This window comes from Kitasatospora sp. NPDC101108, from assembly GCF_055584725.1.
The window spans coordinates 284,257-340,431 of the sequence record NZ_JBVJLM010000003.1; the positions used below are offsets into that span (position 1 = coordinate 284,257).

Consider the following 56,175-nt stretch of genomic DNA (forward strand, 5'->3'; position numbering starts at 1 on the left):
CCGTTCTCGTCCGTCCTCCCGACCGGATCGGGCGAGTTGTAGCAGTCCCCGGCCTTCAGCGCGGACCAGCGGACGGATCCGGCCGGCTTCTGGGCGTACCCGCCGCGCCCGTCCCGCGCGGGGCCGAAGTTCCCGGCGCCGAGCGCGAGCGACAGCAGCAGCGTGCCCGCCACACCCAGCACCAGACCGGTCACCGCCATGCCGCGGCCGCGCTGCCCACGGCGGTTGATCTGGACCAGCGCGACGATCCCGAACACCAGGGCCACCGGTGAGAGCAGGCTCAGGCCGGTCGCCAGGGAGCCGACGGCGAAGCCGTTGGTGCGCGGCTCCGGCTGCGGGTGGTACGGGGGGAGGTACTGGGCGTGCTGGGCGTGCTGGGCGTACGGCGGGGGCTGGTTCGGGTCCGGGGACGGGTGGCCGGGCCGGAGTCCGGACTCGCCGGAGGGCGCCACCGAGGCCCAGCCGCCGGCGGGCAGCGGCGGGGGCGGCGGCTGGGGCGGGGCCTGCACGGAGGCCGGGGCCACCTGCGCGGGCCCGTCGGCCGGCGGGGCCCAGGGGTCGGCGGGCTCCTGCGGCTCCTCCGGCTCCGGGTCCTCGGCCTTCAGGCCGTCGGCCTGCGGCGTCTCGGGCCGGAAGTCCCCGGCCGTCGCGGCCGCGGCGTCCGGCTCCTTGCGGAAGTCCACCCGCGGGTCCGGCCCCGGAGCGGCGAGCAGCTCGGACTCAGGCTTGGACACGTGGACTCCCCCGGCCCGCCGGGGCGGGCCTCGACTCGGTGTTTCGGCTTCGACACCGCCGCCGGGCCGGACGGGCCCGATGCGAACGGTCGCGCGACTTTACCCGATCTTTCCGAACGCCCGCCCCGGCGTGAGCGCCCGCGCCCGCCCCGGGGTGAGCGCCCCCACCGCCCGCTCAGACCTGGGCCAGGATCTCGCCGTGGATCATGGAGAACCACCCGTCCTCGGCGGCGCTCCACTCCCGCCAGCCGTCCGCGATCCGCTCCAGCTCGGCCCGGTCCGCGAAGCCCCGTTCCACCGCCGTCCGGCCGAAGGCCGTACCGGTCACCCGGTCCGCCCACATCCCGCCCCACCAGGCGCGCCGCTCGGGCGTCGCGAAGGTCCAGGTGCCCGCGCCGACGGTGACGTCGGTGAGGCCGGCCGCGCGGGCCCAGGACAGCAGCCGGCGCCCGGCGTCCGGCTCGCCGCCGTTGGCGCGGGCGGTCCGCCGGTACAGCTCCAGCCAGCGGTCCAGCGCGGGCGCCTCCGGGTACCAGGTCATCGAGGCGTAGTCGACGTCCCGGGCCGCGACCACCCCGCCGGGCGCCGTCACCCGTCGCATCTCGCGCAGCGCGGCCACCGGGTCGGCCAGGTGCTGCAGCACCTGGTGGGCGTGCACCACGTCGAACTCACCGTCCCGGTGCGGCAGCCGGTGCACGTCCGCGAGCTCGAACACCACGTTGGACAGGCCGCGCCCGGCGACGTACCCGGCGGCCTGCTCCAGCACCTCCGCGGAGGTGTCCACGGCCACCACCCGGCCGCCGGGGCCGACCAGCTCGGCCAGGTCCGCGGTGATCGTGCCGGGGCCGCAGCCGACGTCCAGCAACGCCTGCCCGGGCCGCAGCCGGCCCAGCAGGTAGGCGGCCGAGTCGGCCGCGGTGCGGGAGCGGTGCGAGCGCAGCACGGCCTCCTGGTGGCCGTGGGTGTAGGCGGCGGCGGGCTGTGATCCGGACATGGGTCCCCCTCGGGCGTGGTCGGTCTTCCGTTTCCGCGGTGCCCCCGACGCTACGCCTCGTCCCGTATGTCGAGAAGAACCGTCTCACCTGTCGACCGATGGTCGGTCCGGCCGCACCCCGCCGCCGTACCGTGGAGGCGCCCCGACCGAACCGCCCCGACCGAATCGCCCCGTCCCACCGAACTGCCCCACCGAACCGCCCCGACAGAACGGCCCCGCCCATGCCCGGCTCCGGCCAGCGCCCCTTCGTCCTGCTGAGCGCCGCCGTGTCGCTCGACGGCCACCTCGACGACGCCTCCCCCGACCGCCTGCTGCTCTCCAACGCCGCCGACTTCGACCGGGTCGACGAGGAGCGGGCGGCGGCCGACGCGGTCCTGGTCGGCGGCAACACCCTGCGCGCCGACAACCCGCGGCTGCTGGTCAACGACCCCGCGCGGCGGGCCGCCCGGCTGGCGGCCGGCCGGTCCGAGTACCCGCTGAAGGTGACGCTCAGCGCGAGCGGCGCGCTCGACGCCGGGCTGCGGTTCTGGCACACCGGCGGCGCGAAGCTCGCCTACACCACCGAGGAGGGGGCGACCGTGCTGCGGCCCCGGCTCGACGGACTGGCCGAGGTGGTCGCCCTCGGCGGCTCGGTGGACCTCGGCGCGGTGCTGGACGACCTGGGTGCCCGCGGGGTGCGCCGCCTGATGGTCGAGGGCGGCGGCGGGGTGCACACCCAGTTCCTCGCGCAGGGGCTGGCGGACGAGCTCCAGCTGGCCGTCGCCCCGCTGCTGGTCGGCCAGGCCGAGGCGCCGAGGTTCGTCCGCCCGGCCGGGTTCCCGGGCGGCCCGGGCCGTCGGATGCGGCTGCTGGAGGCACGTACGGTGGGCGATGTCGTCCTGCTCAGGTACGCCCCGAAGGAGCCCGCGCCGTGAACCGCCCCGCGACGAACCACCCCGCGACCGCCGACCTCGACCACCTGCGCCGGGCCGTCGAACTGTCCCGCCGCTGCCCGCCCTCCGGAACGGCCTTCTCGGTCGGGGCGGTGGTCGTCGGCGCCGACGGCGAGGTGCTGGCCGAGGGCTTCAGCCGGGAGACGGACGCGCACGACCACGCCGAGGAGGCGGCCCTGGCCAAGCTCCCGGCGGGCGACCCCCGACTGCGCGGGGCGACCGTCTACAGCAGCCTGGAGCCCTGCGGTCAGCGCGCCTCGCGGCCGGTGCCCTGCGCCCGGCTGCTCATCGCGGCGGGTGTGCCGCGGGTGGTGGTGGCCTGGCGCGAGCCGGACCTGTTCGTCACGGACTGCCAGGGCACGGCGCTGCTGGAGGCGGCCGGGGTCGAGGTGGTGGAGCTGGCGGAGCTGGCGGAGGAGGCCCGGGCGGTCAACGCCCACCTGCTCGGATGATCTTTTGTATCATTTAGAAACAAAGGGCTCGTCTTCGTCGACGCCGCCGCCATTCTCCCTCCCAGGAGCCGCCCCGTGCCCGCCACCCCCGTCCGGTTCACCGCCCGCGCCCTCCTCCTCGACATGGACGGCACCCTGGTCAACTCCGACGCCGTGGTCGAGCGCTGCTGGAGCCGCTGGGCCGAGCGGCACGGCCTCGACCCGGTCGCGGCACTCTCCGTCGTCCACGGCCGCCAGGGCCACGCCACCATGGCCGTACTGCTCCCGGACCGCCCGGTCGAGGTCAACCTCGCGGAGAACGAGCAGATGCTCGCGGAGGAGCGCGCCAACGTCGAGGGCGTCGTCCAGGTCCCCGGCGCCGACGCCTTCCTCGCCTCGCTGGCCGGCCTGCCGCACGCCCTGGTCACCTCCGCCGACCTGCCGCTCGCCCGGATCCGGATGGACGCCGCCGGTCTCGCGATGCCGCCCGTCCTGGTCACCGCCGAGTCCGTCGGCGCCAGCAAGCCCGACCCCGAGGGCTTCCTGAAGGGTGCCGCCGCCCTCGGCTTCGCCCCCGCGGACTGCCTCGCCTTCGAGGACTCCGGCGCCGGCATCGCCGCCGCCCGCGCGGCCGGCATGCGCGTCATCGGCATCGGCCCCCGCGCCGCCGCCCACCACCCCGACGCCCTCGCCCCCACCCTCGAAGCCGTCACCGTCACCACCGCCCCGGACGGCACCCTCACCCTCACCGTCCGCGCCTGACCGGAAACGCCGCAGGGGCCGGACTCCGCGAGGAAGTCCGGCCCCTGGCACGGGAGTTGGGCGGTCCGGTCAGACGTTGAAGCGGAACTCCACGACGTCGCCGTCCTGCATGACGTACTCCTTGCCCTCGATGCGGGCCTTGCCCTTGGCGCGGGCCTCGGCGGTGGAGCCGGCCTCGACCAGGTCGGCGAAGGCGATCACCTCGGCCTTGATGAAGCCCTTCTGGAAGTCGGTGTGGATGACTCCGGCGGCCTCGGGAGCGGTGGCGCCCTTCTTGATGGTCCAGGCGCGGGTTTCCTTGGGGCCGGCCGTGAGGTAGGTCTGCAGGCCCAGGGTGTCGAAGCCGACGCGGGCGAGGGTGGCGAGGCCGGGCTCCTCCTGGCCCATGGACTGGAGGAGTTCGAGGGCCTCGGCGTCGTCGAGCTCGATCAGCTCGGACTCGATCTTGGCGTTGAGGAAGATCGCCTCGGCCGGGGCGACCAGCTCGCGCTGGGCGTTCTTGAACTCCTCGTCGGCCAGCTCGTCCTCGTCCACGTTGAAGACGTAGAGGAAGGGCTTGGCCGTCAGCAGGTGCAGCTCGCGGATCGGGGTGGTGTCGAAGCCCGCCTCGAAGAGGGTCTTGCCGGTCTCCAGGATCGCCTGCGCGGCCTCGGCTGCCGCCAGCACGGGGGCGGTCTCCTTCTTCAGGCGCGCCTCCTTCTGGAGCCGCGGCAGGACCTTCTCGATGGTCTGGAGGTCGGCCAGGATCAGCTCGGTGTGGATGGTCTCGATGTCGTCCTTGGGCGACACCTTGCCGTCCACGTGCACCACGTCCGGGTCGGTGAAGGCGCGCACGACCTGGCAGATCGCGTCCGACTCGCGGATGTTGGCGAGGAACTTGTTGCCCAGGCCCTCGCCCTCGCTGGCGCCGCGCACGATGCCGGCGATGTCGACGAAGTCGACCGTGGCCGGGAGGATGCGCTGCGAGCCGAAGATCTCGGCGAGCTTGGCCAGCCGCTCGTCCGGGACGCCGACGACGCCGACGTTCGGCTCGATGGTGGCGAACGGGTAGTTGGCCGCCAGCACGTCGTTCTTGGTCAGGGCGTTGAACAGGGTCGACTTGCCGACGTTCGGCAGGCCGACGATTCCGATCGTGAGCGACATGAAGCGCAGTCCCGTGGGCTTGGAGGAGTTGGGTCGGCACCGTACGGGCCGACCCCCAAGTCTACGGGCAGCTCCTCCGCTCCCTCACGCCTCGGTCGGGGCCGGCAGCGGCTCCAGGAACTCCAGCCGGTTGCCCAGCTTGTCGGCGGAGTAGAAGCGGCGGTGGCCGGGGTGGTTGTCGTCCCAGATCACCTCGTGGCCGTGCGCGGTGAGCCGCTCGGCCAGGGCGTCCAGCGAGCGCACCAGGATGCCGGGGTGCCCCTTGCGGGCCGGCCGGAAGTCCGGGGTGACACCGAGGTGCACCTCGACGCCCCCGCCGCGGAACCAGCAGCCGCCGCGCGCCGCCAGCACCGGCGGCTTCCGGAGTTCGGTCATGCCGAGCACGCCGGACCAGAAGGCCCGGCACTCGTCCTCGGCGCCGGCCGGGATGTCGAGCTGGAAGTGGTCGAGGCGTTCGAAGGTGAAGTCGGCGGTCATGCCAGTCCCCCTGCGGTCATCGGATGATCATCGCGTCGACTCGGTCGCGCAGGTCAGCGCCCCGAGCGGCGATCACAGGAGTACGCCATCCGGTGACACGGGACAAGCCCTGAACGGTCCATTACACAGTGTGGCGATGATCGGACCGTACGTTGGGCGGGTGGAGCAGAGCATCCGTACCCAGCCGCCAGGGCCCAGACGCCGTCCGCCGAACCGCGCGGCCCCGGCCGCCGTCCCCGGTCCCGGCCGGGCTCCCGAGACCGGCCGGAGCCCCGGCACGCCCCCCACCCGGCTGCGCCCGGTGGCCGACCGGCCCGCGGCGGCGCGCCCGTCCGACCGGCACCGGCTGCGGGTGTACGGGCGGCGGCGGAGCGGCCGGCCGACCCGGCTGACCGCGATCGGCGCCGGCGTGGCCGCGGTGCTGGCCACGCTGGCGGTGGCGGGCCTGGACCGGCTGCTCTTCGGCGACCTCGGCTGGCTGTTCGGCCTCGGCTACCTGGTGGTCTGTTTCCAGCTGGCCGTCCGGGTCCGCTACGCCGACCTGCTGGCCGCCCCGATCAGCGGGCCGATCGCCTTCGCGCTGGCCCTGCTGGTGCTCGCGCCGGTCGGTTCCTCGGGCATCACCGCCGAGCTGGTGGGGCTGGCGACCGGGCTGGCGATGCGGGCCGGCTGGCTGTTCTCCGGCACCGGGCTGGCGGCGCTGATCGTGCTCGCCCGCTTCGTCGCCCAGCGCCGGATCCACCGCTCCCGCTGACCCCCCGGGCCTCCCGGGCCTCCCGGACGGCCGCCGGTGCGGGGCCGTCAGCGCGCCGCCCGGGCCGCCGCCATGGCGGCCCCGACGATCCCCGCGTCGTTGCGCAGCTCCGCCGGCACCACCCTCGCCTCGCGGGCCTTCAGCAGCGGCAGGAACTTGTCGTGCTTGCGGCTCACCCCGCCGCCGATCACGACCAGCTGCGGCGAGAACAGCATCTCCACCAGGTCCAGGTACTCGTCGACCCGCTGGGCCCACTGCTCCCAGCTCAGGTCGTGCCGCTCCTTGGCGGCCGAGGAGGCCCGGCGCTCGGCGTCCTTGCCGCGCAGCTCCAGGTGGCCCAGCTCGGTGTTGGGCACCAGGGTGCCGTCCACGAACAGCGCGCTGCCGATGCCGGTGCCGAAGGTGAGCACCAGGACCACGCCCGGCTCGCCCCGGCCGGCGCCGTGCACGGTCTCGGCCAGGCCGGCCGCGTCGGCGTCGTTGAGGACAGTCGCGGGCAGGCCCAGCGCGTCGCGGAAGAGACCCACGGCGTCCAGGCCGATCCAGCCCTTGTCCACGTTGGCCGCCGTCCTGGTGTGCCCGCCGACCACCACTCCGGGGAAGGTCAGCCCGACCGGGCCCTGGTGGTCGAAGTGCCGGACCACCTCGCGGACGGCGGCGACCACGGCCTCGGGCTCGGACGGCTGCGGGGTGAGCACCTTGTACCGCTCCTGGGCGAGCACGCCCCGGGCGAGGTCCACCGGGGCGCCCTTGATGCCCGAACCGCCGATGTCCACGCCGAATACCGCCGTCATCGCTCCACCCTCCGCCGTCCGGCCGCGGACCGGATCGTCCACAGCCTGTGCATGAAAGCAGCCTGGGCACCAAACTACGAGAGCCCGGGCGGGCACGCACAGCAGAGGACCCGGCGCCCGCACCGGGCGCCGGGTCCTCCGGGGAACGGCCTACAGCTTGCCGGCGGCCTCGGCGCGCAGGTCGCGGCGCAGCTCCTTGGGCAGCGAGAAGGTCAGGTGCTCCTCGGCGGTCTTGACCGTCTCGACCGTGTCGTAGCCGCGGGCGGCCAGGAACTCCAGCACGCCGTCGACCAGGATCTCCGGCACCGAGGCCCCGCTGGTCAGGCCGACCGTGGTGACGCCCTCCAGCCAGGACTCCTGGATCTCCTCGGCGAAGTCGACCAGGTGGGCCGCCTTGGCGCCGTACTCCAGGCCGACCTCGACCAGGCGGACCGAGTTGGAGGAGTTCTTGGAGCCGACCACGATCAGCAGGTCGGTCTCCGGGGCCAGCTGCTTGACCGCGACCTGGCGGTTCTGGGTGGCGTAGCAGATGTCGTCGCTGGGCGGGCTGACCAGCGCCGGGAAGCGCTTCTTCAGCTCGCCGACGGTGGCCATGGTCTCGTCCACCGACAGCGTGGTCTGGGACAGCCAGACGATCTTGGACTCGTCCCGCACCTGCACGTTGGCGACGTCCTCGGCGCCGTCCACCAGGTGGATCCGGTCCGGGGCCTCGCCCATGGTGCCGATGACCTCCTCGTGGCCCTCGTGGCCCACCAGCAGGATGTCGTAGCCCTCGTCGGCGAAGCGCACGGCCTCCTTGTGCACCTTGGTGACCAGGGGGCAGGTGGCGTCGACGGTGGCGAGCTTGCCGGCCCGGGCCTCGTCGTGGACGGCCGGGGCGACACCGTGCGCGGAGAACACGACGATCGAGCCCTCCGGCACCTCCTCCGTCTCGTCGACGAAGATCGCGCCCTTCTTCTCCAGGGTCTGGACCACGTACTTGTTGTGGACGATCTGCTTGCGGACGTAGATGGGCGCCCCGTACTGCTCCAGGGCCTTCTCCACGGCGATCACGGCGCGGTCGACACCCGCGCAGTAGCCCCGGGGGGCGGCGAGCAGGACACGGCGCTGCGCGGTGTTGGACATGGCTCCATCGTACGGGCGACCGGGAGGCCCGCCTCCCCGGGCGGGGAGCCGCGCCGACGGCGGGCACTTTCCGGTCGCCATGGAGCGCCGGTGCTCACATGGGGTGGCTATGAGCGCTGTGATCGATCAGCCGCCCCCGAGCGGTCTGCGCCGCACGCTGGGTGTCCGCGATCTGATGGTCTACGGGCTGCTGTTCATCGCCCCGATGGCCCCGGTCGGCGTGTTCGGCGTGCTGGACGCCAAGGGGCGGCCGTCGCCGAGCCCGTACGGCGAAGGTGTCGGCGGGCGCCGCTAGCCTCGTACGCATGGCCAACACCAGCTCCCCCGAAGCCCCGCTCCCGGTCGGCAAGGTCTCCGCGCTGATCGGCGGCTGGATCGACCGGCTCGGCGCGGTGTGGGTCGAGGGGCAGATCACCCAGCTCAGCCGCCGCCCCGGGGCGGGCGTGGTGTTCCTGACCCTGCGCGACCCGCAGGCCGACGTGTCGCTCACGGTGACCTGCTTCCGCTCGGTGTTCGACCAGGTCGCGGACGTGGTGCAGGAGGGCGCGCGGGTCGTCGTGCACGCCAAGCCCGAGTGGTACGCGGCCCGCGGGCAGCTGTCGATGCGGGCCTCGGAGATCCGGCCGGTGGGCCTGGGCGAGCTGCTGGCCCGGCTGGAGCAGCTGAAGCGGCGCCTCGCCGGGGAGGGCCTGTTCGCGGCCGAGCGCAAGCGGCGGCTGCCGTTCCTGCCGCAGTGCGTCGGACTGGTCACCGGGCGCGGCTCGGCGGCCGAGCGGGACGTGCTGGAGAACGCCCGGCGGCGCTGGCCGGCCGTGCGCTTCGAGGTGCGCAACGTGCCGGTGCAGGGGCTCAGCGCGGTGGAGCGGGTGAGCGCGGCCGTCCGGGAGCTGGACGAGCACCCCGAGGTGGACGTGATCATCGTGGCCCGGGGCGGCGGCAGCGTGGAGGACCTGCTGCCGTTCTCTGACGAGGGCCTGGTGCGGCTGGTCGCGGCCGCCCGTACGCCGGTGGTCAGCGCGATCGGGCACGAACCGGACCAGCCGCTGCTGGACTTCGTCGCCGACCTGCGCGCCTCCACCCCGACCGATGCCGCCAAACGGGTGGTTCCGGACGTCGGCGAGGAGCTCGCCAAGGTCCGCCAGTTGCGCGACCGCGCGCGCCGGCACGTGCAGTCCCGGGTCGAGCGCGAGCAGCACGGGCTGGACGGGCTGCGCAGCCGTCCGGCGCTGGCCGCCCCGCACCGGATGCTGGACGGGCGCGGCCAGGAGGTCGAGGGCCTGCTGGAGCGGGCCCGGCGCACCCTGCGGCACCGGCTGGACCACGCCCAGAGCGACCTCGGGCACACCCTGGCCCGGGTGGTCGCGCTCTCCCCGGCGGCCACCCTGGAGCGCGGCTACGCGGTGCTGCAGCGGGCCGACGGCACGGTGGTGACGGACCCGGCGCAGGTCACGGCCGGGGAGGGGCTGCACGCCCGGGTGGCGGGCGGCGGCTTCGACGTGGCCGTCGCGGGCGACTGACACCGGACCGGGACGACCGGCGGCCTCAGTACGAGCGCTGCCGGGAGAGCGCGATCGAGTGCTCGCCGAAGCCGAGGCTGCGGTAGAGCGCCTCACCCCCGACAGTGGCGTGCAGGTCGATCCGGCCCGCCCGGCGGCCGTCGAACCACTCCATCAGCGCCTCGGTGCAGGCCCGGGCGTAGCCGCGCAGCCGGTGGTCGGGGTCGGTGCAGATGTTGAAGACGAAGCCGAACAGCCCGTCCGGGTTGCCCGGGGAGGGCAGCCGCTCCTCCAGGGTGCCGACGGCGCAGGCGGCGAGCCGGCCGGGCCGCCGCGGGTCGTCCACCACGAAGGAGGGCATGGTCAGCTCCTCGGGCGGGACGGCCAGCCGCTCGCGCAGGATCCGCTCGGCGTTGGCCTGCCAGGGCCCGGGGCCGGCCAGGGCGGCCGTGCTGGGCATCGCCTCGAACATCAGGTTGCGCAGCCGGACGAGTTCGGGCGCGTCGGCGGGCACGGCGGGTCGGACCTCGGTCATGCGGCGGAGGCTAGCGCCGCCCACCGGCCGGGTGCACCCGGATTTCCGGACCGTGCGGGGCCTTCCCTGTCGGCGCCAGCCCCTACGCTGGCTCGCATGGCAGAGCAGCAGGAGCAGCAGGACGCGACGGCGCCGACCCCGGACGACGCGCTGGGCTACGAGCACGCCCGGGACGCGCTGCTGGACGTGGTCCGGCAGTTGGAGAACGGTGGCATCTCCCTTGAGGAGTCGCTGGCGCTGTGGGAGCGTGGCGAGCAGCTGGCGAAGGTCTGCCAGCGGTGGCTGGACGGCGCCAGGGCCCGGCTGGACGCCGCGCTGGCCGCCGAGGAGGACGCGGGCCCGGCCGGGGAGTGAGGCAGGTCACATTCCCTTGGGGAATCGTTGAATCTTCACCTATGTTGGAGGGACTGATCGGCCACGCCGGTCACACCGACGAACCCCTCCTCCCGCATGAGGTGCAGAAGCATGACCACCGACGCCCTGGTACTCGACGCCGCCGCTCAGGACCTGCTGTTCCGCGAGGCCCGCACCGCGAACACCTTCACCGACGAGCCGGTCACCGAGGAGCAGGTCCAGGCCATCTACGACCTGGTCAAGTACGGCCCGACCGCCTTCAACCAGCAGCCGCTGCGCGTCGTCCTGGTCCGCTCCGCCGAGGGCCGCGAGCGCCTCGTCCAGCACATGGCGGACGGCAACAAGCCGAAGACCTCCACCGCGCCGCTGGTCGCCATCCTGGCCGCGGACAACGAGTTCCACGAGGAGCTGCCGACCCAGTTCCCGCACTTCCCGCAGGCCAAGGACGTGTTCTTCTCGGAGCGCGCCGTCCGTGAGCAGTCCGCCGCCCTGAACGGCGCCCTGCAGGCCGCCTACTTCATCATCGGCGTGCGCGCCGCCGGCCTGGCCGCCGGCCCGATGACCGGCTTCGACGCCGCGGGCATCAACAAGGAGTTCTTCGGCGACGGCGACCACTCGGTGCTGGCCGTGGTCAACATCGGCAAGCCGGGCGATGACGCCTGGTTCCCGCGCTCCCCGCGCCTGGAGTACGACCAGGTCGTCACCACGGTCTGATCGCACCCCGCGACGGCGAAGGGCCCGCACCGGTTCGTCCGGTGCGGGCCCTTTCGCGTGCCCGAGGGGAGGCCCCGCCGCTACTTGAGCGCCTGGGCCAGCTCGGCCAGCTCCTCGTACGAGGCGGTGCCGGTGACCAGGGTGGTCGCCGAGCCGTTCTGGGCGGTCAGCGCACGGGCCTTGTCGCCCTGCACCCGCTCCCAGGTGCGCCCGGCGGCGTCCGAGCTGCCGTCCGACCGGGCGCCCGCAACCTTGTCGGCGAGCAGCTTGTCGCGCGGGACGTCGGCCTGCTCGACCGCCGCGTACTGGCCGGAGGGCGTCACGAAGCCCAGGTGCCAGGCGTTGCCCTTGCCGCCGCTGAGGTCGGCCGGCGTGTAGCCGACCGAGGTCGCCCGCCACTTGTCGGACAGCCCGTCCGGGGACAGCAGCGGGTACGGCGCGGCGCGCTTCGCGGAGGCCGCCGCCACCTTGTACTCGACGACGTGCACCGGGTCGCTGTTCGCGTCGTGCGGGAGGAACAGGTACCCGACCCAGACGACGAAACCGACCGCCAGCATCGACAGGACCATGTCCCGTACGGTCTGCCGACCCCTCATGCCCTTGCTCTCTGCAGCCACCCCCTCATGGTGACTCATCCCCATCCCGGCCCGGCCACCCGGGGTGTGCACGTACGGGTGAAGCCGGGCGAATCGGCGCCTTCCGGCACAGGGTGGCGACCCGCGCCACAGACAGTCATCTCGTGGGCAGATACGATCGCATCACCCTCACCACGGCGTTCGACCAGGCAGTAGTCGGGCGCTCACTGGCCGTCGCGTACAGAGAGGTAACGACGATGACCACGCAGTACCCGCACCACCTTCCCAGTGCCCTGGAGGTCGCGCCGGAGGCTCCGGACCGGAACCTCGCGCTCGAACTCGTCCGGGTCACCGAAGCGGCCGCGATGGCAGCCGGCCGGTGGGTCGGCCGGGGCGACAAGAACGGCGCGGACGGTGCCGCCGTCAAGGCGATGCGCACCCTCGTCTCGACCGTCTCGATGAACGGCGTGGTCGTCATCGGCGAGGGCGAGAAGGACGAAGCCCCGATGCTCTACAACGGCGAGCGGGTCGGCGACGGCACCGGCGCCGAGTGCGACGTCGCGGTCGACCCGGTGGACGGCACCACGCTGACCGCCAAGGGCATGAACAACGCGGTGGCCGTGCTGGCCGTGGCCGACCGCGGCACCATGTTCGACCCCAGCGCCGTGTTCTACATGGACAAGCTGGTGGCCGGCCCGGAGGCCGCCGAGTTCGTCGACATCACCGCCCCGGCGGCCGTCAACATCCGCCGGGTCGCCAAGGCCAAGGGCAGCGCCGTCGAGGACGTCACCGTGGTCGTGCTCGACCGGCCCCGGCACGACGGCCTGGTCCGGGAGATCCGCGAGGCGGGCGCCCGGATCAAGTTCATCTCCGACGGAGACGTGGCCGGCGCCATCATGGCCGCCCGCGAGGGCACCGGCGTCGACCTGCTGATGGGCATCGGCGGCACCCCCGAGGGCATCATCGCGGCCTGCGCGATGAAGTGCATGGGCGGCGTGATCCAGGGCCGGCTGTGGCCCAAGGACGACGCCGAGCGGCAGAAGGCCCTCGACGCCGGGCACGACCTGGACCGGGTGCTCACCACCAACGACCTGGTCAGCGGCGAGAACGTGTTCTTCGTCGCCACCGGCATCACGGACGGCGAGCTGCTGCGCGGCGTGCACTACCGCTCGGAGACCGCCACCACCAGCTCGCTGGTGATGCGCTCCAAGAGCGGCACGATCCGCGAGATCAACTCCGTCCACAAGCTGGCGAAGCTGCGGGCCTACAGCGCGATCGACTTCGACCGCGCCAACTGACCCGGACGCATCCGGCTCGACCTCGCGGCCCCGGCGGAATCCCCCTCCGCCGGGGCCGCGAGGCCTTTGCGGCCGGTTCCTCCGGCCCGGCTCCTTCCGGCCCGGCCCCGACCCGCCGTCAACCGGCTATCCGGCGCCCCGCCGTGGCCACCCGGGCCGCCTCGCGCAGCTCCGCGTCCCGGCGGCGCCGCCGGGCCAGCACCACCCGCCGCTCGGCGGCCGTCAGCCCGCCCCAGACCCCGTACGGCTCCGGCTGGGCCAACGCGTGCTCGCGGCACTCCAGCAGCACCGGGCAGCGGGCGCACACCCGCTTGGCCTGCTCCTCGCGCGACAGCCGGGCCGCCGTCGGCTCCTTCGAGGGCGCGAAGAACAGCCCCGCCTCGTCCCGCCGACAGGCCGCACCGGTGTGCCACGGATTGTCCTCACCCGCGGGCGCGCCCGCCGTGCCGCCCGGGGGCTGCGGCTGGGGGGAGACGGCCGGACGACGCTCCAGCAACTGGGCGGCGGCGACTGGCGAGGTGGTGCGGGACTCGATCGGATGCAGCACGGCCGTACTCCTGACGAGGCTCTCGGACACGGGGAACCCCGCTCCCCCGCCCGGCTGCGAGCCCCCGCTGTCCAACGCCCGGGGCGGCCACTGGGCCACCACCGGTGCACAGCCGTACGAGAAGCGATGTGCGGAAGGAACTACCCCCTCCGGCGCGATTCATGCACACTGCACGCAATCGACTACGGAGTGCACCGGAAACAACGCCGAGCGCCCGACCGGGAGTTGGCTCCCGACCGGGCACTCGACAGGTCAATTCGGGCTATTCCGTACCGAGTTGCTTGCGCACCCACTCCCGGAGCTTCTTGCCCCTGCGCGGCTTGGCGTTGCAACCACCGAACAGGGCAACGCCCTTGACCCTCACGACCGGAGCGTACGGGTCCGCCACGGTCTGCTCGCGGACGTCGAAGCCGCCGAAGATGCCGACCCCCGAGCCGAGCAGGCTCACGTTCTCCGGCACCCGGATCTCCACCCCGCCGAAGATCGCGGTCACCGTGATCTCCACCTCGGGGGACTCGAACACGGCGTCCGTGAGGTCGATGTCCACCCCGCCGAACGCCGTGAAGGCCGTCAGGTGCGAGCCGACCCGCCAGCGGCCCTTGCGGGCCGCGCCGCCGAAGATCGCCACCACGGACGGGGCCTCGTGCCGGGCGGGCGGCAGCGGCCTGGCCGGCGCGGGGGCGGGCTCCCGGGCGCCCAGCGGCGGCTTGTCGAAGGACACCGAGCGGTGCGCGGGCAGGTCCCTGGTCAGCGGGACCAGGTCGCCGAAGGTCTTGGCGGCGTACGCGGCCTCGATCCGCTCCGCGTGCTCCTCCGCGTCCAGGCGACCCTCGGCGTAGGCGTCCCGCAGCAGTTCCGCGATCCGCTCGCGATCGGCGTCCGAGGCCCGCATCTCGGCGTCCGCCACCGGGGCGGCCGACGGCCGCGGCTCGGCCACCGGCTCGGCCTGGGGCCTGAGTTCGGGCTTGAGTTCGGGCTTGCTCAGGGGCACGGGCGCCGGCACCGGCGGCTGCCCCGGGTCGTCGTGCGACGGCGAGTTGTCCACGGCCCAAGCCTAGTGGCTCGCACTCCTGCCCGAGTGAGCCCGGTCACGCAAGGCTGACCTGTCCGCGTGCCCGCCCCGGCCGGGTCCTACCCTGGATGGTGCTTCGCCGACGCAGCCGGAACACTGGACACCTAAGGACCGCCCCGATGGCTCCCACGCCAGACTTCGAGTACAGCGACCTGCTCCCCCTGGGCGCTGACCCGACCCCGTACCGCAAGCTCACCTCCGAGGGTGTCTCCACCTTCGAGGCCGGCGGCCGCACCTTCCTCCAGGTCGAGCCCGAGGCGCTGCGCCTGCTCACGGCCGAGGCGATGCACGACATCTCGCACTACCTGCGCCCCGCCCACCTCGCCCAGCTGCGCCGCATCCTGGACGACCCGGAGGCCAGCCCGAACGACCGCTTCGTCGCGCTCGACCTGCTGAAGAACGTCAACATCTCGGCCGGCGGCATCCTCCCGATGTGCCAGGACACCGGCACCGCGATCGTCATGGGCAAGCGCGGCCAGAACGTGCTGACCTCCGGCGCGGACGAGTCCGCCATCGCGCGCGGCGTGTACGACGCGTACACCAAGCTCAACCTGCGGTACTCCCAGATGGCCCCGGTCACCATGTGGGACGAGAAGAACACCGGCAACAACCTGCCGGCCCAGATCGAGCTGTACGCCACCGACGGCGACGCGTACAAGTTCCTGTTCATGGCCAAGGGCGGCGGCTCCGCCAACAAGTCGTACCTGTACCAGGAGACCAAGGCCATCCTGAACGAGGCGAGCATGCTCTCGTTCCTGGAGCAGAAGATCCGCTCGCTCGGCACCGCCGCCTGCCCGCCGTACCACCTGGCCATCGTGATCGGCGGCACCAGCGCCGAGTTCGCGCTCAAGACCGCCAAGTACGCCTCGGCGCACTACCTGGACAACCTGCCGACCTCCGGCAACGCCAGGACCGGCCACGGCTTCCGGGACCTGGAGCTGGAGGCCAAGGTCACCGAGCTGACCCAGAAGATCGGCATCGGCGCCCAGTTCGGCGGCAAGTACTTCTGCCACGACGTGCGCGTGGTCCGGCTGCCCCGCCACGGCGCCTCCCTGCCCGTCGCGATGGCCGTGTCCTGCTCCGCCGACCGCCAGGCGCTCGGCAAGATCACCGCCGAGGGCGTCTTCCTGGAGCAGCTGGAGACCGACCCGGCGAAGTACCTGCCGGACACCACCGACGAGCACCTCGACGACGACGTGGTGCGCGTCGACCTCAACCAGCCGATGTCCGCGATCCGCGCCGAGCTGTCCAAGTACCCGGTGAAGACCCGGCTCTCGCTCACCGGCACCCTCGTCGTCGCCCGCGACATCGCCCACGCCAAGATCAAGGAGCGCCTGGACGCCGGCGAGGGCATGCCCAAGTACCTCCAGGACCACCCGGTCTACTACGCCGGCCCGGCCAAGACCCCCGAGGGCTACGCCTCCGGCTCCTTCGGCCCCACCACGGCCGGCCGGATGGACTCCTACGTCGACCAGTTCCAGGCCGCCGGCGGCTCCATGGTCATGCTCGCCAAGGGCAACCGCAGCAAGCAGGTCACCGACGCCTGCGCGGCGCACGGCGGCTTCTACCTCGGCTCCATCGGCGGCCCCGCCGCGCGCCTCGCCCAGGACTGCATCAAGAAGGTCGAGGTGCTGGAGTACGCCGAGCTCGGCATGGAGGCCGTCTGGCGCATCGAGGTCGAGGACTTCCCGGCCTTCATCGTCGTCGACGACAAGGGCAACGACTTCTTCCGCGAGACCACCGAGGGCCCGCTGATCACCAACCTGCGGATCCGCTCCAAGGAGTAGCCCGCAGGAGTGCCCCCACGCGCTCCCGCACGCCTCTGAACCGCCCCGGCCGCCCCTGCGGCCGGGGCGGTTCTCTCGTGGCAGGCGGTACGGAAACGCACCGGATCGATGACGTGCACCGGTTGGTGGACCGGGCGGACGAGACGGAAGTGAAGATCCTCAGGGCGCGCTACCACGACCAGTGGCGCCGGTCGGCCGCCTCCGTCCGGTTCACGCGTCGAAGTCGTACTCCAGGACGTAGGAGGCGGCGTCGAGGATCATCTCGTTGAGTTCGACGACCTGGCCCTCGTCGGCGAAGGCGGTGCGGCAGATCAGGATGACCGGGGTGCCGGCGGAGAGTTCGAGGCGGGCGGCCTCCTCGGCGGCGGGCATCCGGGAGCGGACCTCCTCGCGGAAGTGCACGGGCTTGGCGCCGATCTCGGCCAGGCGCGCGTAGGTGCCGCCGGGGCCGGTGTCCTCGCGGGTGATCGCGGTGCCGGCGACCAGGACGGCCGGCAGGTAGGAGGTGGACAGCAGCACCGGCTTGCCGTCCAGGACGAAGCGGCGGTGCCGCACGCACATCGGGGCACCCGGCTCCACCCCGAGCACCCCGGCCACGTGTTCGGGGGCGCCCCGCTCGGTGACGGACACCTGGTCGACCACCAGGCTGCGGCTGTCGATGTCCGCCGACCATATCGACCGGCCGGAGCCCCACTGCCCCTGCGCCAGCCGCTGGATGCCGCGCCGGCGCAGCGGCCGGAAGTCCCGGACGAACACCCCGGCGCCCCTGCGGGCCTCCGCGATGCCCTCGCTCTGCAGCACGCCCAGCGCCTGGCGGGCCGTCATCCTGGCCACGCCGTACTCGTCCATGAGGTCGTTCTCGCCGGGCAGTCGGTCGCCCGCGCGGTAGCGGCCGGTGTCGATGGCCGCCTTCAGGGAGTCGGCGATCCGCTGGTACTTGGGCTGCTTGTCGCCACTGCTGCCGGTCATCGCCGCTCCCTCTCCCTCGGACAATCGTAGGCGCGCCCTCGGTCGCCGGTAAGGAGATACGACCGTTGACATCTCTAGAGATATTAGCTTCTCTAGAGATGTCTGCCAGTCGCTGACGGAGCGAAGGAGCAGTGCGGTGACCATCCGACAGCGCAACGCCCCGGCCTACCGGCCACAAGCGGGTGAACTCGTCCTCGACCGCAGGACCGGACGCACCGGCATCTACATGGACACCATCGGCGGCGAGCACTACCTGCGCCCCGAGCACGGCGGCCGCGAATGGACCGCCGAACCCCACCACGTCTCGCCGGCCCCCGGGCCCCGCGATTCGGCTGAATACGATCAGCCCCGGTAATTGCGGCGAAACCCACGCAAACCATGGCGTTCGGGCGCCCGTAATCCCCCCGGTGAATCCGGAATTCCGGAACGCTTCGGGGGCTCCGCGGGGCACGTTACGGACGGCCCCGGCCACCACGGGCGCATCGAGGACGGGAATCGGCCACCGGTGGACCCGCACACGAATTGGCGCGCACATCACGAGAGTGCCCCCGCGCCCGGACGGGGGCGCGGGGGCACTGGGCCGAAACGGCTTACGGGTGGCCGCCGATGACGCTCTCCGGCTTGAGCGGGCCACCCGGCGCGCCGGTGGGCTCCTCTATGTACTCACCCTCGTCACCGAACGGTCCGTTCTCGAACGCGGTCTTGTCGGCATCGGTCGGCGCGGTGTATCCGGCCGGGTTCGAGGACGCGGCAACCGCGCCCTCGACAGCCTTGCCCGCCTCCACAGCGGCTGCCGGGGTGCCGGTCTGCGCCGCGTTCTCGGGCGTCGACGCCACCGGGGTGTCGCTCTGGTCGTTGGCCATTGGGCGGCCGCCTTTCGGTCATCAAATGTGTTCAGCCCGACCTCCGTGGCGCGGGCGCGCGGACAGTATCGTAGGGTTGATTAAATGTCCGATAAACATCGTGCGGCTTGCGGGGCCGTCCGGCAGAGTCGGGCGTCCGCCTAAGCTGAAGCACCGCGGCGGACCGCCGAGCGCCCTTTCACGGAATCGACACCACAGGCCATCGGGGGACTTCATGGAGTTTCGGGAGACGCCGCAGGCCCCTGCGCTGCGCTTCCAAGTCCTCGGTCCGGTCCAGGCCTGGCTCGACGACAAGCCCCTCTCCCTCGGTTCCCCCCAGCAACAGGCCGTTCTGACCACCCTCCTGCTGCATTCCGGTCGCCCGGTCACCACGCAGGACCTGGTCGACGCGCTGTGGGGCGAGCGACCTCCGACCCAGGCCGTGGCGGCCCTGCGCACGTACGTCTCCCGCCTGCGCTCGGTCATCGAGCCTCAGCGGGAGGTCCGACGCCGGGCGGAGCTGTTGGTCTCGGTCGCCGACGGCTACGCCCTCCGCATTCCGGGCGAGGCCCTGGACCTCTCCGTCTTCGAACGGCTCTCCGCCGAGGCGGCCACGGCCCGCGCCTCGGGCGACAAAAACGAGGCGCACCGGCTGCTGGCGCAGGCGCTGGACCTGTTCAGGGGCCGTCCGCTCACCGGCGTCCCCGGCCCCTACGCCGAGGCCCAGCGGCTGCGGCTGGCCGAGCGCCAGGTCGCCGCATCGGAGGAGCTGTGCGCGGCCGCCCTCGACGTCGGGCTGCACGCCGAGATCGTCGGCGAACTCAACACCCTGACCGCCGAGCACCCGCTGCGCGAACGCCTGCGTGAACTGCTGATGCTGGCGCTGTACCGCTGCGGACGTCAGGCCGAAGCGCTGGGCGTCTACACCGACACCCGCAAGCTACTCATCGAGGAACTCGGGGTCGAACCGGGTGTCGGCCTTTCCTCGATGCACAACCGAATCCTGGCGGCCGATCCGACGCTCGCCGTTCCGGCCGTTCCCGCTCCTGTCCCCGTCGCTCGCGAGGACGGCCCGACCACTCCCCCGGCACCCGCCCAACTACCGGCTGACGTCTCAGACTTCAGTGGACGCTCCGAGCTGGTGGGTGAGCTCTCGACAGTCCTGATGAACGCCACCGGCCAGGCTGTGGTGGTGACCTCGCTGGCCGGTATCGGCGGAGTGGGAAAGACCACCCTCGCGGTGCACGTGGCCCACCGCGTCCGCGCCGACTTCCCGGACGGGCAGCTGTACGTCGACCTGCGCGGAGCCGGCGCCTCGCCAGCCGATCCGGTGGTCGTCCTGGGCGACTTCCTCCACGCGCTCGGCGTCGCCGAGAGTCCCGACTCCTTGGAACAGCGCGCCGCGCTCTACCGTTCGCTGCTCGCCAGTCGGCGGATGCTCATCCTGCTCGACAACGCGCGCGACGCCGAGCAGATCCGCCCGCTGATCCCCGGGGTCTCCGGGTGCGCCGTCCTCGCCACCAGCCGTTCCCGGCTCGCCGGCATCCCGGGCGCTCAGCTCTTCGATGTCGAGGAGCTGACCCCGGCCGAGGCACTGGCTCTGTTCTCGGCCATCGTCGGTGAACACCGGGTCGCTGCCGAACCCGACGCCGCGATGAAGGTCATCACCGCTTGCGGCTTCCTGCCACTGGCCGTTCGCATCGCTGCCGCTCGCCTCGCCAGCCGTCCACGCTGGAGCGTCTCCGACCTGGCCAGTCGGTTAGCCGACCAGCGCCGGCGCCTGGACGAACTCCAGCTCGGCAACCTCGCCGTGGAGACCACCATCGGGCTCGGCTACGGCCAGCTGTCCGTGGACGAGGCCCGCGCCTTTCGGCTGCTCGCCCTGATCGATTCCCCCGACATTCCGCTGGCGGCCGCTGCGGCGCTGCTCGGCGTGGACGAGTACACCGCCGAGGACCTCACCGAGGCGCTCGTCGAGGCGAACATGCTGGAGTGCTTCACTCCCGGCCGCTACCGCTACCACGACCTGCTCCGTCTCTACGCCCAGCGTCAGAACGAGCGGATCGGGGACACCGGGGAACAGGAACGAGCGGTGCTGCGACTGCTCCACCTACTGATCCCGACCGTCCGCAACGCGGCCCAGGTCATCGAACCGGACGATCCGCTGCCCGAGTTGCTGACCACCTTCACGTCAGGCGGGCTCCACCTGCCGACCAACCAGGCCGCCCAGGACTGGCTCCGGACCGAGGGAGCCTTGCTACTCAGTGCCGTTGAGGCCGCCGCGAGCGGCCCCAGCACCCTGCAGCGCGCGGCCGTCGACCTGCTCAACTACCTGTTCAGCATCGATCCGGACCCGACTCGCGGACCGCGGGCGCTCCCGGTGCTCGCGGCCATAGGCGAGGATGCCCAGCTCCGGGGTGACTCCCCCGGCATCGCGCGGGTGCATTTCGCCCTCGGCACGCTGCAGTCCGCCACCAGCGACTTCCAGGGGGCCGAGCAGTCCTTCCGCCGGAGCCTGGATCACCAGACCCCGGACGAGCCGACCGTCCTGTTCCTGGCCACGGCCAACATGCTGGGTGTGATCCTGAACATGAACAACCGCCCGGCCGAGGCACTGCCGTTCCTGGAACAGGCGCACGCCAGCAACCGGGCGGTGGGCACGTCGATCGGCGAGGCGCGGATCGTCAGCAACATGGCCCGGGTACAGCACCGCCTCGGCATGACCGAGACGGCGATCCGGTCCGCCGGAGAGGGTGTCGCCGCCGCTCGGGCGTCCAACAACGGCCCGCTGCTCGCCCAGACCCTCTACCAGCTCGGCGTGGTGCTCTCCACCGCCGAGGCCGTCCCGCACCTGCGGGAGGCCCACCAGCTGTACCAGTCCCAGCGCAACTCACTCTGGGAGGGCTACACCCTGGCCCGCCTGGCCTCCGCCCTGCTCGTCGCCGAGCAGCCCACCGAGGCGGCCGAGGCGGCCGGGCAGTCGTTGGCGATCGCCCAGGAGCTGGACTCCGCCTACTGCCAGGGCCTGGCCAACGCCGCGCTCGGTGAGGCGCTGCTCGCCCTGGCCCAGCCGGCCCGCGGGCTGGCGTGCCTCCAGGAGGCGCACGCCATCTTCACGCGGCTCGGTGTGCCGGAGGCCTCCCCCGTGGCGGACCTCATCTCCCGACAGCACACCGAGCCCTTCTCTTCTCCCCCCGCGCCGTGAGGCCTCCGCTCCCCCGCGGAGCACCTCCCCCGATCCGCGCGTCGGCGCCCCCGCAGCCCCCCGGCTGCGGGAGCGCCCTCAACGCTTCCCCGGCGCTGGACACAACTCTGCACTCCGCCGATTGACGTTCGATAAACGTCTGATTGTCAGTTTGCGTACCGGAAAAACCCCAGGTCAGCGCCGTGACCCCGGCGTGCCGCACGGCGCGCGGCGCCGCTCGCACCACCCCGCCCGCACCGGAGTGCTTCCGCGGACCCGACCCACTTCGGCCCAAGCATGACGAGTTGGCCGGAAAGGGACCCCATGGCGCAGTGATCACGCATATTCTCAGATGCCAGTACGCACACGAGTGTCTGCCGACAACGTGTCGGGGTGCAGGCCGTCTGTGCGATGCGGGGAGCGTGACGTACCGCCACCGGCAGCGGCCCAGAAGGCTGCGGAGGAGCCCACCGGAGGCCACGGGTGGAAGGGTGCCTCTCAACGTGACGACCGGACAGATATCCGACCCGTTCCCCGTCGGCGAGGACGCCGGCGACGACGGGCCCGACGTGCGACGACGCCGGGCGGCACGGGCCCTGCAGGCGGTCGCCTTCGACACCATCGGAGCCGGGTACGGCGAGGCGTTCCCCGCCAAGGACGGTCAGCTGGAGTGCGGGCGGCGGCTGCTCGCCGCGCTCGAACCCGGGGCCCGGGTGCTGGACGTCGGCTGCGGCACCGGCGAGCCGACCCTGCGCCAGCTGACGGCCGGCGGGCTGCGGGTGACGGCGGTGGACCTCTCGGACGTGATGCTCGCACTGGCCCGTCGGGCCCGGACCACCGGCCCGTTTCCGGCCGACTTCCACCGGATCGACCTGTACGATCTGGCCACCGAGCGCGCCGACCGGGTCTGGGGCGCGCCCGGACTGGGCCCGGCGGGCCACGGCTCCTTCGCCGCCGTCACCGCGTTCTTCTCCCTGATCCTGCTGCCGCTGGACGAGATCCCGACCGTACTCGGCCGCCTGCGCGAACTCCTGCGGCCCGGCGGGCTGCTGGCCCTCGGCATGGTCGAGGCCGACCTGGATCACGTTCCGCTTCCGTTCCTTGGCAGAGAGCTGCGGATCAGTGGGTATCTGCGGGAGGATCTGGAGCGGGTTCTGGTTGACGCCGGTTTCGCCGTCGAGGAGTTCTCGGGGCATCCGTACGCACCGGCCAGTACCACGCTGCCGCCGGAGGAACAGCTGTTCCTGTGCTGTCGACGCGTCGGCTGATCGACCAGCGGTCCGCACCGGAGGACCGGCCCAGCGGACCGACCCAGCGACCCGGACCAGCGGACCGGACCGGTCCACCGGGCGCAGCAACCCCCGACCACAGCTCCACACCACACCGAATCCAGGACAGGCAGCCGTGCGCGACCAGCTCAAGACCGAGGCGGAGCCGCCGTCCGCCGTCCCGGGCCAGCGCCGCCAGTTCCCCGCCCGGGCAGCGGCCCCGGCGAAGCCGTCGACGGCACGGCCGGACCACGCGGGCGCGGCGGACGGGGTGGCGGACCGCCTCGCCTACCTCGACGCGGCGACCCGGCGGATCAACAGCGCCCTCGACCTGGCCGCGACCCTGCGCAACATCGGCCGGGTGCTGGTCCCGACCCTCGCCGACGCCGCCGTCGTCCACCTGCGCGACCCGCTGCCCAACGTGGAGCGCGAACCCGGCTTCCCGGAGGAGCTGCGGATCCACCACAGCACCGGCACCCGGATCGGCCGCCGCGGCCGCAAGAGCGGCGCGGACGAGCGGCACCGCTCCCGGTACGGCTCCCGGTCGACCCCCGACACCGGCCCGGCCACCCCGGTCACCCGCGGCGGCGCGCTGGCCCACATCCTGCTGAGCCGCCGCCCCGCCGAGTCGGCCGTCCTCGGCACGCCCGCCGCCGAGCGCGCCGAGGCGCTGCTGCGCGAGCTGTACGGCACCCGGGGGCTGGCCAGGCTGGCCCCCGGCACCTCGGTCGTCGCGCTGCCGCTGCGCGGGCGCAAGGCCGTCCTCGGTCTGCTGGTGCTGATCCGCCGTCCCCCTGAACGCACCGGCCGCCCGGCCTTCGACGCGGCCGGCACCGCGACCGCCGCGCACCTGGCGACCCAGGCCGGGCTGGCGGTGGACACCGCGCTGCGCTACGCCCGCGAGTGGGAGATAGCCAACGAACTCCAGCGCAGCATGCTGCCGTTGCGCCTGCCCCAGTCGCACGGCGTCCGGCTCGCCCAGCGCTACCTGCCCGGCGAGCGCGGCGCGCAGGTCGGCGGCGACTGGTACGACGCGGTGCCGCTGCCCGGCAACCGGGTCGCCCTGATCGTCGGCGACGTGATGGGCCACTCGCTCACCTCGGCCGCCATCATGGGCCAACTGCGCACCAGCGCGCAGACCTTGGCCGCGCTCGACCTGCCGCCGCACGAGGTGCTCTACCACCTGGACGAGCAGGCCCAGCGGCTCGGCCGCGAACAGCACCTGGCCACCTGCGTGTACGCGGTGTACGACCCGATCGCCAACCGGGTGGTGCTGGCCAACGCCGGGCACGTCCCGCCGGTGCTGGTCCGCCCGGACGGCACGGCCGAGTTGGTGGAGCTGGACTCCGGGGCGCCGATCGGGGTGGGCGGGGTGGACTTCAACTCCGTCGAACTGCCCGCCCCGCCCGGCTCGGCCCTGCTGCTGTTCACCGACGGCCTGGTGGAGACCCGCACCCGTCCGCTCAGCGACGGCCTGGAGGTGCTCCGCGCGCGGATCGCGGCGGCCCGCTGGCAGTCCCCCGAGCAACTGTGCCAGGAGGCGCTGCGGATCCTGCCGCCCGGCGACCGCGGCGACGACATCGCGCTGCTGGCCGCCTGCTTCGACGGCATCCCGGCCGGTGACGTCGCCCACTGGTACCTGCAGCCGCGCAACGAGACGCCGGGCCGGGCCCGCCGGCTGGCCGCGCACACGCTGCGCCGCTGGGGGCTGGACGAGCTGAGCGAGGCGACCGAGCTGATGGTCAGCGAGCTGGTGACCAACGCCGTCCAGCACGCGACCCGGCCGGTCACCCTGAGCCTGGTGCGCACCACCCGGCTGCGCTGCGAGGTCGGCGACGACAGCCCGCTGCTGCCGCGCCCGCGCCGTACCGGTCCGGAGGACGAGCGTGGCCGCGGGCTGCAGATAGTGGCCCGGTGCGCGGACCGCTGGGGCGCGACCCGGCTGGGCACCGGCAAGGTGGTCTGGTTCGAGCAGCGGCTGCCGCAGGCCGCGGTGCTGCCCGTGAAGTGATGCCGGTGGGACGGGCGCGCGCCCGGCGGGAGGTGCTCCCGCCGGGCGCGCGCGTGACCGGTCTCAGACCCCGACGGGCTGCCGCGGCTCCGGCCGCTCCTCCTCCAGCCGGGCGATCAGCTGCTCGCCCTCCATGTCCACCTTCGGCACGACCTTCTCCAGCGCCTTCGGGAACCACCAGGCCGCCTTGCCGAACAGCGCCATCGCGGCCGGCACCAGGGCCATCCGGACCACGAAGGCGTCCACCAGCACGCCCACCGCGAGGGCGAAGCCGATCGGCTGGACGATCGGGTCGTGGCCGAGCACGAAGGCGCCGAACACCGAGATCATGATCAGCGCGGCCGCCGTGACCACCCGGGCGCCGCCCTTCACCCCGCCGACGACCGCCTCGTGCGGGGCCTTGCCGTGGACGTACTGCTCCTTCATCCCGGAGACCAGGAAGAGTTCGTAGTCCATCGCCAGTCCGAACAGCACCCCGATCAGCAGGATCGGCACGAAGCTGACCACCGGGCCGACCTTGGGCACGTCGATCAGGCCGTCCAGCCAGCCCCACTGGTAGACCGCGACCACCGCGCCGAGCGAGGCCAGGATGCTGAGCAGGAAGCCCAGCACCGCCTTGAGCGGCACCAGCACCGAGCGGAAGGCCAGCGCGAGCAGCACCAGCGCGATGCCGACGATCACCGCGACGAACGGCGGCAGGGCCTGGCCGAGCTTGGTGGAGACGTCGATGTTGGCGGCGGTGGTGCCGGTGACGGCGATGGTCGCGCCGGTCGCGGACTCGATCCCGGCGCGCTGGTCGCGGATCTCGTTCACCAGCACCTTGGTGTCCTCGTCGTCCGGACCGGTCTCCGGGATGACCGGCACCAGGGCGGTGCCGCTGGCCCCGTCGACCTTGGGCGGCAGCAGGGTCCGGACGCCCTTCAGCCCCTGGAGCTTGCCCGCCACGCCCTGCACCGCCTGCTCCGGCCGCGGGGTGCCGTGGGCGTCCACGACGACCACCAGCGGCGCGTTGAAGCCCGGGCCGAAACTGTCGCTGACCAGGTCGTACGCCGTGCGGCCGTCCGTGCCGACGGCCTGTGAGCCGCCGCCCGGCAGGCCGAGGTCCAGGCTCGCGGCGGGCACCGCCAGGGCGCCGAGCCCGGCCAGTCCGACCAGCAGGACGGGCAGCGGACGGCGGACCACGAAGCGGGCCCAGCGTTCGCCCGTGGTGACCTTGCCGTGGGTGGCCTGAGCCCGCTTCCAGACCGGCAGCCGGTCGATCGCCCGTCCGGTGAAGCCGAGCACCGCGGGCAGCAGCGTGACGGCGACCAGGACGGCCACCACGACGGCGCCGGAGGCGGCCAGGCCCATCACGGTGAGGAAGGGGACGCCGGCGACGGCCAGTCCGGCGAGCGCCACCACCACGGTCAGGCCGGCGAAGACGACGGCGCTGCCGGCGGTCGCGGTGGCCCGGGCGGCGGACTCCTCCGGCTCCAGGCCCTCGTCCAGGTGGCGGCGGTAGCGGAACAGGATGAACAGCGCGTAGTCGATGCCGACCGCGAGGCCGACCATCAGCGCCAGCACCGGCGCGGTGGTGATGATCTCGAACGAACCGGTCAGTGCCAGCAGTCCGGCCATCGCCACGGCGACGCCGACCAGCGCGGTCAGCAGCGGCAGCCCGGCGGCCACCAGGGTGCCGAGGGTGATCACCAGCACCACCGCGGCCACCACCAGGCCGATCGACTCGGAGCCGCCCTCGATCTGGGCGAACCGGTTGTACGCGTCGCCGCCGAAGGCCACCTCCAGCCCGGCCGCCCGAGCCGGTTCGGCGGCGGCCTTGACGGCCTCGCGCTGCTGGTCGGTGACGTCGGCGAGCTTGTGGTCGAAGGAGACCAGCGCGATCGCGACCTTGCCGTCCGGAGAGACCGCCCCGGTGGCGTACGGGTCGGGCACCGCGGCCACGCCGGGGACGTGGGAGATCCGGCCGACGGCCTCGCCGACCGCCTCGGTCGCCCCGGGCGAGGCGATGCCGCCGGACGCCGGGGCGGCGAAGACCACCTGCGCGGAGCCGTGGCCCTGTTCCGGGAAGGTGCCCTTGATCCGGTCCAGGGTGGCCTGCGCCTCGGTGCCCGGAACCTTGAACTCGTCGCTGGTCTTGCCCGCGAAGGCGCCGGCGGCCCCGCCGATCGCGATCAGCAGCGCGATCCAGACGGCCAGTACGGCGCGCCTTCTCCGGAAACAGTGGCGGCCCAGTCGGTACAGGTACGTGGCCAAGGTCTGACCCCTCGCGTGCGTCGGCGGACAGGCGGATGCCTGAGCGAACCCCTCCTACGGTAGACCTAACTTTGTCGAGTGACAAAGTTGGCCGACAAAATCGATCGACACAGTTGTCCGACCATGGCGCTACCCTGGCTGGATGGCTCATGTCCCCGCCTCCGAACGCCGACCGCAGCTGGTCCGGGCCGCGATCGACCTGATGACCCGGGAAGGGGTCGCCGCCGCCAGCACCCGCGCGATCGCGGCCGAGCTGGGCGTGGCACAGGCGACGGTGCACTACACCTTCGGCACCAAGAAGGACCTCTACCGGGCCGTGGTCGAGGAGGTCGCCGCCCAGTTCATCGGCCAGGTGCGCGCCGCCTCCCCGGGTGACGGCCCGTTCGGCGAACAGGTCCGCACCCTGGTGCACGCGCTCTGGGACGCCGCCACCGGCGAGGACGGGCGCTGCGTGCTGCTCAGCGAGTTCGAGACGCTGGCGATGCGCGACCCGGACGTACGGGAGATCATGCTCGGGCTGCAGTGCGCGATCGAGGGCACCGCCACCGAGATGATCGTCGCCCTCGCGGCCGCCCACGGACTGACCCTGGCCGCCCCGGTCGACCGGATCGCCGTTCACTTCCTCAGCGGCTTCGACGGTCTGACCGCCCGCCACCTGATCCGGCGCCACCCGGGCGAACGGCCCGACCCGGAGACCCTGGAGGCGCTGGACGTGCTGGTGGCGACCACCGTCGGGCTCTGCCTCGGCGAGGCGGCGGACCGGTCCTGACCCGCCCCCTCCCGGCCTTTAGCCCTCGCCCTCCCCGCCGACGATCCGCACCGGCAGCTCGACCAGCACCTCGCGCAGCGCCGCCGCGAAGCGCTCGTACTCGGCGCTGCGGGCCGAGCCCGGGCGGGTGGCCAGCCCGATCCGGCGGCCGGGCGCCGGGGCGGCGAAGCGGACCGCCGCCAGCCGGTCGGTGCGTCCGGCCTCCACATCCAGCGCGGTGGCGGGCAGCAGCGTCACCCCGAGGCCCCCGGCGACGAGTTGGACCAGGGTGGACAGGCCGGCCGCCCGGGTGGTGGAGCCGGCCGGGTCGGCGCCGACCTCGCGGCAGATGTCGAGGGCCTGGTCGCGCAGGCAGTGGCCCTCCTCCAGCAGCAGCACGTCCAGGTCGAGCAGCACGTCGCGCGGGACGTCGATTCGCCCGGCGAGCGGGTGCCCGGGCGGGGTGACCAGGACGAAGTCCTCGTCGAACAGCGGGATGTCCCGGGTCGGCGAGGCGCCGCCGGCCGGGAGCGCCAGCAGCAGGACGTCGAGGCGCCCGGCGGCCAGGCCCTCCAGCAGCGAGGGGGTGCGCTCCTCGTGGACGTGCAGCTCCAGCTCGGGGAAGCGGTCGCGGACCAGCCGCAGCACGGTGGGCAGCAGGTACGGCGCGACGGTGGGGATCACCCCGAGGTGCAGCGGCCCGGTGAACGGGCGGCGGGCGGCCTCCACCTCCTCGGTGAGGGCCTGCAGCGAGGCGAGCACCCGGCGTGCGTGCTCGCGCACGCGCTCCCCCAGAGGAGTGACGATCACCTTGCGCGTCGTACGCTCGACCAGCTGCGCTCCCAACGACTCCTCCAGCGCCGCGACCGCCCCGGACAGCGCAGGCTGGCTGGTCCCGGTCGCGGCGGCGGCCTCCCGGAAGTGCCGGTGCTCGGCCACCGCGACGAAGGCCCTGAGCTGGGCGACCGTCGGAGTGCGCGGACTGCGGGCTGTGGCGCTTCCCACAGTCGGCTCGGGTTTGGCGGCGGCGCCCCTGCGGGCGCCGGGGCGGGACGTGGGCGGTTCGGCACTGATAGCAATCTCCGATCAGACACATCAATTGTAGCTATTTCCCTGATCAGTCCACGATGTGGAATGGTTGGGCGTGTCCGGAATCCGGACAAACCTCCCCGCAGTCTCAATGTTTCTGGAGAAGCGAACGTGCTCACGATCGGTGACAAGTTCCCCGAGTTCGACCTCAAGGCCTGTGTCGACCTGGACGCCGCGAGCGCCTTCGCCGACATCGACCACAAGACCTACGAGGGCAAGTGGAAGATCGTCTTCTTCTGGCCGATGGACTTCACCTTCGTCTGCCCGACCGAGATCGCCGCGTTCGGCAAGCTGAACGACGAGTTCGCCGACCGTGACGCCCAGATCCTCGGTGTCTCCGGCGACTCCGAGTTCGTGCACCACGCCTGGCGCAAGGACCACAAGGACCTGCGCGACCTGCCCTTCCCGATGCTGGCCGACATCAAGCACGACCTGATGCGCGCCTGCGGCGTCGAGGGCGAGGACGGCACCGCCCAGCGCGCCGTGTTCATCGTGGACCCGAACAACGAGATCCAGTTCGTCATGGTGACCGCCGGCTCCGTCGGCCGTAACCCCAAGGAGGTCCTGCGGGTGCTGGACGCCCTGCAGACCGACGAGCTGTGCCCGTGCAACTGGAACAAGGGCGAGGACACCCTCGACGCCCAGGCCCTGCTGGCGGGCTGACCCATGGCTCTCGACGACCTGAAGGCCGCCCTCCCGGACTACGCCAAGGACCTCAAGCTCAACCTGGGCTCGGTCATCGGCAACTCCGACCTCCCCGCCCAGCAGCTCTGGGGCACCGTGCTGTCCTGCGCGATGGCCACCCGCAGCCCCGGCCTGCTGCGCGAGCTGGAGCCCGAGGCCAAGGCCAACCTCTCCCCGGAGGCGTACACCGCCGCCAAGGGCGCGGCCGCGATCATGGGGATGAACAACGTCTACTACCGGACGCTGCACCTGCTCTCCGACAAGGAGTACAGCACGATGCGGGCCGGTCTGCGGATGAACATCATCGGCACCCCGGGCGTCGAGAAGGTCGACTTCGAGCTCTGGTGCTTCGCGGTCTCGGCCATCAACGGCTGCGGCCAGTGCCTCGACTCGCACGAGGCCGTCCTGCGCAAGGCCGGCGTCGAGCGCGAGGTCATCCAGGCCTCGATGAAGATCGCCGCCGTGCTGCAGGCCGTGGCCGGCGTCCTCGACTCCGAGGCCGCCCTCGCCGCCGTCAACGCCTGACGCGCGCCGTCACCCCTGACGGGCCCCTCCGCTTGCCGGAGGGGCCCGTCGGCGTTTCCCCCGTCCTCCGGCCCGCCCGACTCCGCTACAGTGCCAGGCGATCCGTGCACGACCGTCGGCCCGAGGAGGGAACCGAGGTGTCCGACCGTCCGGCGAACGGCGGGGGCTTCCAGATCGACACCGACCTGCTGCGGCAGGCCGCCGGGAAGGCCGGCGAGGCGGCGGCCCCGATCCCGGGCCAGACCGGGGCTCTGCTCGACGCCTCCCAGCAGGCCGTCGCCGGGCTGCGGGGGCTCCACTGCGGCACCGCGCTCGACGACTGCACCAGCGCCTGGCACCTGCTCTTGAACGGCCTCCACACCACGATGGACGGGCACGGCCGAAACCTCGAAGCGGCCGCCCGCCACTACCGGGGCACCGACCGGCAGAGCGGCGCGCGGTTCGCCCCGACGGTGGCACAGCAGCGGAACTTCGTCCGGCACTTCGGGTAGCGGGCCGACCGGATGGACCTCGCGACGCTGCGCGACACCGACTTCTCCCTCCTGCACAGCACCGCCGACGCGTACGACAGACTGCACGGCGACTTCGGGCGGAACCTGGAGGACTGGCGCACCGGAGTCGACCGGTGCGTCGCCGCCGCCGGCTGGACCGGGCCGGCCGCCGACGCGGCGACACCCGCCCTGCGGTCGACCACCGACGAGCTGACGGCTGCCCGTGGCGGGATCGGGCGGATCGGCAAGCTCCTGAGGACCGGCGCGGACGCCCTGGTCCTCGCCCAGTCGGCGCTGCGCACGGCCCTGGAGGACGTGCGGACGGCGGGCATGGCGGTCGACGAGCGAGGCGCCGTCGCCTGGCCGCCGGGTTCCAGCGCCGAACAGCACGATCCCGAGTACCGCCGGAGCCGCGAACGCACCGCCCGCGAACTCGCCACCCGCATTGCCACCGCCCTGACCGAGGCCGGCGACGTCGACCGGGCCGTCGCCGCCCAGCTCCGGCACTACACCGCCCGCGCCCACGACGGCAGCGCCCTCGACCCGGCCGCCGCCGCCCGGGACCGGATCGACCCGGCGCTGGCCCTGGGCCCCGTGCTCGACGCCGCGCTGCCGAGCGCGGACGCCTCCCCCACCGAGGTCACGGCCTGGTGGAACGGTCTCCCCGCCGAGGAGCGGCAACGGCTGATCGAGGAGCATCCGGAGCTCGTGGGCAACCGCGACGGAATCCCGTCGGCCGCGCGGGACCGGGCCAACCGGATCCTCCTGCCGCGGCTGCTGGCGAGGTACGAGGGCTATCCGGCACCGCTCGACGACAGGACCAGGCTCAAGCTCGAAGGCTTCCGCAGGATCAGCGAGCGGTTGGGGTCCGCGGGGCAGGACCCTCCGGTCCTCCTGCTCGGCATCGGCGAGGAGGGCCAGGGGCGGGCCGTCCTGTCCTTCGGCGACCCCGACACCGCCCGGAACGTCACCTCCCTCGTCGGCGGCCTGGGCACCGAGTTGCAGCGCATCGGCGGAGGGGACGCCGACCGCGCCAGGGCCGTGTACGACGCGGCCAGGCGCGCCGACCCGGCAGCGTCGACGGCGTCGATCGCCTGGCTGGGCTACGACGCCCCGCTGGGGGGCGACGTCCTGTCGCGCACCGACGCCGAGGCGGGGGCGGACGCGTACCGGCGGTTCCTCGCCGGCCAGCAGGCCACCCATCGTGGCGCCCCGGCCCACAGCACCGCGCAGGGACACAGCTACGGCTCGCTCGTGGTCGGCCTGGCCGCACGACGCCCCGGTGGACTGGCGGCCGACGACGTCATCCTGGTCGGCAGCCCGGGCACCGACGCGTTCCACGCCTCCGACCTCTCGGTCGGCGCCGGTCACACCTACGTCGGGGCCGCCCAGTGGGACTACGTCTCCCGGAGCGGCTGGTACACCAGGGATCCGGCGCGGGCCGACTTCGGCGCCCAGCGCTTCGCCGTCCCGGACGGTTCGCCCGACGGTTCCGCGCACTCGTCCTACTGGGCCGACGGCCCCCGCCAGGACCGCACCTCGGTCGACAACATCGGGCAGATCGTCACCGGCCACGGCGACCGGATCACGCGGCAGGCCCCGCGCGGTGGCCGGCCGTGACCCGGATCGACGGGACACCCGGACCGCCCCGGCCGCCCCGACCGCTCGGACCGCCCCGGCCGTCGCTCGGCGGGCCGGTCGTCAGTCGGCCGCCGTGGCGGGCTGGACAGCCGTCGGCTGGGCCGCGGCCGGTTGGGCGGCCGTCGGCTGGGCGGCCGCGGTGCGTTCCGCGGCCTCGCGGGCGGCTTCGAGGGCGGTGAAGACCGCCTGGCCGGCCTCGTTGCGGCGGCGCAGGTGGCCGACCACGGTGTTGGTGACGGCGATCAGCGGGACGGCGACCACCGCACCGCCGATGCCGCCGATGATGCCGCCGGCCGCGACGCCGAGAACCACGCCGAGCGGGTGGACCCGGACGGCCCGGCCGAGGATGAGCGGCTGGAGGATGTGGCTCTCCACCTGCATCACCGCGATCAGCACGACCAGCACCATCAGGGCCGTCCACGGCCCCTGGGTGACCAGGGCGATCAGGACCGCGACCGTTCCGGTGACCAGGGCGCCGACCAGCGGGACGAAGGCGCCCAGGAAGATGATCACGGCCAGCGGCAGGGCCAGCGGCACGCCCAGCAGGTCGATGCCGATGCCGATGCAGACCGCGTCGATGAAGGCCACGCACACGGTGCCGCGCACGTACGCGGTGAGCGTCGCCCAGGCCTTCGGGCCGGCGCCGGCCATCGCGAAGCGGGAGTGCCGGGGCAGCCCGCGCAGCGCCCAGTTCCAGATCCGCTCACCGTCGTAGAGGAGGAAGAAGGTGGTGAAGAAGGTCATCAGCAGCGACGTCAGCACCTCGACGGCGATCTGCGCGCCGGTGATCGAGGCCGAGGTGAGCTGATCGGTGTTGGTGGTGATGGCCTTGGTGATCTGGTCGGCGAAGTCCTTGATCTGCTGCTGGGTCAGGTGCAGCGGTCCGGTCACCATCCAGTCCCGCAGCTGGTTGACACCGTCCTTGACCTGGGCCGTGACGTCCGGCAGGTTGGTGGACACCTGCCAGACCACGAACCAGCCGACCAGCCCGATCCCGGCCAGGCCGCTGAGGAAGACCCCGCCCGCGGCGAGCGATCGCGGCACCCCGTGCCGCCGCAGCCAGGAGACCGAGGGTTCCAGCAGCGCGCTGATCAGCAGCGAGGCCAGCACCGAGAAGGCGACCAGCCGCAGCATGTCGACGACGTAGAAGAGGACGTAGAGGGCGGCGCCGAGCAGCAGCAGCCGCCAGGTCGACTCGGCGGCCACCCGCAGGCCCCACGGCACCGCCTCGGCGGGGGTGGCGGGCCGGCCGGGGTGGTACTCCCGGCCGAGTCCGGCGTGCGGGACGGGGGCGGACGGTGGGACGGCCGCGGCCGTCGGGGCCGTCGGCTCGGGTGCCGGTGCCGGGGGCTCGGCCACTGCCACGGCGGCGACCGCCCCGGCCGCGGGCGCGGGGGCGGGCGCGGGATCGGCGCGCGGGACCGGGACCGGTCCGGGCGCCTCGGCCGGGAGCTCGTGCGGATCGGCCGCCATCGCGGCGCGTCGGCGCCGTTCGATCACGGCGGCCGCACTCGCCACCACGGCCATGCCCTTGGCCACGGCCTTGAAGGCCTTTCCGCCCCGCGCCATCCCCGCTACCACCGCTTCCCTGCCGCACCCGCCGGGTCCGGCGGTAACGCCGTGGGTCCCGCCACGGCCGTCAGGGATGACGCTACCCGGCGGGGAGCGGGCCGGGCCGCCCGCCGGGGAGGTTCGACGCGATCGCTTCCCCTGCAGATTCAGACAAAACGCCAGGTTTCAGATGGTTTCGCCCACGCACGGCTGGGGAGGAGACCGAACAGGACGACCGGGTCGTCCCAGCCGTCCCGCTCATCCCGTCGACTCCTGGTCGACCACCGAAGAAGCCAACCGCCGGCGGACCGGCCGGTGCGGGAAGCAACCAGGACCCCTTCCCGCGCCCCGCGTCCGCACCCAGGACCGCACCGCCCGCGGGCGCACTGGTCAGCGCAGCCCGGGCGGCGCGGCCCGCCCTCGTCGGCCCTCCGGAGCGCCACGACCCGGAAGCACCACGGCCCCCGGCCGCTCGTCGAACGGGACGAGCGGCCGGGGGCCGTGCGGAGTGCGTCGCCCCGCGGGGCGACGGGCCCTCCTAGTACCAGCTGTGGGCCTGCCAGAACGACCAGGCACCGCAGGGGCTGCCGTAGCGGCTGTTCATGTAGCTGAGGCCCCACTTGATCTGGGTGGCCGGGTTGGTGCGCCAGTCGGCGCCGGCCGAGGCCATCTTGGAGCCGGGCAGTGCCTGGACCAGACCGTAGGCGCCGGAGCTGCTGTTGGTCGCGGTGTAGTCCCAGCCGCTCTCGCGCTTCACGATCTGGCTGAAGCACTGGAACTGGGCGTCGTTGCCGACGATCTGCCGGGCCATGTCCTGGACGGAGCCGGGGCTGACCGAGACGGCCGGAGCGCTGTCGTCCACCGCGGCCATCGCCGAACGCGACTTGGAGCGGTTGGCGGCGGCGGCATCGGCGGCGCGCTGGTCGGCGGCGGCCTTGGCGGCCTTGTCCGCGTCGGCCTTGGCCTGGGCGTCGGCCTTCGCCTGGGCGTCCGCGGCGGCCTTCTGGCGCGCGGCCTCCTCGGCGGCCTTCTGCTCGGCGGCGGCCTTGGCCGCGGCGTCGGCGGAGGCCTGCTGGGCGGATGCCTGCTGGCCGATGTTGTCACTGACGGTCTGCGCCTGGGCGCCAGAGGGGACTTCGGCAAGCAGGGTCGCGCCGGCGACGTCGACCGTCTGCGTCGTCTTGCCCTCGCTGCCCGAGGCCATGCCTACGACGGCACCGACAGCGGTGACGGCGGTGGCGGAGGCCACAGCAACTCCCCGGACCGAGATCCGAGTCACATGCATTCCTTCCAGCATCGCCCACGCGTGACCGTGCGGACGCAACATGCCCCTTGGCACGGACCTCCGCACGGTGCTCTGGTCACGGGAGGTGCTGGCCCGGCGTCCGGCCGAGGTGAGGCGACCGGGCGTTGGAATCGGGCGGCGTACGGCTCAGCGGTCTTCAATTGTGCGTCCACCGACCGGAGTTGGTGGACCTTCCGGGGCCTGACTTCCGGGCTCCGGAAGCCCTGCCGCGCCGTACGCGGGGCCTGACAGAACCCTCACCATGCCGCACCGGGCACTGCCGACGCAATTCCCGCCTGCGTGGCGCATGTCACATCCACCGCGCGGGAGTTCTCCGGACAGAAAGCACTCGATGTGATGAAAGGGACGGGGCCCGCTCCCTCAGGAACGGGCCCCGCGCCATGAGTTGACCTTATTGTCCGACTATGCCCCGATCAGGGGCGGTTCACGGGTGGATGTCCTCCAGCATCTCCGTGACCAGCGCCGCGATCGGCGAACGCTCCGAGCGGGTGAGCGTGATGTGGGCGAAGAGCGGATGCCCCTTCAACTTCTCCACCACCGCCACCACTCCGTCGTAGCGGCCGACCCGGAGGTTGTCCCGCTGCGCCACGTCGTGGGTGAGCACCACCCGCGAGCCCTGGCCGATCCGGGACAGCACCGTCAGCAGGACGTTGCGCTCCAGGGACTGGGCCTCGTCCACGATCACGAAGGCGTCGTGCAGCGAGCGCCCCCGGATGTGGGTGAGCGGCAGCACCTCCAGCATCCCGCGGGAGATGACCTCCTCGATCACGTCCGGGGTGGTGACCGCCGAGAGGGTGTCGAAGACCGCCTGCGCCCAGGGGCCCATCTTCTCCGCCTCGGAGCCCGGCAGGTAGCCGAGTTCCTGGCCGCCGACCGCGTACAGCGGCCGGAAGACCATCACCTTGCGGTGCTGCCTCCGCTCCAGCACCGCCTCCAGCCCCGCGCACAACGCCAGCGCCGACTTCCCGGTGCCCGCCCGGCCGCCCATCGACACGATGCCGATGTCCGGGTCGAGCAACAGGTCCAGCGCCACCCGCTGTTCGGCGCTGCGCCCGCGCAGTCCGAACGCCTCGCGCTCGCCGCGAACCAGCCGGACCCGCCCGTCGCCGGTCACCCGGCCGAGCGCCCGGCCCCGCTCCGAGGTGAGCACCAGTCCGGTGTGCACCGGCAGCTCGTCCGTCCCGTCGACGTCCACCGCGGCGTCGTGGCCGGCCGCGAACAGCGCGTCCACCTGGTCGGCGGCGACGTGCAGTTCGGACATCCCCGTCCAGCCGGAGGTGATCGCCAGCTCGGCCCGGTACTCCTCGGCGAGCAGGCCCACCGAGCTGGCCTTGATCCGCAGCGGGAGGTCCTTGGACACGACGGTGACGTCGTAGCCCTCGGCCTGCAGGTTGCGGGCGACCGCCAGGATCCGGGTGTCCGCCTCGCCGCCGGCCCGGTAGCCGACCGGCAGTATCGAGACGTCCGAGTGGTTGAGCTCGACCCGGATGGTCCCGCCCAACTCGCCGACCGGGATCGGCTCGTCGAGCCGGCCGTGGCGGATGCGGTAGTCGTCGAGCAGACGCAGCGCCTGGCGGGCGAAGTAGCCCAGCTCCGGGTGGTGCCGCTTGGCCTCCAGCTCGGTGACGACCACCACCGGAAGGACGACCTCGTGCTCCTCGAAGCGGGTCATGGCGAGCGGGTCCGCCAGGAGCACGCTGGTGTCGAGAACGTACGTGCGCCGGTCTGGTGTCCGGCGGCTCTTGGAACTGACCACTAGGCCTCCAGAGCGGATGACCCTGCGTCATCCGCGGCAAGCCGGCCCCCGCTGCCCCGGTGGCCTCGGGGCCGGACTGCCTGGAGTATTCCCAGGCGGGGAGCGGTGCATTCGCGCCCTCGGCGAACTGACGGATCATTGCCGGTGAACGTTTGGCCCCGCGCGCGGCCCGGGTAGGCCAGGCCTACGGCGGTCATTCCACCCGGATGCACCCCGGGATGCACCCCGGACGCAGCCAGGGCCCGCCCCGGAGCCGTCCGGAGGCGGCTCCGGATCAGGGGTCAGAGACCCATCCGCCGGTGCCGCTGCTCGAAGGCGCGCAGCGCGCGCAGGAAGTCGACCTTGCGGAAGGCCGGCCAGTACGCCTCGCAGAAGTAGAACTCGCTGTGGGCGCTCTGCCAGAGCAGGAATCCGGACAGCCGCTGCTCGCCCGAGGTGCGGATGATCAGGTCCGGGTCGGGCTGGTTGGCGGTGTAGAGGTGCTCGGAGATGTGCTCGACGGTCAGGATCTCGGCGAGTTCCTCGATCGGGGTGCCGCGCCCGGCGTGCTCCTGGAGCAGCGAGCGGACGGCGTCGGCGATCTCGTGCCGGCCGCCGTAGCCGACCGCGACGTTGACGGTGATGCCGTCGATCCCGGCGGTCTCCTCGGCGGCGCGCTTGAGCACGTCGGCGGTGTGCTGCGGGAGCAGGTCCAGCGCGCCGACCGGGTTGACCTTCCAGCGGCGGGCGGCGGCCAGGCCGGTGACGGCGTCCTCGATGATGCCGAGCAGCGGGACCAGCTCGTCGGCCGGGCGGTCCAGGTTGTCGGTGGAGAGCATCCACAGGGTGACGACCTTGACGTGGGTCTCGTCGCACCAGCCGAGGAACTCGCTGATCTTGTCGGCGCCGCGCTGGTGGCCGTACGCGGTGGACCCGCCGGTGGCCCTGGCCCAGCGGCGGTTGCCGTCGAGGATCACGCCGATGTGGTGCGGGGTGCGTGCGAGGTGGACCTCGACCCGGCGGCCGTAGAGTCCGTACATCCCGCCCAACAGGGTGCGCAGCCCCGGCGTCCGTTCGGCGACATCGCGCAGACCCATGGTTTCCCGGCCCCTCCGTACTCGTTCAGGCTGGTGCGTCACCGCCCCGGCGCAGCCTACTCCGGCGCGCAGGCGCACGGTAAAGCCCCAGGTAGCGGTCTGGTCACGGTCCTGTACGAAGTCTGTCGCGACGGGCGTGTCGCGGCCTGCCGGGCGGGCCTCCCGGCGCGGACACGGAACGGTCTCCGAATCCTTAAGGGAGCCGTAAGCCGGTCTTCCGATGCTTGACGACCGGCAATGGTCTAGTCCAGCTTTTGACCCGGGGCGGAACGGAACCCGCCGCCCCGTCGAGTCACCTGCGGACCCCTCCCCCACACGCGGCCGCCGCGCCCCCCACCGCGGCGGCCGCTCCTTCCCCAGGAGCGTCACCCATGGCCCGTACGCCGAACGCGCCCGCGCACAAGCGCCGGCGCAGCCCCCTCCCTGCCCTCGCGGCCGGCGCCACCGCCCTCGCCCTGGCCGGCGGCGGCCTCGCCCTCTTCGCCGGCGGCGCCAGTGCGTCGGTCGGCAACCTGGTCACCAACGGTGGCTTCGAGAGCGGGCTGGGCGGCTGGTCCTGCACCGGCGGCGCGACCGCGGTCTCCTCGCCGGTCCACTCCGGCAGCGGAGCGCTGCAGGCCGCCCCGGGTGCGGGCGACACCGCCGAGTGCTCCCAGACGATCAGCGTGCTGCCCAACACCGCCTACACGCTGAGCGCCTGGGTGCAGGGCCCGTACGTCTACCTCGGCGCGCGCGGCACCGGCGGCACCGACCCGTCCACCTGGTCGAACCAGAGCGGCTGGAACCAGCTGTCCACCGGCTTCACCACCGGGGCGAGCACCACCAGCGTCACCGTCTACCTGCACGGCTGGTACGGGCAGGGCGCCTACCTCGCCGACGACGTGGCGCTGATCGGCCCGGGCGGCACCTCCACCCCGTCGCCGACGGCCACCCCCACCCGGACGCCGACCCCGACGCCGACGGCCACCGCCACCGCCACCGCCACGCCTACCCAGACCGCGACGCCGACCCCCACCCCGACGCCGACGGCCACGCCGACCTCGACCCCGACCACCCCGCCGGCCACCGGCCTGCCCGCGCACGTGGTCACCGGCTACTGGCAGAACTTCGACAACGGCTCGACCCCCCAGCGCCTGAGCGACGTGCAGAACGCGTACGACATCATCGCGGTCTCCTTCGCCGACGCCGTGCCGACCCAGACCGGCGCGATCAGCTTCACCCTGGACCCGGGCCTGTCCAAGGCGCTCGGCGGCTACACCGACGCCCAGTTCCGCGCCGACATCAGGGCCAAGCAGGCGGCCGGCAAGAAGGTCGTCCTCTCCATCGGCGGCCAGAACGGCGCGATCAGCGTCGGCGACGCCACCGCCGGGGCGAACTTCGCCAACAGCGCCTACACGGTCCTCAAGGACTACGGCTTCGACGGCATCGACGTCGACCTGGAGAACGGCGTCCAGCCCGGCCCGCTCGGCAACGCGCTGCACGCCCTCCAGGCCAAGGTCGGCCCCGGCTTCGTGCTGACCATGGCCCCCGAGACCATCGGGATGTACAGCACCTCCGGCGCCTACTTCCAGCTGGCGTTGAACACCAAGGACATCCTGACCGTCGTCAACACCCAGTTCTACAACTCGGGCGGCATGAACGGCTGCGACGGCAAGGTCTACAACCAGGGCACGATCGACTTCATCACCTCGCAGGTCTGCACCCACATCCAGGGCGGCCTGCGGCCCGACCAGGTCGGCATCGGCGTCCCCGCCTCCAGCCGGGCGGCCGGCGGCGGCTACGTCGACCCGTCGGTGGTGAACAACGCGCTCAACTGCCTGGCCACCGGCAACAACTGCGGGAGCTTCGTGCCGCCGGCCAAGTGGCCCACCATCCGGGGCGCGATGACCTGGTCCACCAACTGGGACGCCAACAACGGCAACGCGTTCTCGAACGCGGTCGGCCCGTTCGTCCACAAGATGCCGTGAGCGGCTCGCTGGTCTGACTCCCTTCGGCGCGCCGCTCCTTGAGGGCGGGGCCCGGCGCGCCGACGAAGGGGCCCGCCGTACCGGTGCCGGTACGGCGGGCCCCTTCCGTCATCCGCTCACCGGGCGAGCACCGCGACGAGCGCGCCGAGCAGCAGGAACGGGCCGACCGGGACTTCGACCCCGCGCCACGGGCGTCGGCGGACCAGCAGGGCGGCGGCCCGCAGGGTGCCCCAGAGCCCGGCGAGCACCACCGCGGCGAACAGCCCGCCGATCGCGACCCACCAGCCGTACCAGCCGAGCAGCCCGCCCAGGGCGAGCCCGAGCGGTGAGTCCCCGGGGCCCAACGCGCCGATCTGGACCGCGACTTCGAGCAGCGCCCCGACGGTCAGCGCGACCAGCAGGCAGCGCAGCAGCACCCCCGGGCGCCCCTCGGCCAGGGCCGCCACCGCCAGCAGCGCGGCCACCCCGGCCAGCAGCGGCACGCTCAGCCGGTACGGCAGCCGGCGCACCCGCCCGTCCGTGAAGCCGAGCGCCACACCGAGCGCGCCCGCCCAGGCGAGCGCCGCGGTCTGCGGCCCGTCCGCCGCGACCGCCACCGCGACCGCCACCGCCGCCGCGACCGCCTCCACCGCCCCGGCACCGGCGCCGAGGCGGCCCCGGCAGCCCGGGCAGCGGCCGGTCGGCGGCAGCAGCCGCCCGACCGCGCGGCCGCACAACGGGCAGGCCTCGCACCAGGGTTCGCCCTCGGGCACGGCGAAGCGGGCGATCAGCCCGCGCAGCAGCGGAGCCAGCAGGAGCCCGACCAGCACCGCCCCGGACACGACCGCCACCACCGGCCCACCCCCTCGTCGTCGACGCACCGGGGCCCATCTTCCCGTCCGCGGCGGCCAAGCGGTGTGCCGTCCGTCTCGTTCCGGACGGGAAACCGGCCGCGTTCCTCGCATACGCGAGCATTCCGGGCATCGGGCCGGTAGTTCGCAAGGCCGATCGATCGTGGCGCCTGCCGATCCAAGGAGGGCCTTCGGGGTACCGCGAGCCGTCTCCCCGGATGCCCGACGCGGGGCCCCGGCGTGCCCCTAAAGTAGGCAGACATGCAGGTCATCCAGTCCAGCAAGCTCGCCAATGTCTGCTACGACATCCGCGGCCCGGTTCTCGACGAGGCGATGCGGCTGGAGGAACAGGGCCACCGCATCCTCAAGCTCAACACCGGCAACCCGGCCACCTTCGGTTTCGAGGCGCCCCCGGAGATCCTCCAGGACATCCTGCGCAACCTCGCGAACGCGCACGGCTACGGCGACTCCAAGGGCCTGCTCGCGGCCCGCCGCGCGGTGGTCATGCACTACGAGGAGCGCGGGCTGCACGGACTCTCCGTCGACGACGTCTTCCTCGGCAACGGCGTCTCCGAGCTCATCCAGCTGGCCATGACCGCGCTGCTGGACGACGGCGACGAGGTGCTCGTCCCGGCGCCGGACTACCCGCTGTGGACCGCCTCGGTCTCGCTGGCCGGCGGCACCGCGGTGCACTACCGCTGCGACGAGCAGGCCGAGTGGTACCCGGACCTCGCCGACATCGAGGCCAAGGTGACCGACCGGACCAGGGCCATCGTGGTGATCAACCCGAACAACCCGACCGGCGCGGTCTACCCCCGCGAGGTGCTGGAGGGCATCGTCGAGATCGCCCGCCGGAACAAGCTGGTGGTCTACGCGGACGAGATCTACGACAAGATCCTCTACGACGACGCCGAGCACGTCCCGCTGGCCACCCTGGCCCCGGACCTCTTCTGCGTCACCTTCAACGGACTGTCCAAGTCGTACCGGGTCGCGGGCTTCCGCTCCGGCTGGATGGTGCTCTCCGGCGACCGCCAGCGCGCCCACAGCTACATCGAGGGCCTGACCGTGCTCGCCTCGATGCGGCTGTGCGCCAACATGCCCGCCCAGCACGCGGTGGCCGCCGCGCTCGGCGGACGGCAGTCGATCAAGGACCTCGTGCTGCCCGGCGGCCGGCTGCTCGCCTCGCGCGACGCCGCGTACGAGCTGCTGAACCAGATCCCGGGAGTGAGCTGCGTCAAGCCGAAGGGTGCGCTCTACGCCTTCCCCCGGCTGGATCCGAAGGTCTACAAGATCAAGGACGACGCCCAGATGGTGCTGGACCTGCTGCGCTCCCAGCGCATCCTGCTGGTCCAGGGCACCGGTTTCAACTGGCCCGAGCCGGACCACTTCCGGCTGGTCACGCTGCCCCGGCCGGAGGAGATCACCGAAGCGGTGACCCGGATCGGCGACTTCCTCAGCGGCTACTCGCAGCCCTGACCCCCCCGCCGCGGAGGGGGAAACACTACGGCCGGAGTCCCGGCCCGGGTGGTCTCCTTGGTCGGGGAAAGACCACCTGGCGGAACTCCGGCCGTCCCGTCACTCGGCCGGCGCGCGGTTCGTGCCGCGCGCCGGCCTCTCGCTCGGCTGAGGCTCAGGCTCAGCCGAGGCGCGCGACCAGGCTCCGGTACTCGTCCCACAGCTCCTTCGGGGTGTGCTCGCCGAACAGCTCCAGGTGGGCCGGCACCAGCGCGGCCTCCTGGCGCCAGATGTCGGCGTCCACGGTGAAGAGCAGGGCGAGGTCCTCCTCGGACAGCTTCAGGTCACCGAGGTCGAAGCCCTCGACCTTCGGCAGCACGCCGATCGGGGTCTCGACGCCCTCGGCGGTGCCCTCCAGGCGCTCGACGATCCACTTGAGCACGCGGCTGTTCTCGCCGTAGCCGGGCCAGACGAACTTGCCCTCGGCGTTCTTGCGGAACCAGTTGACGTAGTAGATCTTCGGCAGCTTGGCGGCGTCCGCCTCGGCGCCGATCTTCAGCCAGTGGGCGAAGTAGTCGCCCATGTTGTAGCCGCAGAACGGCAGCATCGCGAACGGGTCGCGGCGCAGCTCGCCGACGGTGCCCTCGGCGGCGGCGGTCTTCTCGGAGGCGATGTTGGCACCCAGGAAGACGCCGTGCTGCCAGTCGAAGGACTCGGTCACCAGCGGGACGGCGGTGGCGCGGCGGCCGCCGAACAGGATCGCCGAGATCGGCACGCCCGCCGGGTCCTCCCACTCCGGGGCGATGGTCGGGCACTGCGCGGCCGGGACGGCGAAGCGGGCGTTCGGGTGGGCGGCCGGGGTGCCGGACTCGGGGGTCCAGTCGTTGCCGCGCCAGTCGGTGAGGTGCGCCGGGGGCTCCTCGGTGAGGCCCTCCCACCACACGTCGCCGTCGTCGGTGAGGGCGACGTTGGTGAAGACGGTGTTGCCCCAGAGGGTGTCGATGGCGTTGGCGTTGGTGTCCACGCCGGTGCCGGGGGCGACGCCGAAGAAGCCGGCCTCGGGGTTGATGGCGTACAGGCGGCCGTCCTCGCCGAAGCGCATCCAGGCGATGTCGTCGCCGATGGTCTCGACCTTCCAGCCCGGGATGGTCGGCTGGAGCATGGCCAGGTTGGTCTTGCCGCAGGCCGACGGGAAGGCGGCCGCGACGTACTTGACCTCGCCGGACGGCGGGGTGAGCTTCAGGATCAGCATGTGCTCGGCCAGCCAGCCCTCGTCGCGGGCCATGGTCGAGGCGATGCGCAGCGCGTAGCACTTCTTGCCGAGCAGGGCGTTGCCGCCGTAGCCGGAGCCGAAGGACCAGATCTCCTTGGTCTCCGGGAAGTGCGAGATGTACTTGGTGCTGTTGCACGGCCACGGCACGTCCGCCTGGCCCTCGGCCAGCGGGGCGCCGACGGTGTGCACGGCCTTGACGAACTCCCCGTCCTCGCCGAGCTGGTCGAGCACGGCCCGACCCATGCGGGTCATCACGCGCATCGACACGGCGACGTAGGCGGAGTCGGTGATCTCGACGCCGTACGCGGCCAGCGGGGAGCCGACCGGGCCCATCGAGAAGGGCACGACGTACATGGTGCGGCCCTTCATCGCGCCGCGGAACAGGCCCTGCTCGCCCTGGAAGAGCTCCCGCATCTCGGCGGGGGCCTTCCAGTTGTTGGTCGGGCCGGCGTCCTTCTCCTGCTCGGAACAGATGAACGTGCGGTCCTCGACGCGCGCCACGTCCGAAGGGTCCGAGGCGGCGTAGTAGGAGTTGGGGCGCTTTTCCTCGTTCAGCTTCTTGAAGGTGCCCTGAGCCACCAGCAGGTCCGCGAGGCGCTGGTACTCCTCGTCGGAACCGTCGCACCACTCGATGCGGTCCGGCTGGGTGAGCTCGGCGATCTCGCTCACCCAAGCGAGCAGCTGCTTGTGGCGGGTGGGCGCGGATGCGCTGAGAGCAGAGATCTCGTACGACACGATCGCTCCGTTTCACGCCGTCTCGTCGAGGAGACGGCGTTGCGGGGGTCTGAGGGTGCTTGCAGCGTAGCTCCGGGTCCGGGGCCGGAACGCGGCGCCTAGGCGAAATTGACGCATCTTTTACTACGGAAAGTACGATTACTAGCCAGTAACGGGGCGCCCACGTCCGGGCCGGAGTGCGCGGCGCCACACTTCAAATGCTCCAAAACGTCCAAGAGTGACGATCGCCACTTCCATACGCGTCAGTAACCTACGGTTCCGTAGGTAGCCGGTAGCATGCTGCCCATGACTGCTGCTGCGCTCGCGGAGAGCATTGGGGAGGACCCGGTCCAGGACCGGGAGGGCAAGCCGAAGTGGCGCGGCTGGCTGCACGCCGGGATGTTCCCCGCCACCGTCGCCGCCGGGATCGTGCTGATCTGCCTGGCCGACTCCACGCCGGCCAAGGTCGCCTGCGCGATCTACTCGGTCAGCGCCTGGCTGCTGTTCGGGGTCAGCGCCGTGTACCACCGCTTCGACTGGGGCCCGCGCGGGGACGCCGTGCTGCGGCGGCTGGACCACGCCAACATCTTCCTGATCATCGCGGGCACCTACACGCCGTTCACGATCCTGCTGCTCAAGGGCGCCGACCAGCAGCTGCTGCTCTGGGTCGCCTGGGGCGGGGCACTCGCCGGAATAGCGTTCCGGGTGTTCTGGGTCGGCGCGCCGCGCTGGCTGTACACGCCCGTGTACATCGCGCTGGGCTGGGCCGCCGCGTTCTTCCTGCCGGACTTCCTGCGCACCGGCGGGGTCGCCGTGCTGGTGCTGATGATCGTCGGCGGGGTGCTCTACAGCATCGGCGGCGTGGTGTACGGGCTCAAGCGGCCCAACCCCTCACCGCGCTGGTTCGGCTTCCACGAGGTGTTCCACGCCTTCACCCTCGGCGCCTTCATCGTCCAGTACGTCGGCGTCTCACTGGTGGCGTACAGCGCGGCCGGCTGAACCCGGCGCACCCCGACGGGCGGTCGACCGGTCCACGGACCGGGCGGCCGCCCGTTCGGCCGTCCAGGGCCGCTCGTACGGGGCCCGGCCCTGCGGGCGGCGGGGGTACGACGGGAGGTCGGCGATGCCGGGCTCCGGCCGGGAGGAGGGCGCGGCATCGGCGACCCCTGCCGCGCCCGCGCCTCCTGCCGCCTCCGCGCCCGTCGGCTCCGGTGGAGTCGGCAGCCCCGGCAGCTCCGCGGCGGTCCCCGGCTGCACGGCGCGCGCCTGGCGGGCGTCCAGCGCCTCCCGGGCCCGGCGGCAGCGCTCGCAGTGGGTGGCGTCCGGGATGCCGCGCCGCGGCCGGTGCCCGGCCGGGAACGCCTGCCGGTGCATCGCGCGCCACCGGCGGCCGACGTACACCATGACCAGCAGCGTCTCGATCCCGGCGACCACCAGGACCAGCGGGGCGCCGTTGATCAGATAGGCCGCGACCACGGCCAGCGCGGAACCCACCACCACGGCCGCGCCCCACACCTGGGCACTCGTCTGCCTGTCGTCACTGTCGGCCACTTCGGCTCCCCTTTCCCGGCGCCGGGCTCGTGGTCGGCTCCTGCCGCCCCACCCCTTCTCCGCTCTCGGCACGCGTCCGGCCAGCACTGACCGATTGCCACATGGTATCTACCGACAGTCACCCGGCACCGCCCCGAGGCGGCGAACGGCAGATCAACGTTGCGTCAATTCCTCGTGCGGAAGCAGCACTTCCAGGACACATCACGGAGAGTCATCGCATCGTAACACTTCCCCACCGTTGACGGCCACCATCTTTTGAGAGTTACTGTCATTTGACAGAGACTTTCGAATTTGGGCCCTGGAGGCCACCATGTCCGCCGCTCCGCCCACGCCCACCGCTCCCGCGGTCGCCGACGCGCCCGCCGACCCGCGCCGTCGGCTCGCCCTGGTCGCCGTCGCCCTGAGCGTCCTGGTGATCAGCTTCGACATGACGATCCTCAACGTCGCCCTGCCCACCCTGGCCGCACAGCTGCAGGCCACCACCGGGCAGCAGCAGTGGATCGTCGACGCCTACACGCTGGTCTTCGCCGCCGTCATGCTCCCGGCCGGCCTGCTCGGCGACCGCTACGGCCGCCGCCGCACCCTCACCGCGGGCCTCGCCCTGTTCGGACTCGCCTCCGGCGTCGGGATGCTCACCGACTCCCCCGGCACCCTGGTCGCCGCCCGCGCCGCGATGGGCCTGGCCGGGGCGCTCGTCATGCCGATGTCGCTCGCGGTGATCCCCGCGATCTTCCCGGCCGAGGAACGGCGCCGGGCCACCGCGATCCTCACCGCCGCCATCGCCGGCGGCGCCCCGCTCGGACCCCTGATCGGCGGCCTGCTGCTCCAGCACTTCTGGTGGGGCTCGGTCTTCGCCGTCAACGTCCCGCTGACCGTGATCGGCGTCGTCGCCTGCGTCCTGCTGCTGCCCGAGAGCCGCAACCCCGCCGCGCCCCGGATGGACCTGCCCGGCACGGCGCTCGCCGCCACCGGGCTCGGCGCGCTCACCTACGGCATCATCGAGGGCGCCGACCGCGGCTGGACCGATCCACTGGTGCTCGCCACCCTGATCGGCTCGGTCCTCCTGCTCACCGCACTGGTGCTGCGCAGCCGCCGCCAACGCGACCCGATGCTCGACCTCACCCTGCTCGCCGATCCGACCTTCCGCTGGTCCTCGGTCGCCGCCACGCTGATCTCGCTCGTCCTGTTCGGCGCCTTCTTCGTCCTGCCGCTCTACTTCCAGAGCGTGCTCGGCACCGACGCCCTCGGCTCCGGGCTGCGGCTGATGCCGATGATGCTCGGGTTGATGGCCGCCGCCAGGTTCACCGAGCCGCTGGTGACCCGGATCGGCGCCCGCGCGGTGATCACCCTCGGCCTGGCCCTGCTCGGCGCCGCGCTGCTGTTCGGCAGCCGTACCGACGGCTCCGACGGGTACGGGCGGGCCGCGATCTGGCTCACCGTCCTCGGCGTGGGCATGGGCCTGTCGCTGATCACCGCCCAGTCCTCCGCCCTGATCACCCTGCCGCCCGCCCGGGCCGGCGTCGGCTCAGGACTGCTCCAGACTCTGCGGCAGGTCGGCGGCGCCATCGGGATCGCCGCCTTCGGCAGCCTGCTCGCCGGGGCCTACCGGGGCGCGCTCGACACCGGCGGCCTGCCGGCCGAGGCGGCCCACCGGGCCGGGAAGTCGGTGGTCGCCGCCGACGCCGTCGCCCGGGAGGCCGGACGGCCGGCGCTCGGCGCCGCGGCGCACACGGCGTACGTGCACGGCATGACGGTGGTACTGCTGGTCGCCGGGCTGGTCGCGGTCGGCTCGGCGGTGCTGGTCGCCGCCCGGATGCCCGCAGCCGAGCCCGCAGGCGGCGAGGCGGCGGAGACCGGACCGGCCGCCCGGCCCACCGTCGCCGGAGATCGCCGATAATCGGGGACATGAGGATCGGGGACACGAAGACCGAGCAGCCGACCGCGGCCCTCCCGGACGCTCCGACCAACCCGGTCCAGGCGCTGCTGGAGGCGCCGCTGTCGCTGCGCGAGCGCAAGAAGCTCAAGACCCGGCAGACCGTGCGCCGCGAGGCGTACCGGCTGTTCGTCGAACAGGGCTACGAGAACACCACGGTGGAGCAGATCGCGGCCGCCGCCGAGATCTCCCCCTCCACCTTCTTCCGGTACTTCGCCACCAAGGAGGACCTCGTCCTCACCGACGAGTACGACCCGGCGATGATCGCCTCCCTGATGGCCCGCCCGGCCGAGGAACCGTTCCTGCGGTCCTGCCGGGAGGCTCTCATCGGCCTGATCCGCACCCTGCTCCAGCACGAACGCCAGGAACTGCTGACCCGGATGCGGCTGGTCACCCGGGTCCCGGCGCTGCGCGCCGGGCTGTTCCGGACCGGCAACAGCCCGCACGAGCTCTACCTCGACGTCCTCACCCGGCGGTCCGGCCTCGACGAGCCCACGTACGACATGCGGGTCACCGCCGCCGCCATCGGCGCCGCCACCACCGAGGCCGTGCTCCAGTGGGCCGCGGGCGACGGCCGGGAGGACATCGCCGACCTGGTCGACCGCACCTTCGCGCTGCTGGAGAGCGGGTTCGCGGGGGTGTGAGCGGGTTCGCCGGGGTGTGATCCGCCCCGGCGGGACGGCGGTTCGGGGCCCGGCTCGGTGAGCCGGGCCCCGACGGGGGTCCGCCCGGTCAGCGGGTCGCCCGCCTCCGCCGCAGCGCAGCGCCCGCACCCACGCCCGCGGCCGCCAGCGCGGTGGCGCCCAGCGCCGCGGCCGCCGTCACGGCCGGGATCGCCGGGTCGTCGGCCGCCGCCTGCGGTGCGGCTTCGGGTGCGGCGTCCGGCTGGTAGCCGCCGCCCTTGCCCTCCCGGTCGTACGCCGAGCCGGGCAGCTTGTCCCCGTACCGCTGGTGCACCAGGTTCTGGTACGCGGCCAGCGACATCCCGCCCGTGCCCACCGAGCGCCGGGCCTCGTCGTCCAGCGGCAGCACCCGGCCGTCGCGCAGCACGTACCAGGCGTTGACCTGCGGTTCCCGGAAGGCCGTACCGCCGCCGCCGTCCGCCGCCTTCGCCGCGTAGTCGCTCTCGTCGCCGCCGGAGGCGATGTTGACGACCCGCCAGGCGTCCCCCTGGCGGACCGTCCAGACGGAGGCGGTCCGCCCGTCCGCCGCGACCACCTTGCTCGCCGTGAACTCGGCCTTCGCCACCGGGGCGCCCGGGGCGCCGGACACGAAACCGGCGTCCAGGGTGTAGACCGGCACGGTGTCCCCGGCCAGGCGGGGCGCCGCGTCCTGCGCCGCCTTCGCCTCCTCGGCGGCGCCGATGGTCAGCTGCTGGGTCGGCGGCACGCCCTTGCGGGCGAAGAAGTGGCCCACCCTGTCGAGCACCGTGGGGTCCTGGACGGCGCTGTGGGCCCGGGCCAGGTCGGCGGCCGGCACCGGTGCCGGGGCGCCCTGGGGGGCGGCACCCCGGGCCGCGGAGTCGGCGTGCGCCGCGGGGTCGGCGTGCGCCGCGGGGTCGGCGTGCGCGGCCTGGGCGGTCACCAGCGCGAGGCCGGCGGCGAGCAGGGCGGCGGTGACGGCGGCCCGACGGGTCTTGCTGAGCTCGGTCATGGTCGTCCTCACGCGCCGATCCGGTACAGGGAGTGGGTCCACGAGAACGTGTCGTTGTTCACGTAGTACCAGTAGTCCGCCCAGTTGTAGCGGTAGTTGGACGGCCACGGGTCGCCCCAGTAGACCCAGTTGTTGCCGGTGTCGTAGCCGTACAGGACGTGCATGTGCCCGCCGCCCGAGCTCCACTGGATGCGCGTCTCGACCGGCCGGTTGGCGTCCACCTCGGACTGCACGGTGCTGTAGCGCAGGTACCCGGTGACGTAGGAGCCCGGGTTGATGCCGACCCAGTCCAGCGCGTTCTGCACGTCCGCCAGTGACGCCTGGCTGTTGGGGCAGCTGGAGTCGATCGAGCGGCCGAACGCGGCGTTGCAGAACTGGTTCTGGCTGTAGTTGTAGCCGAACCAGGTGGCGATGGTGTTGCCGCTCGCCGCCCAGCACCAGTTGGTCTGCTGTTGCTGCTGCATGGTGATGTTGAGCTTCTTGTACGTGCCGGCGAGGTCGGCCGTACTGCCGGGCGCCGCCACCGGGCGGACCTGGTGCGCGGCCCGGTCCTGGGCGGTGGCGGGGGCGGGGGCGGTGGCGGGGGCGGCGGCCGCGGGGGTGGTCGCCGCAGCGGTGAGCGCCGGACCCAGCACACCCAGGGCGAGCACGGCGACCGCACGGCGCAGCCGTATCCGTGGAACTGGCATGGGGGGATGCCTCCTTGCACATGGAGCGAGGTGCTGTGTGGGGGGTGCGGTCCGGATCGCGCCCCGAGCATCGCGCCGTTGTCGGTGGCTGGTCAACGGCCCCGGACGAGGCCCGATCACGGTGTGAACGGAGCGGCCCGGATGTGAACGGCATCCGGGAAACCGCAGCGCGAGACGCCCGGACCGGTGACAAACCGCCGCGCGGATGTGAATATTCACGGTCAAAACCAGGTCCGCACTCGCTCGGTACCAGCCAGGAGGCCGCCATCCAACGAAGCGAACCAGCCGACCTCGCCGCCGCCCTGCGCACCGGCCCCTTCCACCTCGCCCTGCGCACCGCCATCACCGCCCGCGGCCTCGCCCTGCACCGCATCCGCCGCCACCTCGCGCTGCGCGGCGTCAACGTCGGTCTCACCAGCCTCAGTTACTGGCAACAGGGCCGACGCCGCCCCGAACGCCCCGAGTCACTGCGCGCCGTCGCCGCCCTCGAAGACGTCCTCGACCTGCCCGAACACTCCCTCACCCGGCTCCTCGGCCCCCGCCGCGCCACCACCCCCGTCGGACCGCCCGTACGCCCGTACCGCGACCTGATCTGCCCGGCCACCGCCGTCGACCACCTGCTGACCAGTCTGGCCAGCCCCCGCGACACCGGCCTGCACACCATCACCCACATCGAACGCGTCCGGATCGGCCCCGACCGCCAGGTCGCCCGCCGCGACTCCCAGCACGCCCTGCGCGCCCACCGCGACGGCATCGACCGCTACCTCGCCCTCTACCAGGGCGACCCGGGCAGCGACATCGCCCAGGTCGGCGTCCGTGCCGAGGAGAACTGCCGCCCCGGCCGCATCCGCCGCGACCGCACCCACCACCTCCTCGCCGCCGAACTCCTCCTCGACCGCCGCCTCCGCGCCGGCGACACCCACCTCCTCGGCTACGGCTTCGACGACGCCCCCTCCCCCGCCCCCAGCTGCGAGTACGTCCGCGGCTTCAACTCCGGCGCCGGCCAGTACGTCCTCCAGATCACCTTCCACCCCGCCGCCCTCCCCGTCCGCTGCCACCGCTTCGCCCTCCGCTCGCCCGGCGAAGCCGCCTACGAGACGGAGGAGTTGACCCTCGACGGCCACCACTGCGTCCACCTGGTGGCAACGGCGTTACGGCCGTGCATCCTGGGGATCCGGTGGGACTGGGAGTGAGGGGCGCTGTCAGTGCGACCAGTACGGGTCGTCGAGGTCGGGGGCGGGCTCGTGCCCGGTCAGCCGCTCGCCGACCGGAGGGGCGCCGTAATCGCCCTCGGGCTGGTAGCGCACCGTGAACGCCTCCGCGCTCATGAGCACCTGCACGGCCGAGTCGGTCGTGGAACCGACCACCGACAGCGTGAACAGGGTGTCTCCGCGTCCGGAACAGTTCAGGTCCGTGTAGTGCTTCCCCCCGGTCTCCGCGGTGACCTCGGGCCGGCACTCTCCGCCCCAGACCTGCTTCATCCGCTCCAGCAGCACGGGCACCTTCGCTGGAGCCACCTTCGTCCGGACGGAGACCGAGGCCGTGACGCTGGACCGCAGGCTCGGCTCGCCGTCGGCGTGCTCCGGAGCGCGCTCGACGACGTAGACCCCGCCGAAGTAGCTCAACGACGGGCTGACCGCGCCCGTCGCGGTCCGCAGGGTTTCGTCGAGCCGTCCCTTGGCCTCACTCGCGCTCCGAACGGAATGCCGGTCCATCAGTGCCATCGGGCCGTACCCGTTGTGGAACAGGACCGCTCCCGCGGCCAGCAGGACCACCGCTCCCACGGAACAGCCCCAACCCCGTCGCGGCCGCTTCACCCGCGCTGACCCTGCAGCTTGACGCCCCCGCTGCCGGTGACGATGGCCGCGATGTTGTCCAGCGACGGACCACCACGCCCGTTCAGGTACTTGGTGTGCGCGTCGACGGGGTTGCCACGGCTCCAGTCGTCGACGGTGAAGCGGTTCGCTCCGAAGTGCTTGCTCGACGGGTCCCGGCCGTACCAGCGCTCGTCCGGGTCGAGGCTGAACTTCGACGGGGCGTGCGTCACGACGTCGTTGTCGGCGGCACCGACCCAGACGTGACCGGCGGGCATCCTGAGGTCGGAGGCCTTGTCCACGCCGACGCCCGGACTGCCGATGAAGACGACGTCGTCCGGGGGCACGTAGGGCGACCCCGGCTGGGTGGCGAGCTTGGTGGCCTGGCCGACCAGGTACGAACCGTAGCTGTGCCCGACCGAGGTGACGTGCGGCGGCTGAGTGCCCTCGTGGCTCGCCCGTACCCCGCTCATGAACCTGGCGTACGCCGGGGCGCCGTCCTTGCCCGCCTTCGTCGACGCGGCCCCGAGGTCCGCCCCCGGCGCGTCGTACCCCACCCAGACGATGGAGGCGACCGAGTGGCCGGCCGGAACCTTGCCGCTGGCGGCTCGGTAGAGGTTCAGCGCGTTCTCCCCCTCGTTGGTGCCGTCGTTCTCCCCCGGCCCGAGGCTGGCCGTCGTGGTGGTGATCCCCGGCACGTAGGCGGAGATGTCGGTCGCGGTGTCCGGGTTCCCGAACGAGAGGACCGCCCGGCCCTGGCCCTCGTCGCCGAGGCCCAACAGGAAGATCGGCGGCTCGCCCTCGTGGCCGGCGAGGCGGGCGTCGATCGGCCCGTAGAGGGCGAGGTTCGCCCTGTCGCTGGAGTCCAGCGGCTGGCCCAGCTTCAGCTTGCCCCTGATGGGCTTCATCAGGTCCTCCAGGTGCTTGCGGTTCACCTGGTCCCGGACCTCCGCGGGGATGCCGTCGAGGTTGCCGATCGCCTCCGGGTGGTGGCTGACGTACCACTGCTGGCCCTGCGGGCCGAGCCCCTTCCACCAGGAGTTGACCTCGGTGGGGGGCGCGTCCTTGAGGGGCATGCTCCACCGCCACGCCGGGTTGGACGCATCGCCGAACTGGTCCATGTACGCGTCGGCACCGGCCGTCTTCTCGTCCAGACCCGACTTGTCCTTGGCGTGCCCCGCGAACTTGTTGAGCGTGTCGGTCAGGGCTCCGTCGGCCTCGGCCGCGTCGGACAGCGCCTTGGCGATCTGCTTGCCGATCTCGTCGGCAGCCGTCTTCTGCTTGGTCTCCCAGTCCGGGGCCTGGTACGGGTTGGTCGACGCGGGCCAGCTCACGGCGCCGGTGTCGCTGACCGTGAAGCCCTTCGCCTGGGCCTCGGACAGCGCGTTGGTGAGCCTGCCCTGGGCCAGCGTCATGGCGTCGGCGCAGGCGCGCATCTCCTTGCCGATGAGGCCGAGCTCCGTCGTCGCCGCCCTCATCTTGCCGGTCAGCCCGTCCAGCACCGGGAGCGCGGCATCGGCCGTGGGCCCGGTCCACTGGGAACCATGGACCCGGTCCGCGGTCCCGCTCTTCCAGTCCGCGGCATGCTGCGACATCGCCTCGGCCAGCGTGTCGTACGCCCCTGCCGCCGTGTAGAGGTCCGCCAACTTCGCGTTGCGCAGGCTTGCGACATCCATCTCCGAGCCCCCTGTGTCCTGTGTCCCCCACGACACTCACAGCTACCATAGCGTCCGCAGCCGACACGGAGGTCAGGGGGAACCGATGGGTCAGGATCCGGGATTCACTGTCAAGCCAGGCGAGTTGACCGCTGCCGGGAACAACGCGCTGACCGTCGCCGGGAAGGTCCCCGACGAGACCGCGAAGCTGGCGGAGCCCAGCAGCACGGCCGCCGCGGGCCTCGCCGGGTGGCAGAGCGGGGCGGCGCTGACGGGGTGCAGCAGTGCGTGGAAGACCCTGCTCGACGGGCTCTCCACCGACATGAAGACGGCCGGGGGCCACCTGATCACCTGTGCGCAGGGCTACCGGAACGCCGACCACCTGCCGCCGCCCGGCGCGCCGCCGGTCTCCGACCCCTTCGAGACGAAGGTGGTCGGCGTGACCGGCGGCCATCTGACCAAGGACGCTTAGGGACCGCCGGACAGGCTCTAACTTCCCTGCCCCGCCTGGAAGTCCAGCACCAGGCAGTCCTCCACCGGCCGGTAGCCGATCTGCTGGTAGATGGAGTTGCTGGTCGGGTTGGCGAGGTCGGTGTAGAGCAGCACCTCCTGCGCGCCCAGCCCGAGGACGTGGGCGGAGGCGGCGGCGGTCACGGCGCTGGCGTAGCCGCGGCCGCGGAGGGCGGCGGGGGTGTAGACGGGGCCGATGCGGGACATCCCGGCGAGCACCGGGCTGCTGCCGGCCAGGGCGACGGGGGTGCCCGCGTCCTCCCAGAGGTGGAGGCCGCCGGACGCGATCCTGTCGTCCACCGTCCGTGTCACGTCGTGGGACTGGATCCCGACTTCGAGCAGGAACTCCTGCCACCAGCGGATCGCCGGCTCCCGGTCGGCCGGACCGGCGAGCCGGTGGCGGCCGGCCGGCGGGCGTGGCGGTTCGGTCAACTCGCCGAGCCGGTAGAGCCGTTCCTCGACGCGGACGGACTGACCGGCGCCGGTGGCGGCCGTCCAGGCCTCGGCGAAGGCCCGGACCTGTTCCGCTCCCCCGCCGACCCCGGTGACCTCGGTGAACCCGGCCCCGGCTGCGGCCAGCCGGAGCGCCAGTTCGGCGGCCGCGGCCTGCGGCATGGCGGAGAGCCTGGGGGCGAACGGCGGCGTCCGGAGGAAGGCGCCGCCGACCGGGCCGTCCGGCTCGGCCTGCCACCAGCCGAAGACCGGCGGCCGTTCCCCGAACGCGTCGAGCCCGGCCTCGGCGAGCCGGTGGGCGATGGTGATCAGGACGGTGTTCTCGGCCGGGCGGGCGGCCAGGAAGGCGTCCGCCCGGCTGCGGAAGTCGTCGAGCGAGGTGCTGAGGGTCCAGGTCATGGCCCATCCTCGACCCGCTCGACGGCCTTCCGCCAACGGTTATTCGAGTACGGCCCCGAGCCGCGCACCGAGCGCGGCGGGGTCGGTGGTCGGCGCCTCGCAGGCGAAGTGCCGGCAAACATAGGCGGCGGGCGCGCCGCCGACCAGCGGCCGGTCCGCCAGCAGCGGCACCTCGGCGGCGGCCTCCCCCGGTGCGCCGACCGCGACCACCGCTCCGGGCGCCGTGCCCAGCAGTGCGGCCCGCCGCAGCGCGGCGGTGGCCGGGTCGTCGGCAGGGCCGACGACGGCGACCTCGCGCGGCCCGTCCTGCAGCGCCTCGGCGACGGCGAGGCCCCAGCCGATGAACCGCGGGGCCCGTCCGGCCAGTGCGCCGACGATTCCGAGGGCGCGTTCGGCGGCCGTGCGGTGCCGGTCGGAGCCGGTGTACGCGGCGTAGCCGAGCAGGGCTCCGGCGGCGGCGGTCCAGCCGGAGGGGGTGGCGCTGTCGGTCGGGTCCTGGGGGCGGCGGATGAGTTCCTCGGCGTCGTCGGCGGTGTCGTAGAGCGCGCCGGAGGCCTCGTCGGTGAAGTGCTTGAGCACGGTGTCGAGCAGTCCGCCCGCCAGCTGGAGCCACTCCGCCTCACCGGTGACGGCGTACAGCGCGAGGAAGCCCTCGGCGGTGTCCGCGTAGTCCTCCAGGACGCCGGCGTTGGTGCCCGGCCGGCCGTCCCGGGAGGTGCGCAGCAGCCGCCCGTCGGGGGTGAGGTGGACGGCGAGCAGCAGGTCGGCGGCGCGTTCGGCGGCCTCGACGAGGTCGGGGCGGTCGAGCAGGGCGCCGGTCTCGGCGAGCGCGGCGATGGCGAGGCCGTTCCAGGCGGCGACCACCTTGTCGTCCCGGGCGGGCGCGGGACGGGCCGCCCGCGCCTCGAACATCCGCTGCCGGATCTCCTCGTACTCGGCGAAGTCCTCGGGGTCGGCGAGGAGTTGGAGCACGGAGGTGCCGTGCTCGAAGGTGCCGTCGGCGGTGACGGTGAACAGCCGGGCGGCGGTGGCCGCGTCGGCGGGACCGAGCAGGTCGACCAACTGGCCGGGCTCCCAGACGTAGTAGGCACCCTCGGTGGAGGAGCCGGTCTCCTCGTCCAGGCTGTCGGCGTCCAGGGCGGAGGCGAACGCGCCCTCGGGCGTGCGGAGTTCGCGGAGCAGGAAGTCGGCCGTGGACAGCGCGACCCGGCGGGCGAGGTCGGAGCCGGTGGCCCGCCACAGGTGCAGGTAGACCCGCAGCAGCAGGGCGTTGTCGTACAGCATCTTCTCGAAGTGCGGCACCACCCAGCCGGCGTCCACCGCGTACCGGGCGAAGCCGCCGCCGAGCTGGTCGTGGATGC

At 73.0% G+C, this 56,175-nt stretch carries 50 protein-coding genes and 2 pseudogenes (2 of these 52 cut by a window edge); 25 read left to right on the plus strand and 27 right to left on the minus strand.

The genetic code is table 11. From position 1 onward, the window contains the following. Positions 1-734 carry the 5' portion of a DUF4190 domain-containing protein gene (locus tag ACZ6Z8_RS09565; protein WP_465607875.1) on the minus strand. 703 nt of this gene lie to the left of the window's left edge, so the window shows 734 of its 1,437 coding nt (coding positions 1-734); the start codon lies at positions 732-734; the stop codon falls past the left edge of the window. A 175-nt stretch (positions 735-909) separates the two neighbouring features. Next, positions 910-1,728, minus strand: a complete 819-nt coding sequence (locus ACZ6Z8_RS09570; protein WP_465607877.1) for a methyltransferase domain-containing protein — start codon at positions 1,726-1,728, stop codon at positions 910-912. A 221-nt stretch (positions 1,729-1,949) separates the two neighbouring features. On the opposite strand from ACZ6Z8_RS09570, the pseudogene ACZ6Z8_RS09575 reads away from it, so the two are divergent. After that, positions 1,950-3,112 (plus strand): annotated as a pseudogene (locus ACZ6Z8_RS09575) (dihydrofolate reductase family protein). A gap of 123 nt (positions 3,113-3,235) precedes the next feature. Beyond that, complete coding sequence (locus ACZ6Z8_RS09580) at positions 3,236-3,853, plus strand: HAD-IA family hydrolase (RefSeq protein ID WP_465608428.1); 618 nt, start codon at positions 3,236-3,238, stop codon at positions 3,851-3,853. A gap of 69 nt (positions 3,854-3,922) precedes the next feature. On the opposite strand, the gene ychF is transcribed toward ACZ6Z8_RS09580, so the two are convergent. Together ychF and ACZ6Z8_RS09590 are read right to left on the minus strand one after the other, a co-directional pair. Beyond that, positions 3,923-4,996 carry a redox-regulated ATPase YchF gene (gene ychF, locus ACZ6Z8_RS09585; RefSeq protein ID WP_465607879.1) on the minus strand — a complete coding sequence of 358 codons (1,074 nt, stop codon included), beginning with the start codon at positions 4,994-4,996 and terminating at the stop codon, positions 3,923-3,925. An 84-nt stretch (positions 4,997-5,080) separates the two neighbouring features. Next, on the minus strand, positions 5,081-5,473 hold the full coding sequence (locus ACZ6Z8_RS09590) for a VOC family protein (RefSeq protein ID WP_465607881.1): 393 nt from the start codon (positions 5,471-5,473) through the stop codon (positions 5,081-5,083). Positions 5,474-5,633: 160 nt separating this feature from the next. Here ACZ6Z8_RS09590 and ACZ6Z8_RS09595 point away from each other — a divergent pair, with 160 nt between their 5' ends. Then, positions 5,634-6,227 (plus strand): DUF6542 domain-containing protein, encoded by a 594-nt coding sequence (locus ACZ6Z8_RS09595; RefSeq protein ID WP_465607883.1) that lies wholly within the window; start codon positions 5,634-5,636, stop codon positions 6,225-6,227. Between the two features lie 47 nt (positions 6,228-6,274). Here ACZ6Z8_RS09595 and ppgK read toward each other — a convergent pair whose 3' ends face one another. Further along, on the minus strand, positions 6,275-7,021 hold the full coding sequence (gene ppgK / locus ACZ6Z8_RS09600) for a polyphosphate--glucose phosphotransferase (RefSeq protein WP_465607885.1): 747 nt from the start codon (positions 7,019-7,021) through the stop codon (positions 6,275-6,277). A gap of 150 nt (positions 7,022-7,171) precedes the next feature. Beyond that, a complete protein-coding gene (locus ACZ6Z8_RS09605) occupies positions 7,172-8,146 on the minus strand; it encodes a 4-hydroxy-3-methylbut-2-enyl diphosphate reductase (RefSeq protein ID WP_465607887.1) in 975 nt (324 codons plus the stop codon). A gap of 109 nt (positions 8,147-8,255) precedes the next feature. Here ACZ6Z8_RS09605 and ACZ6Z8_RS09610 point away from each other — a divergent pair, with 109 nt between their 5' ends. Further along, positions 8,256-8,441 (plus strand): hypothetical protein, encoded by a 186-nt coding sequence (locus ACZ6Z8_RS09610; RefSeq protein WP_465608467.1) that lies wholly within the window; start codon positions 8,256-8,258, stop codon positions 8,439-8,441. A gap of 10 nt (positions 8,442-8,451) precedes the next feature. Then, positions 8,452-9,663, plus strand: a complete 1,212-nt coding sequence (gene xseA / locus ACZ6Z8_RS09615) for an exodeoxyribonuclease VII large subunit (RefSeq protein ID WP_465607889.1) — start codon at positions 8,452-8,454, stop codon at positions 9,661-9,663. A 25-nt stretch (positions 9,664-9,688) separates the two neighbouring features. On the opposite strand, the gene ACZ6Z8_RS09620 is transcribed toward xseA, so the two are convergent. Beyond that, complete coding sequence (locus tag ACZ6Z8_RS09620; protein ID WP_465607891.1) at positions 9,689-10,177, minus strand: GNAT family N-acetyltransferase; 489 nt, start codon at positions 10,175-10,177, stop codon at positions 9,689-9,691. 96 nt (positions 10,178-10,273) lie between these two features. Between ACZ6Z8_RS09620 and ACZ6Z8_RS09625 the strand changes: the two genes are divergently transcribed. Together ACZ6Z8_RS09625 and ACZ6Z8_RS09630 are read left to right on the plus strand one after the other, a co-directional pair. After that, positions 10,274-10,531, plus strand: a complete 258-nt coding sequence (locus ACZ6Z8_RS09625) for an exodeoxyribonuclease VII small subunit (protein ID WP_402812203.1) — start codon at positions 10,274-10,276, stop codon at positions 10,529-10,531. Positions 10,532-10,642: 111 nt separating this feature from the next. Beyond that, on the plus strand, positions 10,643-11,245 hold the full coding sequence (locus ACZ6Z8_RS09630; protein ID WP_465607893.1) for a malonic semialdehyde reductase: 603 nt from the start codon (positions 10,643-10,645) through the stop codon (positions 11,243-11,245). Positions 11,246-11,325: 80 nt separating this feature from the next. On the opposite strand, the gene ACZ6Z8_RS09635 is transcribed toward ACZ6Z8_RS09630, so the two are convergent. Then, on the minus strand, positions 11,326-11,862 hold the full coding sequence (locus tag ACZ6Z8_RS09635) for a DUF4245 domain-containing protein (protein ID WP_465607895.1): 537 nt from the start codon (positions 11,860-11,862) through the stop codon (positions 11,326-11,328). Between the two features lie 215 nt (positions 11,863-12,077). Between ACZ6Z8_RS09635 and glpX the strand changes: the two genes are divergently transcribed. Next, on the plus strand, positions 12,078-13,118 hold the full coding sequence (glpX, locus tag ACZ6Z8_RS09640; RefSeq protein WP_465607897.1) for a class II fructose-bisphosphatase: 1,041 nt from the start codon (positions 12,078-12,080) through the stop codon (positions 13,116-13,118). 118 nt (positions 13,119-13,236) lie between these two features. Here the strand turns inward: glpX and ACZ6Z8_RS09645 are convergent, their stop codons facing one another. Continuing rightward, positions 13,237-13,614 carry a WhiB family transcriptional regulator gene (locus ACZ6Z8_RS09645; protein ID WP_465608430.1) on the minus strand — a complete coding sequence of 126 codons (378 nt, stop codon included), beginning with the start codon at positions 13,612-13,614 and terminating at the stop codon, positions 13,237-13,239. Between the two features lie 313 nt (positions 13,615-13,927). Further along, positions 13,928-14,710, minus strand: coding sequence for a DUF1707 SHOCT-like domain-containing protein (locus ACZ6Z8_RS09650; protein ID WP_465607899.1), 783 nt, complete (start codon positions 14,708-14,710; stop codon positions 13,928-13,930). A gap of 146 nt (positions 14,711-14,856) precedes the next feature. Between ACZ6Z8_RS09650 and ACZ6Z8_RS09655 the strand changes: the two genes are divergently transcribed. Next, positions 14,857-16,524 (plus strand): fumarate hydratase, encoded by a 1,668-nt coding sequence (locus ACZ6Z8_RS09655; RefSeq protein WP_033347644.1) that lies wholly within the window; start codon positions 14,857-14,859, stop codon positions 16,522-16,524. Between the two features lie 210 nt (positions 16,525-16,734). Here the strand turns inward: ACZ6Z8_RS09655 and ACZ6Z8_RS09660 are convergent, their stop codons facing one another. Beyond that, positions 16,735-17,493, minus strand: coding sequence for a GntR family transcriptional regulator (locus tag ACZ6Z8_RS09660; RefSeq protein ID WP_465607900.1), 759 nt, complete (start codon positions 17,491-17,493; stop codon positions 16,735-16,737). 136 nt (positions 17,494-17,629) lie between these two features. On the opposite strand from ACZ6Z8_RS09660, the gene ACZ6Z8_RS09665 reads away from it, so the two are divergent. Beyond that, positions 17,630-17,848: a hypothetical protein gene (locus ACZ6Z8_RS09665; protein WP_465607902.1), complete on the plus strand. Its 219-nt coding sequence runs from the start codon at positions 17,630-17,632 to the stop codon at positions 17,846-17,848. A 235-nt stretch (positions 17,849-18,083) separates the two neighbouring features. Here ACZ6Z8_RS09665 and ACZ6Z8_RS09670 read toward each other — a convergent pair whose 3' ends face one another. Further along, a complete protein-coding gene (locus tag ACZ6Z8_RS09670; RefSeq protein ID WP_465607904.1) occupies positions 18,084-18,356 on the minus strand; it encodes a hypothetical protein in 273 nt (90 codons plus the stop codon). Between the two features lie 214 nt (positions 18,357-18,570). Between ACZ6Z8_RS09670 and ACZ6Z8_RS09675 the strand changes: the two genes are divergently transcribed. The 3 genes from ACZ6Z8_RS09675 (at position 18,571) to ACZ6Z8_RS09685 (ending at position 24,798) form a co-directional block, all read left to right on the plus strand. Continuing rightward, positions 18,571-21,540 (plus strand): AfsR/SARP family transcriptional regulator, encoded by a 2,970-nt coding sequence (locus ACZ6Z8_RS09675; RefSeq protein ID WP_465607906.1) that lies wholly within the window; start codon positions 18,571-18,573, stop codon positions 21,538-21,540. Positions 21,541-22,022: 482 nt separating this feature from the next. Next, positions 22,023-22,787: a class I SAM-dependent methyltransferase gene (locus tag ACZ6Z8_RS09680; RefSeq protein WP_465607907.1), complete on the plus strand. Its 765-nt coding sequence runs from the start codon at positions 22,023-22,025 to the stop codon at positions 22,785-22,787. Positions 22,788-22,923: 136 nt separating this feature from the next. Beyond that, entirely contained in the window at positions 22,924-24,798 is a 1,875-nt protein-coding gene (locus ACZ6Z8_RS09685) for an ATP-binding SpoIIE family protein phosphatase (protein WP_465607909.1), read from the plus strand. 63 nt (positions 24,799-24,861) lie between these two features. Here the strand turns inward: ACZ6Z8_RS09685 and ACZ6Z8_RS09690 are convergent, their stop codons facing one another. Then, the gene (locus ACZ6Z8_RS09690; protein WP_465607911.1) at positions 24,862-27,051 is read right to left on the minus strand and encodes an MMPL family transporter; all 2,190 of its coding nucleotides are present in this window, start codon (positions 27,049-27,051) and stop codon (positions 24,862-24,864) included. 142 nt (positions 27,052-27,193) lie between these two features. Here ACZ6Z8_RS09690 and ACZ6Z8_RS09695 point away from each other — a divergent pair, with 142 nt between their 5' ends. Continuing rightward, a complete protein-coding gene (locus ACZ6Z8_RS09695; RefSeq protein WP_465607913.1) occupies positions 27,194-27,820 on the plus strand; it encodes a TetR/AcrR family transcriptional regulator in 627 nt (208 codons plus the stop codon). A gap of 18 nt (positions 27,821-27,838) precedes the next feature. Here ACZ6Z8_RS09695 and ACZ6Z8_RS09700 read toward each other — a convergent pair whose 3' ends face one another. Beyond that, positions 27,839-28,804 carry a LysR substrate-binding domain-containing protein gene (locus ACZ6Z8_RS09700; RefSeq protein WP_465607915.1) on the minus strand — a complete coding sequence of 322 codons (966 nt, stop codon included), beginning with the start codon at positions 28,802-28,804 and terminating at the stop codon, positions 27,839-27,841. A gap of 195 nt (positions 28,805-28,999) precedes the next feature. On the opposite strand from ACZ6Z8_RS09700, the gene ACZ6Z8_RS09705 reads away from it, so the two are divergent. From ACZ6Z8_RS09705 to ACZ6Z8_RS09720, 4 genes are all read left to right on the plus strand, one after another. Next, positions 29,000-29,551: a peroxiredoxin gene (locus tag ACZ6Z8_RS09705; protein ID WP_030286645.1), complete on the plus strand. Its 552-nt coding sequence runs from the start codon at positions 29,000-29,002 to the stop codon at positions 29,549-29,551. A gap of 3 nt (positions 29,552-29,554) precedes the next feature. Beyond that, positions 29,555-30,097, plus strand: coding sequence for an alkyl hydroperoxide reductase (locus ACZ6Z8_RS09710; RefSeq protein ID WP_270144495.1), 543 nt, complete (start codon positions 29,555-29,557; stop codon positions 30,095-30,097). 137 nt (positions 30,098-30,234) lie between these two features. Then, positions 30,235-30,588, plus strand: coding sequence for a type VII secretion target (locus ACZ6Z8_RS09715; RefSeq protein WP_465607917.1), 354 nt, complete (start codon positions 30,235-30,237; stop codon positions 30,586-30,588). A gap of 12 nt (positions 30,589-30,600) precedes the next feature. Next, complete coding sequence (locus ACZ6Z8_RS09720; RefSeq protein WP_465607919.1) at positions 30,601-32,208, plus strand: alpha/beta hydrolase; 1,608 nt, start codon at positions 30,601-30,603, stop codon at positions 32,206-32,208. A gap of 81 nt (positions 32,209-32,289) precedes the next feature. Here the strand turns inward: ACZ6Z8_RS09720 and ACZ6Z8_RS09725 are convergent, their stop codons facing one another. The 4 genes from ACZ6Z8_RS09725 to ACZ6Z8_RS09740 all read right to left on the minus strand — a co-directional run bounded on the left by ACZ6Z8_RS09725 (position 32,290) and on the right by ACZ6Z8_RS09740 (position 37,918). Continuing rightward, a complete protein-coding gene (locus ACZ6Z8_RS09725; protein ID WP_465607921.1) occupies positions 32,290-33,798 on the minus strand; it encodes an AI-2E family transporter in 1,509 nt (502 codons plus the stop codon). 520 nt (positions 33,799-34,318) lie between these two features. Then, on the minus strand, positions 34,319-35,059 hold the full coding sequence (locus ACZ6Z8_RS09730) for an aggregation-promoting factor C-terminal-like domain-containing protein (RefSeq protein ID WP_402812155.1): 741 nt from the start codon (positions 35,057-35,059) through the stop codon (positions 34,319-34,321). A gap of 451 nt (positions 35,060-35,510) precedes the next feature. Then, positions 35,511-36,842: a PhoH family protein gene (locus ACZ6Z8_RS09735; RefSeq protein WP_465607924.1), complete on the minus strand. Its 1,332-nt coding sequence runs from the start codon at positions 36,840-36,842 to the stop codon at positions 35,511-35,513. Positions 36,843-37,123: 281 nt separating this feature from the next. Next, positions 37,124-37,918 (minus strand): isoprenyl transferase, encoded by a 795-nt coding sequence (locus ACZ6Z8_RS09740; protein ID WP_465607926.1) that lies wholly within the window; start codon positions 37,916-37,918, stop codon positions 37,124-37,126. Positions 37,919-38,289: 371 nt separating this feature from the next. On the opposite strand from ACZ6Z8_RS09740, the gene ACZ6Z8_RS09745 reads away from it, so the two are divergent. Further along, positions 38,290-39,885, plus strand: a complete 1,596-nt coding sequence (locus ACZ6Z8_RS09745; protein ID WP_465607928.1) for a chitinase — start codon at positions 38,290-38,292, stop codon at positions 39,883-39,885. A 116-nt stretch (positions 39,886-40,001) separates the two neighbouring features. Here ACZ6Z8_RS09745 and ACZ6Z8_RS09750 read toward each other — a convergent pair whose 3' ends face one another. Continuing rightward, positions 40,002-40,715 carry a prepilin peptidase gene (locus ACZ6Z8_RS09750; protein ID WP_465607930.1) on the minus strand — a complete coding sequence of 238 codons (714 nt, stop codon included), beginning with the start codon at positions 40,713-40,715 and terminating at the stop codon, positions 40,002-40,004. A gap of 261 nt (positions 40,716-40,976) precedes the next feature. Between ACZ6Z8_RS09750 and ACZ6Z8_RS09755 the strand changes: the two genes are divergently transcribed. Further along, positions 40,977-42,191 carry a pyridoxal phosphate-dependent aminotransferase gene (locus ACZ6Z8_RS09755; RefSeq protein ID WP_465607932.1) on the plus strand — a complete coding sequence of 405 codons (1,215 nt, stop codon included), beginning with the start codon at positions 40,977-40,979 and terminating at the stop codon, positions 42,189-42,191. A 160-nt stretch (positions 42,192-42,351) separates the two neighbouring features. On the opposite strand, the gene ACZ6Z8_RS09760 is transcribed toward ACZ6Z8_RS09755, so the two are convergent. Beyond that, the gene (locus tag ACZ6Z8_RS09760; RefSeq protein ID WP_465607934.1) at positions 42,352-44,178 is read right to left on the minus strand and encodes a phosphoenolpyruvate carboxykinase (GTP); all 1,827 of its coding nucleotides are present in this window, start codon (positions 44,176-44,178) and stop codon (positions 42,352-42,354) included. Positions 44,179-44,463: 285 nt separating this feature from the next. Between ACZ6Z8_RS09760 and trhA the strand changes: the two genes are divergently transcribed. Then, a complete protein-coding gene (gene trhA, locus ACZ6Z8_RS09765) occupies positions 44,464-45,156 on the plus strand; it encodes a PAQR family membrane homeostasis protein TrhA (protein WP_465607936.1) in 693 nt (230 codons plus the stop codon). Here trhA and ACZ6Z8_RS09770 read toward each other — a convergent pair. After that, entirely contained in the window at positions 45,127-45,708 is a 582-nt protein-coding gene (locus ACZ6Z8_RS09770; RefSeq protein ID WP_465607938.1) for a hypothetical protein, read from the minus strand. The genes trhA and ACZ6Z8_RS09770 overlap by 30 nt on opposite strands. Before the next feature lie 310 nt (positions 45,709-46,018). Here ACZ6Z8_RS09770 and ACZ6Z8_RS09775 point away from each other — a divergent pair, with 310 nt between their 5' ends. After that, positions 46,019-47,605, plus strand: a complete 1,587-nt coding sequence (locus ACZ6Z8_RS09775; protein WP_465607940.1) for an MFS transporter — start codon at positions 46,019-46,021, stop codon at positions 47,603-47,605. 8 nt (positions 47,606-47,613) lie between these two features. Further along, positions 47,614-48,285 (plus strand): acyl-CoA-like ligand-binding transcription factor, encoded by a 672-nt coding sequence (locus ACZ6Z8_RS09780; protein WP_465607942.1) that lies wholly within the window; start codon positions 47,614-47,616, stop codon positions 48,283-48,285. An 88-nt stretch (positions 48,286-48,373) separates the two neighbouring features. Here ACZ6Z8_RS09780 and ACZ6Z8_RS09785 read toward each other — a convergent pair whose 3' ends face one another. Both ACZ6Z8_RS09785 and ACZ6Z8_RS09790 read right to left on the minus strand, forming a co-directional pair. Further along, positions 48,374-49,294, minus strand: coding sequence for a hypothetical protein (locus ACZ6Z8_RS09785; RefSeq protein WP_465607943.1), 921 nt, complete (start codon positions 49,292-49,294; stop codon positions 48,374-48,376). Positions 49,295-49,302: 8 nt separating this feature from the next. Next, positions 49,303-49,983 carry a papain-like cysteine protease family protein gene (locus ACZ6Z8_RS09790; RefSeq protein ID WP_465607945.1) on the minus strand — a complete coding sequence of 227 codons (681 nt, stop codon included), beginning with the start codon at positions 49,981-49,983 and terminating at the stop codon, positions 49,303-49,305. 266 nt (positions 49,984-50,249) lie between these two features. Between ACZ6Z8_RS09790 and ACZ6Z8_RS09795 the strand changes: the two genes are divergently transcribed. Beyond that, complete coding sequence (locus ACZ6Z8_RS09795; protein ID WP_465608432.1) at positions 50,250-51,176, plus strand: hypothetical protein; 927 nt, start codon at positions 50,250-50,252, stop codon at positions 51,174-51,176. Positions 51,177-51,185: 9 nt separating this feature from the next. Here the strand turns inward: ACZ6Z8_RS09795 and ACZ6Z8_RS09800 are convergent, their stop codons facing one another. Continuing rightward, positions 51,186-51,767 carry a hypothetical protein gene (locus ACZ6Z8_RS09800; RefSeq protein ID WP_465607947.1) on the minus strand — a complete coding sequence of 194 codons (582 nt, stop codon included), beginning with the start codon at positions 51,765-51,767 and terminating at the stop codon, positions 51,186-51,188. A 29-nt stretch (positions 51,768-51,796) separates the two neighbouring features. After that, positions 51,797-53,473: an alpha/beta hydrolase gene (locus ACZ6Z8_RS09805; RefSeq protein ID WP_465607949.1), complete on the minus strand. Its 1,677-nt coding sequence runs from the start codon at positions 53,471-53,473 to the stop codon at positions 51,797-51,799. 124 nt (positions 53,474-53,597) lie between these two features. Between ACZ6Z8_RS09805 and ACZ6Z8_RS09810 the strand changes: the two genes are divergently transcribed. Then, positions 53,598-53,924: a hypothetical protein gene (locus tag ACZ6Z8_RS09810; RefSeq protein WP_465607951.1), complete on the plus strand. Its 327-nt coding sequence runs from the start codon at positions 53,598-53,600 to the stop codon at positions 53,922-53,924. A gap of 17 nt (positions 53,925-53,941) precedes the next feature. On the opposite strand, the gene ACZ6Z8_RS09815 is transcribed toward ACZ6Z8_RS09810, so the two are convergent. Next, positions 53,942-54,814, minus strand: coding sequence for a GNAT family N-acetyltransferase (locus ACZ6Z8_RS09815; protein WP_465607953.1), 873 nt, complete (start codon positions 54,812-54,814; stop codon positions 53,942-53,944). A 39-nt stretch (positions 54,815-54,853) separates the two neighbouring features. Then, positions 54,854-56,175: pseudogene (locus tag ACZ6Z8_RS09820) on the minus strand (thioredoxin domain-containing protein); it runs 744 nt beyond the window's last position.

Bases quoted from the DNA above. Each gene is read 5' to 3' on its own strand.
- ACZ6Z8_RS09630 (WP_465607893.1), top strand. From the start codon at position 10,643: ATGACCACCGACGCCCTGGTACTCGACGCCGCCGCTCAGGACCTGCTG.
- ACZ6Z8_RS09660 (WP_465607900.1), bottom strand. From the start codon at position 17,493: ATGACCGGCAGCAGTGGCGACAAGCAGCCCAAGTACCAGCGGATCGCC.
- ACZ6Z8_RS09625 (WP_402812203.1), top strand. From the start codon at position 10,274: ATGGCAGAGCAGCAGGAGCAGCAGGACGCGACGGCGCCGACCCCGGAC.
- ACZ6Z8_RS09605 (WP_465607887.1), bottom strand. From the start codon at position 8,146: ATGTCCAACACCGCGCAGCGCCGTGTCCTGCTCGCCGCCCCCCGGGGC.
- ACZ6Z8_RS09710 (WP_270144495.1), top strand. From the start codon at position 29,555: ATGGCTCTCGACGACCTGAAGGCCGCCCTCCCGGACTACGCCAAGGAC.
- glpX (WP_465607897.1), top strand. From the start codon at position 12,078: ATGACCACGCAGTACCCGCACCACCTTCCCAGTGCCCTGGAGGTCGCG.
- ACZ6Z8_RS09570 (WP_465607877.1), bottom strand. From the start codon at position 1,728: ATGTCCGGATCACAGCCCGCCGCCGCCTACACCCACGGCCACCAGGAG.
- ACZ6Z8_RS09725 (WP_465607921.1), bottom strand. From the start codon at position 33,798: ATGGCGCGGGGCGGAAAGGCCTTCAAGGCCGTGGCCAAGGGCATGGCC.
- ACZ6Z8_RS09775 (WP_465607940.1), top strand. From the start codon at position 46,019: ATGTCCGCCGCTCCGCCCACGCCCACCGCTCCCGCGGTCGCCGACGCG.
- ACZ6Z8_RS09790 (WP_465607945.1), bottom strand. From the start codon at position 49,983: ATGCCAGTTCCACGGATACGGCTGCGCCGTGCGGTCGCCGTGCTCGCC.
- ACZ6Z8_RS09675 (WP_465607906.1), top strand. From the start codon at position 18,571: ATGGAGTTTCGGGAGACGCCGCAGGCCCCTGCGCTGCGCTTCCAAGTC.
- ACZ6Z8_RS09655 (WP_033347644.1), top strand. From the start codon at position 14,857: ATGGCTCCCACGCCAGACTTCGAGTACAGCGACCTGCTCCCCCTGGGC.
- ACZ6Z8_RS09590 (WP_465607881.1), bottom strand. From the start codon at position 5,473: ATGACCGCCGACTTCACCTTCGAACGCCTCGACCACTTCCAGCTCGAC.
- ACZ6Z8_RS09720 (WP_465607919.1), top strand. From the start codon at position 30,601: ATGGACCTCGCGACGCTGCGCGACACCGACTTCTCCCTCCTGCACAGC.
- ACZ6Z8_RS09695 (WP_465607913.1), top strand. From the start codon at position 27,194: ATGGCTCATGTCCCCGCCTCCGAACGCCGACCGCAGCTGGTCCGGGCC.
- trhA (WP_465607936.1), top strand. From the start codon at position 44,464: ATGACTGCTGCTGCGCTCGCGGAGAGCATTGGGGAGGACCCGGTCCAG.
- ACZ6Z8_RS09670 (WP_465607904.1), bottom strand. From the start codon at position 18,356: ATGGCCAACGACCAGAGCGACACCCCGGTGGCGTCGACGCCCGAGAAC.
- xseA (WP_465607889.1), top strand. From the start codon at position 8,452: ATGGCCAACACCAGCTCCCCCGAAGCCCCGCTCCCGGTCGGCAAGGTC.
- ACZ6Z8_RS09580 (WP_465608428.1), top strand. From the start codon at position 3,236: ATGGACGGCACCCTGGTCAACTCCGACGCCGTGGTCGAGCGCTGCTGG.
- ACZ6Z8_RS09740 (WP_465607926.1), bottom strand. From the start codon at position 37,918: ATGGGTCTGCGCGATGTCGCCGAACGGACGCCGGGGCTGCGCACCCTG.
- ACZ6Z8_RS09785 (WP_465607943.1), bottom strand. From the start codon at position 49,294: ATGACCGAGCTCAGCAAGACCCGTCGGGCCGCCGTCACCGCCGCCCTG.
- ACZ6Z8_RS09780 (WP_465607942.1), top strand. From the start codon at position 47,614: ATGAGGATCGGGGACACGAAGACCGAGCAGCCGACCGCGGCCCTCCCG.
- ACZ6Z8_RS09815 (WP_465607953.1), bottom strand. From the start codon at position 54,814: ATGACCTGGACCCTCAGCACCTCGCTCGACGACTTCCGCAGCCGGGCG.
- ACZ6Z8_RS09620 (WP_465607891.1), bottom strand. From the start codon at position 10,177: ATGACCGAGGTCCGACCCGCCGTGCCCGCCGACGCGCCCGAACTCGTC.
- ACZ6Z8_RS09805 (WP_465607949.1), bottom strand. From the start codon at position 53,473: ATGGATGTCGCAAGCCTGCGCAACGCGAAGTTGGCGGACCTCTACACG.
- ychF (WP_465607879.1), bottom strand. From the start codon at position 4,996: ATGTCGCTCACGATCGGAATCGTCGGCCTGCCGAACGTCGGCAAGTCG.
- ACZ6Z8_RS09745 (WP_465607928.1), top strand. From the start codon at position 38,290: ATGGCCCGTACGCCGAACGCGCCCGCGCACAAGCGCCGGCGCAGCCCC.
- ACZ6Z8_RS09755 (WP_465607932.1), top strand. From the start codon at position 40,977: ATGCAGGTCATCCAGTCCAGCAAGCTCGCCAATGTCTGCTACGACATC.
- ACZ6Z8_RS09610 (WP_465608467.1), top strand. From the start codon at position 8,256: ATGAGCGCTGTGATCGATCAGCCGCCCCCGAGCGGTCTGCGCCGCACG.
- ppgK (WP_465607885.1), bottom strand. From the start codon at position 7,021: ATGACGGCGGTATTCGGCGTGGACATCGGCGGTTCGGGCATCAAGGGC.